The 47,942-nt window shown below is 62.4% G+C and carries 48 protein-coding genes, 1 tRNA gene and 1 riboswitch (1 of these 50 cut by a window edge); of the genes, 26 read left to right on the top strand and 23 right to left on the bottom strand.

Annotation, left to right across the window (positions count from 1 at the left end; genetic code table 11):
- The first annotated feature begins 251 nt into the window (after positions 1-251).
- On the top strand, positions 252-1,067 hold the full coding sequence (locus tag KBX17_RS05965; protein WP_255995788.1) for a sulfite exporter TauE/SafE family protein: 816 nt from the start codon (positions 252-254) through the stop codon (positions 1,065-1,067).
- An 89-nt stretch (positions 1,068-1,156) separates the two neighbouring features.
- Here the strand turns inward: KBX17_RS05965 and KBX17_RS05960 are convergent, their stop codons facing one another.
- From KBX17_RS05960 to KBX17_RS05950, 3 genes are all read right to left on the bottom strand, one after another.
- On the bottom strand, positions 1,157-2,989 hold the full coding sequence (locus tag KBX17_RS05960; RefSeq protein WP_256018913.1) for a metallophosphoesterase family protein: 1,833 nt from the start codon (positions 2,987-2,989) through the stop codon (positions 1,157-1,159).
- Positions 2,990-3,143: 154 nt separating this feature from the next.
- On the bottom strand, positions 3,144-3,788 hold the full coding sequence (locus KBX17_RS05955; RefSeq protein ID WP_005291489.1) for a DUF3239 domain-containing protein: 645 nt from the start codon (positions 3,786-3,788) through the stop codon (positions 3,144-3,146).
- Between the two features lie 35 nt (positions 3,789-3,823).
- Positions 3,824-5,464 carry a DNA repair helicase XPB gene (locus KBX17_RS05950; protein ID WP_256018912.1) on the bottom strand — a complete coding sequence of 547 codons (1,641 nt, stop codon included), beginning with the start codon at positions 5,462-5,464 and terminating at the stop codon, positions 3,824-3,826.
- A 101-nt stretch (positions 5,465-5,565) separates the two neighbouring features.
- Here KBX17_RS05950 and KBX17_RS05945 point away from each other — a divergent pair, with 101 nt between their 5' ends.
- Together KBX17_RS05945 and KBX17_RS05940 are read left to right on the top strand one after the other, a co-directional pair.
- Entirely contained in the window at positions 5,566-5,817 is a 252-nt protein-coding gene (locus KBX17_RS05945) for a type II toxin-antitoxin system ParD family antitoxin (RefSeq protein ID WP_005291485.1), read from the top strand.
- Positions 5,801-6,085: a type II toxin-antitoxin system RelE/ParE family toxin gene (locus KBX17_RS05940; RefSeq protein ID WP_005291483.1), complete on the top strand. Its 285-nt coding sequence runs from the start codon at positions 5,801-5,803 to the stop codon at positions 6,083-6,085. Before KBX17_RS05945 ends, KBX17_RS05940 begins: the two co-directional genes overlap by 17 nt.
- Positions 6,086-6,113: 28 nt before the next feature.
- Here the strand turns inward: KBX17_RS05940 and KBX17_RS05935 are convergent, their stop codons facing one another.
- The 4 genes from KBX17_RS05935 to KBX17_RS05920 are packed head-to-tail and all read right to left on the bottom strand — an operon-like array spanning position 6,114 to position 8,963.
- The gene (locus tag KBX17_RS05935; protein ID WP_256018911.1) at positions 6,114-7,313 is read right to left on the bottom strand and encodes an ABC transporter permease; all 1,200 of its coding nucleotides are present in this window, start codon (positions 7,311-7,313) and stop codon (positions 6,114-6,116) included.
- Positions 7,313-8,191, bottom strand: coding sequence for an ABC transporter ATP-binding protein (locus tag KBX17_RS05930; RefSeq protein ID WP_255995781.1), 879 nt, complete (start codon positions 8,189-8,191; stop codon positions 7,313-7,315). Before KBX17_RS05930 ends, KBX17_RS05935 begins: the two co-directional genes overlap by 1 nt.
- On the bottom strand, positions 8,191-8,709 hold the full coding sequence (locus tag KBX17_RS05925) for a hypothetical protein (RefSeq protein ID WP_255995780.1): 519 nt from the start codon (positions 8,707-8,709) through the stop codon (positions 8,191-8,193). The genes KBX17_RS05930 and KBX17_RS05925 overlap by 1 nt, the downstream gene beginning before the upstream one ends.
- A complete protein-coding gene (locus tag KBX17_RS05920) occupies positions 8,706-8,963 on the bottom strand; it encodes a helix-turn-helix transcriptional regulator (RefSeq protein ID WP_255995779.1) in 258 nt (85 codons plus the stop codon). Before KBX17_RS05920 ends, KBX17_RS05925 begins: the two co-directional genes overlap by 4 nt.
- Before the next feature lie 86 nt (positions 8,964-9,049).
- Between KBX17_RS05920 and KBX17_RS05915 the strand changes: the two genes are divergently transcribed.
- The gene (locus KBX17_RS05915; RefSeq protein WP_256003228.1) at positions 9,050-11,866 is read left to right on the top strand and encodes an FAD-binding and (Fe-S)-binding domain-containing protein; all 2,817 of its coding nucleotides are present in this window, start codon (positions 9,050-9,052) and stop codon (positions 11,864-11,866) included.
- Here KBX17_RS05915 and KBX17_RS05910 read toward each other — a convergent pair.
- Positions 11,863-13,926: a helicase-associated domain-containing protein gene (locus tag KBX17_RS05910; RefSeq protein ID WP_256018910.1), complete on the bottom strand. Its 2,064-nt coding sequence runs from the start codon at positions 13,924-13,926 to the stop codon at positions 11,863-11,865. The two genes, KBX17_RS05915 and KBX17_RS05910, sit on opposite strands and share 4 nt — an antisense overlap.
- A 53-nt stretch (positions 13,927-13,979) precedes the next feature.
- On the opposite strand from KBX17_RS05910, the gene KBX17_RS05905 reads away from it, so the two are divergent.
- A complete protein-coding gene (locus tag KBX17_RS05905; protein ID WP_040423814.1) occupies positions 13,980-14,180 on the top strand; it encodes a hypothetical protein in 201 nt (66 codons plus the stop codon).
- 168 nt (positions 14,181-14,348) lie between these two features.
- A complete protein-coding gene (locus tag KBX17_RS05900; RefSeq protein ID WP_256018909.1) occupies positions 14,349-15,791 on the top strand; it encodes a YeeE/YedE thiosulfate transporter family protein in 1,443 nt (480 codons plus the stop codon).
- 86 nt (positions 15,792-15,877) lie between these two features.
- Here KBX17_RS05900 and KBX17_RS05895 read toward each other — a convergent pair whose 3' ends face one another.
- On the bottom strand, positions 15,878-16,531 hold the full coding sequence (locus KBX17_RS05895; protein WP_256018908.1) for a resuscitation-promoting factor Rpf1 domain-containing protein: 654 nt from the start codon (positions 16,529-16,531) through the stop codon (positions 15,878-15,880).
- A 9-nt stretch (positions 16,532-16,540) separates the two neighbouring features.
- Positions 16,541-16,742, bottom strand: a riboswitch (cyclic di-AMP (ydaO/yuaA leader).
- A 432-nt stretch (positions 16,743-17,174) separates the two neighbouring features.
- Between KBX17_RS05895 and KBX17_RS05890 the strand changes: the two genes are divergently transcribed.
- Positions 17,175-17,558 (top strand): cold-shock protein, encoded by a 384-nt coding sequence (locus tag KBX17_RS05890; protein WP_005291463.1) that lies wholly within the window; start codon positions 17,175-17,177, stop codon positions 17,556-17,558.
- 18 nt (positions 17,559-17,576) lie between these two features.
- Here KBX17_RS05890 and KBX17_RS05885 read toward each other — a convergent pair whose 3' ends face one another.
- A complete protein-coding gene (locus tag KBX17_RS05885; protein ID WP_005291461.1) occupies positions 17,577-18,113 on the bottom strand; it encodes a DUF2771 domain-containing protein in 537 nt (178 codons plus the stop codon).
- Between the two features lie 17 nt (positions 18,114-18,130).
- Positions 18,131-18,976 (bottom strand): glutaminyl-peptide cyclotransferase, encoded by an 846-nt coding sequence (locus tag KBX17_RS05880; protein WP_256018907.1) that lies wholly within the window; start codon positions 18,974-18,976, stop codon positions 18,131-18,133.
- A gap of 38 nt (positions 18,977-19,014) precedes the next feature.
- Between KBX17_RS05880 and KBX17_RS05875 the strand changes: the two genes are divergently transcribed.
- The 3 genes from KBX17_RS05875 (at position 19,015) to KBX17_RS05865 (ending at position 22,201) form a co-directional block, all read left to right on the top strand.
- Positions 19,015-19,743, top strand: a complete 729-nt coding sequence (locus KBX17_RS05875) for a DUF3027 domain-containing protein (RefSeq protein ID WP_370687587.1) — start codon at positions 19,015-19,017, stop codon at positions 19,741-19,743.
- 223 nt (positions 19,744-19,966) lie between these two features.
- Entirely contained in the window at positions 19,967-21,379 is a 1,413-nt protein-coding gene (locus KBX17_RS05870) for an NCS2 family permease (protein WP_255997156.1), read from the top strand.
- A complete protein-coding gene (locus KBX17_RS05865; protein ID WP_005291453.1) occupies positions 21,380-22,201 on the top strand; it encodes an RNA methyltransferase in 822 nt (273 codons plus the stop codon).
- An 8-nt stretch (positions 22,202-22,209) separates the two neighbouring features.
- Here KBX17_RS05865 and KBX17_RS05860 read toward each other — a convergent pair whose 3' ends face one another.
- From KBX17_RS05860 to serC, 3 genes are all read right to left on the bottom strand, one after another.
- Positions 22,210-23,064, bottom strand: a complete 855-nt coding sequence (locus KBX17_RS05860) for a hypothetical protein (protein WP_256018905.1) — start codon at positions 23,062-23,064, stop codon at positions 22,210-22,212.
- A 10-nt stretch (positions 23,065-23,074) separates the two neighbouring features.
- Positions 23,075-24,286: a septation protein SepH gene (gene sepH / locus KBX17_RS05855; RefSeq protein WP_005291449.1), complete on the bottom strand. Its 1,212-nt coding sequence runs from the start codon at positions 24,284-24,286 to the stop codon at positions 23,075-23,077.
- A gap of 118 nt (positions 24,287-24,404) precedes the next feature.
- Positions 24,405-25,532: a phosphoserine transaminase gene (serC, locus tag KBX17_RS05850; protein ID WP_256018904.1), complete on the bottom strand. Its 1,128-nt coding sequence runs from the start codon at positions 25,530-25,532 to the stop codon at positions 24,405-24,407.
- A 214-nt stretch (positions 25,533-25,746) separates the two neighbouring features.
- Between serC and KBX17_RS05845 the strand changes: the two genes are divergently transcribed.
- From KBX17_RS05845 to KBX17_RS05825, 5 genes are all read left to right on the top strand, one after another.
- Positions 25,747-27,039: a citrate synthase gene (locus KBX17_RS05845; RefSeq protein WP_255995770.1), complete on the top strand. Its 1,293-nt coding sequence runs from the start codon at positions 25,747-25,749 to the stop codon at positions 27,037-27,039.
- Between the two features lie 14 nt (positions 27,040-27,053).
- Positions 27,054-27,413, top strand: coding sequence for an FKBP-type peptidyl-prolyl cis-trans isomerase (locus KBX17_RS05840; RefSeq protein ID WP_005291441.1), 360 nt, complete (start codon positions 27,054-27,056; stop codon positions 27,411-27,413).
- A gap of 41 nt (positions 27,414-27,454) precedes the next feature.
- The gene (locus KBX17_RS05835) at positions 27,455-28,300 is read left to right on the top strand and encodes an aldo/keto reductase (RefSeq protein ID WP_256018899.1); all 846 of its coding nucleotides are present in this window, start codon (positions 27,455-27,457) and stop codon (positions 28,298-28,300) included.
- A gap of 192 nt (positions 28,301-28,492) precedes the next feature.
- On the top strand, positions 28,493-28,834 hold the full coding sequence (locus KBX17_RS05830) for a DUF485 domain-containing protein (protein WP_005291437.1): 342 nt from the start codon (positions 28,493-28,495) through the stop codon (positions 28,832-28,834).
- A 3-nt stretch (positions 28,835-28,837) separates the two neighbouring features.
- Positions 28,838-30,496: a cation acetate symporter gene (locus tag KBX17_RS05825; RefSeq protein WP_256018898.1), complete on the top strand. Its 1,659-nt coding sequence runs from the start codon at positions 28,838-28,840 to the stop codon at positions 30,494-30,496.
- Positions 30,497-30,697: 201 nt separating this feature from the next.
- On the opposite strand, the gene KBX17_RS05820 is transcribed toward KBX17_RS05825, so the two are convergent.
- Complete coding sequence (locus KBX17_RS05820; RefSeq protein WP_256018897.1) at positions 30,698-31,663, bottom strand: DUF1906 domain-containing protein; 966 nt, start codon at positions 31,661-31,663, stop codon at positions 30,698-30,700.
- Between the two features lie 116 nt (positions 31,664-31,779).
- Between KBX17_RS05820 and KBX17_RS05815 the strand changes: the two genes are divergently transcribed.
- The 3 genes from KBX17_RS05815 to panC are packed head-to-tail and all read left to right on the top strand — an operon-like array spanning position 31,780 to position 33,315.
- Positions 31,780-32,217, top strand: coding sequence for a hypothetical protein (locus KBX17_RS05815; RefSeq protein ID WP_256018896.1), 438 nt, complete (start codon positions 31,780-31,782; stop codon positions 32,215-32,217).
- On the top strand, positions 32,214-32,534 hold the full coding sequence (locus KBX17_RS05810; protein WP_305086204.1) for a transcriptional regulator: 321 nt from the start codon (positions 32,214-32,216) through the stop codon (positions 32,532-32,534). Before KBX17_RS05815 ends, KBX17_RS05810 begins: the two co-directional genes overlap by 4 nt.
- Positions 32,518-33,315: a pantoate--beta-alanine ligase gene (gene panC / locus KBX17_RS05805; protein ID WP_256018895.1), complete on the top strand. Its 798-nt coding sequence runs from the start codon at positions 32,518-32,520 to the stop codon at positions 33,313-33,315. Before KBX17_RS05810 ends, panC begins: the two co-directional genes overlap by 17 nt.
- Before the next feature lie 3 nt (positions 33,316-33,318).
- On the opposite strand, the gene panB is transcribed toward panC, so the two are convergent.
- From panB to KBX17_RS05785, 4 genes are read right to left on the bottom strand one after another with little or no spacing between them, the layout of a single operon-like run.
- Complete coding sequence (gene panB, locus KBX17_RS05800; RefSeq protein ID WP_256018894.1) at positions 33,319-34,137, bottom strand: 3-methyl-2-oxobutanoate hydroxymethyltransferase; 819 nt, start codon at positions 34,135-34,137, stop codon at positions 33,319-33,321.
- 9 nt (positions 34,138-34,146) lie between these two features.
- Positions 34,147-35,013, bottom strand: coding sequence for an ABC transporter ATP-binding protein (locus KBX17_RS05795; RefSeq protein ID WP_256018893.1), 867 nt, complete (start codon positions 35,011-35,013; stop codon positions 34,147-34,149).
- A gap of 6 nt (positions 35,014-35,019) precedes the next feature.
- Positions 35,020-36,105 (bottom strand): iron ABC transporter permease, encoded by a 1,086-nt coding sequence (locus KBX17_RS05790; protein ID WP_256018891.1) that lies wholly within the window; start codon positions 36,103-36,105, stop codon positions 35,020-35,022.
- A 19-nt stretch (positions 36,106-36,124) separates the two neighbouring features.
- A complete protein-coding gene (locus tag KBX17_RS05785; protein WP_256018890.1) occupies positions 36,125-37,315 on the bottom strand; it encodes an ABC transporter substrate-binding protein in 1,191 nt (396 codons plus the stop codon).
- A gap of 155 nt (positions 37,316-37,470) precedes the next feature.
- Here KBX17_RS05785 and KBX17_RS05780 point away from each other — a divergent pair, with 155 nt between their 5' ends.
- From KBX17_RS05780 to KBX17_RS05750, 7 genes are all read left to right on the top strand, one after another.
- Positions 37,471-38,256 (top strand): hypothetical protein, encoded by a 786-nt coding sequence (locus tag KBX17_RS05780; protein ID WP_256018888.1) that lies wholly within the window; start codon positions 37,471-37,473, stop codon positions 38,254-38,256.
- Between the two features lie 79 nt (positions 38,257-38,335).
- Positions 38,336-38,408 (top strand) — tRNA-Arg (locus tag KBX17_RS05775).
- A gap of 773 nt (positions 38,409-39,181) precedes the next feature.
- A complete protein-coding gene (locus KBX17_RS05770; RefSeq protein WP_256018887.1) occupies positions 39,182-39,685 on the top strand; it encodes a DUF4192 family protein in 504 nt (167 codons plus the stop codon).
- A 98-nt stretch (positions 39,686-39,783) separates the two neighbouring features.
- On the top strand, positions 39,784-40,092 hold the full coding sequence (locus KBX17_RS05765) for a winged helix-turn-helix domain-containing protein (protein WP_095276998.1): 309 nt from the start codon (positions 39,784-39,786) through the stop codon (positions 40,090-40,092).
- Positions 40,089-40,310 (top strand): hypothetical protein, encoded by a 222-nt coding sequence (locus KBX17_RS05760; RefSeq protein WP_256018885.1) that lies wholly within the window; start codon positions 40,089-40,091, stop codon positions 40,308-40,310. The genes KBX17_RS05765 and KBX17_RS05760 overlap by 4 nt, the downstream gene beginning before the upstream one ends.
- Positions 40,311-40,630: 320 nt before the next feature.
- On the top strand, positions 40,631-40,870 hold the full coding sequence (locus KBX17_RS05755; RefSeq protein ID WP_256018884.1) for a hypothetical protein: 240 nt from the start codon (positions 40,631-40,633) through the stop codon (positions 40,868-40,870).
- Between the two features lie 735 nt (positions 40,871-41,605).
- Entirely contained in the window at positions 41,606-42,433 is an 828-nt protein-coding gene (locus tag KBX17_RS05750; protein ID WP_256018882.1) for a type II CAAX endopeptidase family protein, read from the top strand.
- Here the strand turns inward: KBX17_RS05750 and KBX17_RS05745 are convergent.
- The 4 genes from KBX17_RS05745 to KBX17_RS05730 are packed head-to-tail and all read right to left on the bottom strand — an operon-like array spanning position 42,430 to position 44,849.
- Entirely contained in the window at positions 42,430-42,702 is a 273-nt protein-coding gene (locus KBX17_RS05745) for a mycoredoxin (protein ID WP_256018881.1), read from the bottom strand. The two genes, KBX17_RS05750 and KBX17_RS05745, sit on opposite strands and share 4 nt — an antisense overlap.
- 2 nt (positions 42,703-42,704) lie before the next feature.
- The gene (locus KBX17_RS05740) at positions 42,705-43,223 is read right to left on the bottom strand and encodes a dihydrofolate reductase (protein ID WP_256018879.1); all 519 of its coding nucleotides are present in this window, start codon (positions 43,221-43,223) and stop codon (positions 42,705-42,707) included.
- Positions 43,224-43,225: 2 nt separating this feature from the next.
- Positions 43,226-44,035: a thymidylate synthase gene (locus KBX17_RS05735; RefSeq protein WP_256018878.1), complete on the bottom strand. Its 810-nt coding sequence runs from the start codon at positions 44,033-44,035 to the stop codon at positions 43,226-43,228.
- Positions 44,036-44,075: 40 nt separating this feature from the next.
- Positions 44,076-44,849, bottom strand: a complete 774-nt coding sequence (locus tag KBX17_RS05730; RefSeq protein WP_256018876.1) for a 3'(2'),5'-bisphosphate nucleotidase CysQ — start codon at positions 44,847-44,849, stop codon at positions 44,076-44,078.
- Between the two features lie 141 nt (positions 44,850-44,990).
- Here KBX17_RS05730 and KBX17_RS05725 point away from each other — a divergent pair, with 141 nt between their 5' ends.
- On the top strand, positions 44,991-47,942 hold the 5' portion of the coding sequence (locus KBX17_RS05725) for a DEAD/DEAH box helicase (RefSeq protein WP_256018875.1). It continues 1,860 nt past the right edge of the window; 2,952 of the gene's 4,812 nt are visible here — the first part of the coding sequence; its start codon is at positions 44,991-44,993; its stop codon lies beyond the right edge, outside the window.

The following is a 47,942-nucleotide window of genomic DNA, read 5'->3' as shown; positions in this document are numbered from 1 at the left end:
GCTGATGGTACTGCACCCGGGAGGGTGTGGGAGAGTAAGTTACCGCCGACCAACAACAACAAAAACAACTCAATACACACAGCGCCCTGGACACACACCGTGCCCAGGGCGCTTTTCACATGCCCAAAGACGGTATAGCGCTGCGTTCCGGATGCACCCCATCCAACGAAACCACGCCGCTCAATTTCGCCGCATCTTCCCTGGTGACGTACGATGCAAGGGCTTGATAGTTTGCCTGCTGGGAGGTTTCCGTGGACGTTCTACCCTCGATTCTGCTGTTCTTCATGGGCATCATGGCGGGCATTATCAACTCCGCTGTGGGTTCGGGCTCGCTGCTCACGCTCCCGGTGCTTCTCGCCATGGGCGTGCCACCCGGTGTGGCGGTACGCACCAACACGATCGGCCTGATGTTCGCGTCTTTCGGCTCGGCGTGGGGCTTCCGCCACGAGACGAAGCGTGAGATGCCGTGGCTGCGCCCACTGATCATCATGACCATTATTGGCGCGGCGTCGGGCTCGTTGCTGTTATTGTTCACACCGACCCGTGCGCTCGACTTCGTTATTCCCATTCTCATCGTTGTGGCATTACTGTTGGTGGTGTTCCAGCAGCGGATCGTCGACACGCTTGCGCGTGTGGGCAAGGATTCTGAGACCCGTAATGCCGAGGTACAGGCGGAAAGCGACGAGCCTGTGGGGGAGGCGTACAAGAAGCCTGGCCTCGTCGGAGCGATGGGTCTAGCGTCCGTCTACGGCGGATTTTTCACCGCGGCTCAAGGCATTATCTACTTGGCTGTCATGGGCGTGGGCACTGGTAGGTCGTTCAAGGACGTCAACCCGGTGAAGAATTTCCTATCCATGATCGTCAACACCGTCGCGGCACTGGTGTACCTCATCGCCTACCTCTTCTTTGGAGCTGAGGTTCTATGGCTCGGTGTTCTCATCCTCGCGGCCGGCGGTGTCATTGGCGGACTGGTCGGCGCCCGCATTGCTAAGCGGGTCTCCAACCGCTTCCTCAAGGGTGTCATCGTTGTTGTCGCGGTCATTGCGCTCATTCGCCAGTTCATCTAGAAGCGTGAGCAGATAGCAATGCGAAAAGCCGGGCTTATGCCCGGCTTTTCTTGTCTCACGCGGCTAGGTGATCAGCCACCTGCGAGCATTTACTCCTTAGTGATGCCGTAGGAGTTGTACAGCTTGACCTCGCGGTCCTCACCGTTGTGCAGGTCACCCTCGACCTGGTAGAAGTCGATCTTGAATTCCTTCTCGGTGACGGTGTAGACGGCGAAGCTCTGGATCGTCGACTGGCGGTAGTTGTCGTGCTTGTGGTCGAACTTCGGAGTCTTCTCCGGTTGCTCAGCGACATCGAAGAGATCGTTCCAGGTGTCGACGTCCTCCTCGGTCATCCAGTCGAGCTTCTCGCGGACCTTGTGAACGTGGTCAGCGCCCTTCTGGTAGATCGCGTCGTAGGTCTTGGTGCCCGAGGTGTTCGGAATGACGTAGGTGACGCCGTCCGGGTTGACGTGGTGCTCAACGCCGTCGATCTCACGCTTCTCGGTGTCTTCGACCTCGCCGTAGGAGAAGTTGTCCGGGCTATAAGTCAGCGACTTCGTGCGGGTCAGGTTGTGGTCGTGGCCCTGGAGAACCAGGTCGACATCAAGCTCGTCAGCCATCTGGACGAACTCCTCACGGGTGACCTGGACGTCCTCGTCCTGCAGGGAGTGGTAGGACGCGGAGTAGACCGGCTTGTGGTAGGCCAGGATGATCCAGTTCGCACCGTTCTCGCGGGCCTTGCGGATGTCCTCCTTCGCCCACTCCATCTGCTCGCGGCCGACTGCACCCTCGTCCGGGTTGTCGTCAGACTCCTTGTTGTCGTTGGTGTTCATCACCACGAAGTGTGCACCGGAGTAGTCGAAGGAGTAGTAGGAGCCGCCGTCGACCTTGTCGTTGGTGACGGGCACGTTGGTGTGCTCGTTGAAGGCGGTCTCGTGAACGCCCTCTTCCCAACGCAGGTTGTACTCATCGTGGTTACCCGGGGTGTAGGCGTGCGGCAGCTTGATGTTCGCTTCGCGGGACGCGTTGAGGTTGTCGACCCACTCGTCCTCGACGGCTGCGGTCTCGACGAAGTCACCGGTGTGGAGCGCGAAGTTGGCGTCCGGAGCGACCTCCATGGCCTTCTCCAAGGTGTTGGCGCCGTACGCCGCCTCGTTGTTCACATGCTCGTTCCAGTAGGCGTTCTGGGTGTCGGTGTAGTGGATGAATTGGAAGCTCTCCTCATCCGGGTTCGAGGTGGTGAACGTACCGGTCTCGGAGTACCCCTCAGACTCGGAACCGACCTGGAAGTAGTAGGTCTTGTTGGGCTCAAGGCCGGTGGCGGTCGCCTTGTTGGAGTGCTCCTTGACGTCGACAAGCGCAAGGTGTGCGAGCTTGGAACCGTCAGCGGTCCACTTCGTGTTCTCGCGGTCGATCTGCTCGTCGGTGAAGTAACCCTCGACCTCTTCGGGGTTGCCTTCATCGTCGACAAGCATGTCGCCCTCTTCGTCGAAGGTCGCGGCGGAGTAGATGAAGTAGCCGTCCTTATCGCGCTCGGCGTAGCGGTTGGTCACCTCTGTAGCCTCGGCCGGGAACTCCATGGCTTCGGACATGTCCTCCTGCTCGGAGACGAGCAGCATGGAGTCATCGAGGTCGTCCTTGGTGTACCAGTTGAAGCCCATCTCAGTGGAGGTGTCCTCCATGAGGTTCATGGCAATACGGTCAGGCTCATTGTCAACCTCGACCTCAGCGACCTCAGGCTTGTCGTCCTGCAGCTCAATCAGGTCCAGGCCGTTCTTTTCGCCGTAGACTGGGTCGACTTCCTCGACATCGGTTTCGGTGGCGGTAGCGGTTTCTTCAGCTACGTTCTCGCCGTTCTCATTCTCCGCGGTGCAAGCGGTGATGAACAGTGCGGAACCGGAAACGATCGCAATGGTTTTGAAATACTTGGATTTGGTGAACACGTGAGAACCTTCGGCATGTTGTTGTCGGAGTGGTCACTATCCACTGTGGGCATGCCGCCCTAACCCGAGGTTTCCCGAGCCTAAATTCAAAATGAACAATCTTGCAGGACTTTGGAGCTTTCCTGAAAGGCGGGGTAGCGCTCTCGCGGGGAAATCAGAGAACAAGCAGGTTGTAGGGGGTCTCTTTGACCTCGCTGTAGCGCTTGCGGGCCTTTTCGAGTTTCTGCCACTGGTCCTGCGGGATCGCTTCGCGCGCCTTATCGACGACATCCGCATCCGGCGTCGCCCACGCGATCGGCATCGGGCTCACCTCTTGGAAGTGCTCCGTGTCGCGTGTCGTGCGCCGTCCGCCGACAGCCACGGCCGGTAGCTTCATGCCTTTTTTGGGGGTATCCATCCCAGGGATCGCGGTCACGGTCCGCAGCGCCGCCGCGTACGTCGGTGGCTGGTTCTCGTCGACGTTGATGTTCACAAGCGCCATGATGACGCTGTCGCGGGGGTTGACCTCAGCGATCACCGCCGGTACGAGCGGATAGCGGTCATACAGGTCCTGGGCCGAGCCGACAGAACGGGGAACCAGAAACGCGACGAGCAGCATCATCAACCCGAAAAAGATCAGGCCGAGTCCGCCGACCCATCGCCACGGCGAAGCCGGATCCACCAAGAACCAGACGAGCAGGCCCGCGATAAGACAGATGACAAACAGTGAAACACCGGAGATGACTGCCTTGCGGGTGTCCCGGAGCATTTCGTTGTGCTGCTTGGCAAAGGCCTCGTCGACGTCGAAGTGGAAGTGCATTCTTCAAGGATAAACGGTCGCGCGATGTGTGCTGGTCAGAGGTCGGCGGCGTCGACAAGCCGGTAGGCGTAGCCCTGTTCCGCGAGGAATCGCTGGCGGCGCGCGGCGTACTCGGCGTCGAGAGTGTCGCGCGCGACGATGGTGTAGAACAGCGCCTCTTTGCCGTCTTCTTTCGGCCGGAGCAGCCGCCCCAGCCGCTGCGCCTCTTCTTGGCGCGATCCGAAGGTGCCGGAGACTTGAATGCCCACGGCTGCTTCCGGCAAATCGATGGAGAAGTTCGCCACCTTCGAGACCACCAGCGTGCGCAGCTCGCCACTCCGGAACGCGTCGAAGAAGGATTCGCGTTGGGTGGTCGATGTTTTGCCGTCGATAAGCGGTGCGCCTGTGCGTGCGGCGATCTCTTCGAGCTGTTCGATGAACGCCCCAATAATGAGGATCTGCTCGCCATCGTGTTGCGCAAGAAGCTTATCGACGACACCCAGCTTCCCCTCACTACACGCCGCCACCCGGTACCTTTCGCGGGTCTCGGCGGTGGCGTACACCATCTTTTCCTCGGAGCTGAGTGCCGTGCGGACCTCGACGCATTCGGCGGTGGCAATGTAGCCGGCCATCTCGAGCTCTTTCCACGGGGCGTCGTACCGCTTCGGGCCGATGAGGGAGAACACGTCGTCCTCGCGGCCGTCCTCACGCACGAGCGTGGCGGTCAGGCCGAGCCTGCGGCGCGACTGGAGATCCGCCGCCATGCGGAAGACAGGGGCGGGGAGGAGGTGGACCTCGTCGTAGATGATCAGGCCCCAGTCGCGAGAGTCGAACAGCTCCAAAGCCTTGTACTCGCCCTGTGTTTTGCGTGTGACCACCTGGTATGTGGCAATGGTGACAGGGCGGATCTCCTTGCGCTCGCCGGAATACTCGCCGATCTCCTCTGGCGTGAGCGTGGTGCGGCGCAACAGTTCATCGCGCCACTGCCGTCCAGCGACCGTGTTGGTGACTAGGATTAACGTGGTTGTCTGCGCCTGCGCCATGGATGCCGCACCGACGATCGTTTTGCCTGCTCCGCAGGGCAGCACCACGACGCCGGAGCCGCCCTCCCAGAATGACTCGGTGGCGTATTGCTGATAATCGCGCAGCTCCCAGCCGTCGTGGTTGAGCTCGATTGGGTGGGATTCGCCGTCGACGTAGCCGGCGCGGTCGTCCACAGGCCAGCCGAGCTTGGTCAACTCCTGCTTGATCCGGCCGCGTTCGGAGGGGTGAACGGGAGCCGTCGTAGCGTCGATCGGAGCGCCCAGCATGGGTTTGATCTTCTTATTGCGCTGGATCTCGGTGAGGATCGTTTCCTCATCGGCTTCGAGGATGAGGCCGTGGGCCGGATGCTTGATCAGGCGGATGCGGCCGTAGCGGGCCATGGTCTCGGCGACGTCGATCAGCAAGGCCTGGGGAACGGGGAAGCGAGAGAAGCGCTCGAGGACGTCCACGGCCTGCTCCGCGTCGAAACCGGCTGCGCGGGCGTTCCACAACGCCAGTGGGGTGATGCGGTAGGTGTGCACGTGCTCCGGTGCGCGCTCGAGCTCCGCGAACGGCGCAATCGCCGCACGCGCCTGCGCAGCTTCCGGATGCGCGACGTCGAGGAGGACAGTCTTGTCGGACTGAACGATGAGCGGGCCGTCACCTAAAGGCATACGGGACATTATGCCTGCCTGGTACTAGCGTAGTGCTGGCAGGGTTAGGGGTCCCCGGCGGTAGACACGGAGCGGATACCTAAAATTGGTACTATTGGTGCATGGCTAAGAACACGTCCGTAACCCTTGGGCCGCACTATGAGGAATTCATCGCTCAGATGGTGGCAAGTGGACGCTATGCAACGTCCAGTGAAGTGATCCGCGCTGGCCTCCGCATGATTGAGGACTACGAGCAGCGGCTAGAGGTCCTGCGTCGTGAGATCCAGAAGGGGGAGGAGTCTGGTCTCGCAGAGGACTTTGATTTCAATAAGTTCATAGAAAAAATGAAGCGTGGCAATGACATACCGGCTTAAGGAAGAAGCCGTTGAGGACCTGCGGGGAATCTGGTCCTATGCCGAAACTCAATGGGGGCCAGCACAGGCGGAGCGCTATTTGCGAACCTTGGAAAGGCAATTTGCCTGGATTGCCGATCAACCGACTTCGGGGAAGCTAGTGCCGGGGATTTCTGGGTACCGTCAACGGGCCGCAGGCAGTCACATGATCATCTATCGTCTCGATGATCGAGGCGTGATTGTGATTCGCGTGCTCCATCAAAAAATGGACCCGTCCCGGCACCTCTAAGGCGCACGGAACAGATCCAGATAGGAAGCTAGCCCCGCAGTGCCTCCGACCACTTGGTGGTTTGGCCGTTGTTGAGGATGGTGCGGCGGTAAATGCGCGCGGCGATCCAGACGACGACCACGGTCGCTACGGCAGCCAGGGCGAGGGAGCCCGTGAGCTGAAGTGCGGTGAAGTCGCCGGCCGCGTACGACAGTGGTGCGGCGAAGATGGATACCGGCGGGATCCAGCTGGCCACCTGCATCCAGGTGGCGTCTGTGGCCATCCAGCCGAATGCCGGAATGTAGGCGCTGACAATGATCAGCAGCAGGACGGGCATCTGTGTGGACTGGAGGTCTTCAGTGCGCTGGACCATCGCGCCGGCAGCGGCGTAGAGGCCGGCGAAGAAGAGCATGGCCAGTAGGTAGGTCACGAGCATGATGGGCAGGATGGACCATTCGATGCTGATATCTTCCAGCAGACCTGTGAACTGCAGCGCGGCGAAACCAGCGCCGAGCAAGATCGCGGTGGAGATGAAGCCGAAGACGAGGTTGCCCAGGATCTTCCCGGCCAGGAAGTCCAGCGGACGGACGGCAGCGAGGACGAGCTCGACGACGCGGGAGGACTTCTCCTCCGTCACGCGGCTGCCCACCTGCGCGGCGAAGGTGATCACCATGAACACGATGAGCATGAGCAAGATGAATGCGGTGAGCAGGCGTGCGAAGTCCTGTTCGGAAGCAGCATCGTCTTTGCCTTCGTCGATATTGGCAATGTTTACTGCTTCGACGTTGATCTCTGGGGAGGCGGACTGGAAGTCGGTGGGTGAAATGCCCAGCTGTTCCAGCGCGGCGGCTTGTGAATAGGACTCGGCGAGGGCATCCACGGTGGTCATCACGGAAGTGTCGGGAAGACCGTCGGAGATGACCTGCCAAGTGTCGTTTTCAGCGACGAGCGCGGCATCGACATCACCGTCACGCACGAGGTTCTCGGCTTCCGCGCGGTCGGCAACATCGCGGGCCTCAAGGCCGGACCCCTCGAGCGTCTGCTTATCGACGTTGACTACCGCCACCGGCGTGGCTTTGTCCTCTGGGTCCTTATCCTTCTGCCAGGACGCGAAACCGACGGCTGCGAGAATGGCCACGAGCATGATGACCAGGGTGATGATCACGGATTTCTTGCTGAACAGAATCTGGATCTCGCGCTTAGCGGTGGTGAGGACGGTGTGGAGCGGGGAATAGGTGCTCGTGGTCATTATTTCACAACCTCCTTGAACAGGTCGGTCAGGTCGGGGACGACACGGGTGAATTCATGGACATCGCCGGCGGCAAGGGCAGCGTGCAGGATGCGCTGGTCGTCGCCGGTGGAAGAGGTCTCGAGGATGACGTGGTTCGCGGCGTCGTCGATAAGCGTCGTGCCCTCCGGGAACCATCCGCGGGCCGTGGTGCCGACCTTGTAGCGGATCGGGCCGTGGGTGCGCAGCTCGTCGACTGTGCCTTCGGCGACCATGCGGCCGCGGGTGACGATGCCGACGCGGTCGCACAGGCGCTGGACGAGGTCGAGCTGGTGGGATGAGAAAACGACGGGGACACCATTGCGGGCGCGGTCGGTGAGCATGGTGCTCATGACGTCCACAGCGACGGGGTCGAGGCCGGAGAACGGCTCGTCGAGGATGAGGATGTCCGGGTCGTGGATCAAGCTTGCGGCGAGCTGGACGCGCTGCTGGTTGCCCAGCGAGAGATCGTCAAGCTTGTCGTTCACACGCTCGCCCAGGCCGAGCTCGCCTAGCAGGTCCTCGCCGCGCTTTTTCGCGGCGGCTCGGTCGACACCGTGGAGCTGAGCCAAAAAGACCAGCTGGTCGAGGACTTTCTCCTTGCCGTACAGGCCGCGCTCTTCGGGCATGTAGCCAATGCGGCGCCGCGTGGCGTCGTCAAGCGGGGTGCCGTCGAGGAGGACTTCACCGGAATCGGCCTCGAGCACGCCGAGCGCGATGCGCATTGTGGTGGACTTGCCGGCACCGTTGGAGCCGACGAAACCGTAAATCTCGCCGTCACCGACACCGAAAGTCATGCCGTCGAGCGCGGTGACGTCGCCATAGCTTTTGTGCAAGTCCTTTATCTCTAACGTGGTCATTATTCCTCCACTGGCTGGTCTTCAGGGTGATCGCGGTTGATGGTGGCAGCGAAACCGATCATCGGCAGGGTGGCCACAAACAGGTAGGTGAACACCATGTACAGGCCGGCCGTTTCGTAAGCGGCACTATTAGCAGAGTCAGCGATGAAGTTCGCATACAGGAGAAACCCAGCCCCGCCCACGAAAGTGAGCGCGGAATACGCCTTGAACGCGCGTTGACGCCATGTAGCGAAGATGTCGCGCTCGTATTCATCGAGCTGCGAATCTGGTAACCGGTCCTTGCTGTCGTTAGCCCCGCGGATATAGGTCCACGCGGCCATGGAGAGGAGCATGGCAACGATGTACGACAGCGAGAACGGCCACGAATCCAGTTCTGCGATCAGTGAGATGCCGAACAGTAGCGCCGCAACGATCAGGCCAGCGAAGTAAACCGCGATGAGAGCACGCGTCGCTTTCTGGTTGCGTACTCTTTTCGAGCCGGGAAGTGATGCTCGGTTCTGTCTTGATATGGAAGTCATCGCTGGTATAGCTCCTTCGACATAGGGGCGAATTCATTGCGCGAAAAAACCGCTTCGACCGGGAGCTCAAAGACCTCACAGATTCGGAATGCGAGGTCGAGGCTGGGGGAGTGGTCGCCGCGCTCCAAAGCGCCGATGGTCTGCGGGTTCACGTCGATGAGTTCCGCGAGTTGGTTGCGCGACATGTCGCGCTCAGTCCTCAGTACGCGAACCCGATTGAAAATCGGACTCTTCGGTTCTTTTCGTGCTGCCACACAATCAAGTGTTGTATAAACCCAACAATCTGTCAACGAATTGGAGGAAAAAAGTTTGGTGAACCCGATGGGGATAGCATGAAACTATGACTGCAACAATCACATCCCCTGCTGCGCATCTGGCCCGCGAATTAGGCTCCGATCAGACGATTTCCACCCGCCAGATCGATCGGATCAAGTACGCGCACGATGCATCGCACTTCCTGTACACCCCGCAGGTGGTCGCGGAAGCGCGCAACGCGAACGATGTCGCCGCGGCCTTCCGGGCATCGGCATCGTCCGGCACGCCAGTCGTGCTGCGTGCGGGCGGTACCTCGCTGTCCGGGCAGGCTGGGGGCGGGGGCATGCTTGTCGACGTCCGCAAGCACTTCCGCGGCGTCGAGGTCCTCGATGCCGGTAAACGTGTGCGCGTCCAACCCGGCTCGACGGTGCGGCAGGTCAACGCGCACCTCGCGCCCTACGGCCGGAAACTCGGTCCCGATCCTGCTTCCGAAGGTGCGGCCACGCTCGGCGGCGTGATTTCCAATAACTCCTCCGGTATGGCGTGCGGCACGCAGTACAACACCTACAACACGCTCGAATCCTTGACGTTCGTGCTGCCGTCCGGCACCGTCATCGACACCGCGCATGCGGATGCGGAGGCGCAGTTTGCACGGGAGGAACCGGAGCTCGCGGAAAAGCTCGAGCAATTGAAGCGTCGCGTTCGCGGCAATGCTGAATCCGTGAAGAAGATCGAGCAGCACTTCGCGCTGAAGAACACGATGGGCTACTCGCTCAACGCGTTCCTGGACTACGAGTCTCCGCTGGAGATCTTCACGCACCTGCTGGTCGCCTCGGAGGGCACCCTGGCGTTCATCGCTGAGGCGGTGCTGCGCACGGTCGAGGTGCCCAAGCTGAAAACCACCACGATCGCGGTGTACCCGACGATCGATGCGGCGACGCGCTCGTTGCCCGCGCTGTTCGATTCCAAGGCCGCGACGCTCGAGCTGATGGATTCGCGCTCCATCGCGGTCGGCCGCGGTTTTGACTCGGTGCCGGAGCAGATCACCGGCTTCGAGCTGGACCAGCACGCCGCGCTGCTCATCGAGTACCACGCGAACGAGGAAGAGCAGCTGCGCGAGTACGAGCGCGCCGGCACGAAGCTCTTGGGCGAGCTGGATCTGGCCACGCCTGCGGAATTCTCCACCGACCCGAAACAAGCTGCGAAGGCGTGGGCTTTCCGCAAGGGCCTCTACGCCCAGGTCGCGGAGGCGCGCCCGTCCGGCACGACGGCGCTGCTGGAGGACATTGCCGTGCCGGTCGAGGATCTGGCCGACACCTGCGGCGGGCTGCAGGGGCTGTTTGACGAATACTCCTACGACGACGCTGTCATCTTTGGCCATGCCAAGGACGGCAATATCCACTTCCTCATCACCGACCGGTTCGAGGGCGATGAGAACTTGGGCCGCTACGACGGGTTCAACGAGGCGATGGTGGATCTCGTGCTCGGCGCGGGAGGAAACCTCAAGGCTGAGCACGGCACCGGCCGCGTTATGGCACCGTACGTGCGCCGCCAGTACGGCGACGAACTCTACGAGGTCATGGTGGAGCTCAAGCGCGCCGTCGACCCGCGCGGGGTGATGAACCCGGGGGTGATCATCACCGATGATGACCGCGAGCACATGAAGAACTTCAAGCTCAACCCACAGGTCGAAGACGAAATCGACTCGTGCGTGGAGTGCGGCTACTGCGAGCCGGTCTGCCCGTCGCGCGATCTCACCATGACGCCGCGCCAGCGCATCGTGGTCCGCCGCGCCCGCGCCAAGGCGATTCAGGAAGGCGATACTGAGCTGGTCAAGCACATTGACGCCGAGTACCAGTACGAGGGCATCGATACCTGCGCCGTCGACTCGATGTGCGTGACCGCCTGCCCGGTGGGCATCGACACCGGAAAATTCATTAAGTCGCTACGCCGCGGCCAGGCCGGTGCCGTCGAATCCGCCGGCTGGGCCGCCGCTGCGAAGGCATGGGGCCCGGGTAATAAGCTCGCGTCCACCGCGCTTACCGGCGCGTACTACCTGCCGTCTTCCCTCGTGGAGAAGGTCACTGGCGTTGCCCGCGCACTCGTGGGTGAGGACACCGTGCCGTCGTACCGTCCGGAGCTGACAAAGGGGGGCGCATCCCGCGCCAAGGCGTTCGGCACGCACATCGGGGACCCGAACGCCGAACCCGTAGGCGTGTTCGTCCCCGCCTGCGTGAACTCCATGTTCGGCCCGCAAGGCGAGGGCATCGGTGCCTCCGCCGCATTCGCCAAACTGGTCGAGCGCGCCGGGCTGTCGCTCGTCGTGCCGGAAGGCATCGACGGCATGTGCTGCGGCACTCCGTGGGCGTCGAAAGGCATGGCCGCCGGACACGACATCATGCAGAGCCGCGTCAACGATGAGCTCATCGCCGCCACCGATGGCGGCCGCCTACCTGTCATCGTCGACGCCACCAGTTGCACACACGGCTTCCAGGACATGGCGGAGACCATCGGCATCACTGTGATCGATGCCGTCGCATTCGTGGGCGACAAGGTGGTGGACAAGCTCGACGTCACTGACAAGATCGATTCGATCACGCTGCACCCAACATGTTCGGCGGCGCACCTTTCGCTTATCGACGACCTCTCCCAGGTCGCCGCTGCCGCCGCCGAGACGGTCAACGTGCCGCCGGAGTGGAACTGCTGCGGCTACGCCGGCGACCGCGGCATGCTCCACCCGGAGTTGACCCAGGCTGCCACGAAGCGTGAGGCGGAGGAAGTCGCCGGATTCGACTCCCAATGCCACGCGTCCTCCAACCGCACCTGCGAGCTGGGCCTGACTGCCGCCACAGGCAAGGACTACGAGCACGTGCTGGAGGTGCTCGAGCGGGTGAGCCGCTAGGCCATCACGACCTTGGTGATGCGCGGCAACGCGATGCGCACCACCCTGTCAGTGGCGGCAACGTGCACGTCGACCTGCCCGGCAGACACGGACAGCGGTAGGACAGTAAGTGTCTGCCCTCGGCCGTTCTTGTCCACGTAGCCGAGCGTGACCTTGCGCTTGCCGCGCGCCGCCGCGCGGAGCACCTCGATGGTGTCGCCGGCGGGCGCTGGCGCGGGCACTGCACTGGTGCCCTTGGAACGCAGGCGCGCAATGATCTGCTCAGCCTGCTCGTCGGTGACGGTGGCCGGGCGCGGTAGGCGCGACGGGGTGGCCGGAACGAGCGCCGGCTCCGGCGCCATGTTCAGCTGTGCTCCGGTTTCGTCCTCCGCGGTGGGCTGGAGACCGGCCTTGCGCAGGGCGTGCATGAGCTTCGGCAGCGGAAGCTGCGAGACCGCGACGGTGGGCGCGAGCGGGCGGATGATTCCACTGAGCTTCACTGATGCCGTCGTGATCAGTGCAGGGTCCGCGCTGCGGAGATAGCTCATTGCGGCTCCCGCGCGGATGGAGCCGTGGGTCCGAGCGGTGTCGTCGATGAGGAATGTGATGCCCTGGGGGACCTCGCCCATGACATGGTCGTTCAGCCAGGAATGAATCTCGTCGGCGGTCAGCCCACTGTCCAGGCCGCGGCGGACGGATGCGTCGGTGATGCGCCAGACGCTGGCTACGCCAGGCGACTCGAGCTGCGCGATGTTCTCCAGGAATGCAACCATCTCCAGTTCCAGCGGGCCGGGGGCGAGCACCGTCATGTCCGCCTGTGCGATAAGCATGTCCACCGGGGCCGGTACGAGCGCGCGGGTGGCGGCGGCGATGTCCGCGTTTTCTAAGAGTGCTTTCAACGGTGTCGATGCGGCAGGCGTTGCATCCAAGGCGCCGACGAAACGGGCTTCTTCGACGGTGGTGTCGATGAATGACGGCGGAAACTGGGAGGCTGCCAGGGGAGCAAAGTAGAAGAGTCGCTGAGGATCGCCGTGGTGGTGCAGGATGGTCAGGCGTGCGCCGCGGGCGTCGGGGGAGTGCATCTCCGGCGAGAGGAGCTTTTCCTCCTTGTCCGTCCGCCACGGGGAAGCAGCCCATCCCGTGAGCAGGATCGCCCACTGGTCGGGCAACGTCGCATCCAGCCACGTCAGGGCGTCCTTCGTAGCAGCAAGTACATCGGTGTCGTCCACATTGCCGCGGCCGATCAGCCCGGCAGATTCACCGATGGTGATCAATAACGCTGGGTCGAAGCCGAGTTCTTTGCCTACGTTCGTTCGTACGCGCACGCCGACGGAGCCGTCCTTGTTCAGCGGGACGGGCTCAGCGAGTAGTAGCGTGATCAACTGGCGCAATTGGCGCACGGCGTCGAGCCCCTGCGTCGCGGCGGCGGTGTCGACGCTGTCCTGGTCGATGCCCGGGGCCGACGGTTCCGTCATGGGGAAGGTCCGTGGCGGGTGGCCGCGCAGCACATCGCGGACAGGTCGGGGGAGCCGGACGCTGCTTGAATCGACGCGAACGAGGAGGCCCTTGGCGATGAGGGTGCCGATCGGCGTCGTCGGATCCGCGTCTGGGGCGGCGGCCTTGGTGGTGCCCACGCCGCCGTTGGTGGCGAGCCTTTCCAGCACCTTGCGCTCTGGTCCGGAGATTTCCGCCATCAGGTCGTCGAAGTCGTCCGGCACAAGATCGGTCACGCGCCAGCCGGCGGGCACTGCGCTCAACACCCCCGGTGCAATGCGGAGCTCATCGTCCTTACCGAAGACCAGCGCATGCGCGCGGAGATTATCGAGTGCTCCTTCTCCCGCCTCAGCAGTGGCATCGTACGGGTCGAATTCTGCCCCGGCATCGGCGAGGCGTTCCAGGAGTGCCAGGTCGGGGGCGGTCAAGCGTCGTAAAGCTCGTGCAATCGACCCTGGAAGCGCAAGGCGAGTTGCCAGCGAAGCGATCTGCGGTGGCGCGGGGAAGAACGCGTCCGGGCGGGCGGAGATGAGCCGGCGTAGCGCGTCGTCGTCGAGTTCGGTGAGCGAACGGGTGAAGGAAGTCATTGCGGGGGTGATTTTACGTGCGTTTCTCCCTCCGGCGTGAAAGAATGATGTCCATGGCTAAAGACGTTGACAACATCACCCAGATCAACCCGGCTTGGCCCGCCCACACCCCGGGCAACGGTCACCCGGTGACGGAGATTTCCTCCAAGCTCACAGGCGCATCCAGTCCCTACGGCGACGACCTGATCCTGCCCCGCCCGTGGGAGGAGACCGGGTACGTTCACCCGACGACGCGCATCAACACCGCGCAGTAGTCGCTGCTGGCGTAGATCCGCACCGTGCAAAAACGCATGGTGCGGATCTTTTTGCACGTGTGACTATACCGCTCGGTCTAGTTGAATGGGTAGAATTCTAGACAGATTGGTACAGAACGGCTATTCTTTCACAGGTCAGTACTAGTTCCCTTTTATCGGGAGGTTTTCATGCTTGTGTCCGGATTAGCGTTGGGAGTTGCGCTCGGCGCTGTTATGCAGAGGGGTAGATTCTGCGTGACGGGCATGATGCGCGACGTGTTCCTACAGAAGAAGGGCCGTGGTCTAGTCGCCCTTTTCATCGTCATCGCTGTGCATGCGGTCGGCTTGGCGGCTCTGACATCCTTGGGCATTATCGCGCCGGAGTACCGCACCTTCGCCCCGCTCGCCGTGATCGTGGGCGGCCTCATCTTCGGCCTATCCATTGTTCTTGCTGGCGGGTGTGCGTCGGGTACGTGGTACCGCTCGGCTGAGGGGCTCGTTGGCTCCTGGTTCGCGTTGGTGTTCTACGGTCTGTCCGCTGCCGCAATGAAGAACGGCGCGTTGTCGGGATTCAACGACTGGATGAAGCAGTGGGATACCGGCTGGACCACTCTGCCAGAAACGTTCGGTGTGTCCGCTTGGTGGTTTGCCATCCCACTGGCGCTGGCCACCGCATATGCCGCTCACTTTTACCTTGAGCAGGATGCCGCTGCCCCGAAGGTGACCCTCGACGCACCGTGGTACCGCAAGGCGTTGCACCCGTACGTTGCCGGAGCCGTCATTGGCGTACTCGGTGTTATCGCGTGGCCGCTGTCAGCCGCGACTGGACGTAATGACGGCCTGGGGATCACCACCCCCACTTCCCACGTGACCTCCTACATTGTCACTGGCGAAGCGGAGTATGTTAACTGGGGCACCCTGCTGGTGCTCGGCCTTTTCGTCGGAGCGTTCATTGCGGCGAAGGCCTCCGGCGAATTCCGAGTTCGGGTTCCGGACGCAGTCACGAGCGTGCGCGCCATCGTCGGAGGGATCGGCATGGGTGTCGGTGCCTCCTTGGCCGGCGGCTGCACCGTGGGCAACGGCATGGTTCAAACGTCCCTGTTTAGCTACCAGGGCTGGGTCGCACTCATCTTCATTGCGGCTGGTGTCTATATCGGTGCGAAGATCTGGCTAAAGCCCAGCAAGGCGGGAGTGTCCCCGGAAGACGCCAGCAAGGCGGGAGTGTCCCCGGAAGACGCCGGAGACCTGTACACCACTGATGAGTCTGTCCGTTCCAGTCACGATGCTGTTCACGACAGTCAAGAGGCCACCCCAGCTTTCAGCTTCCCGGTTGCTAGCGGCGCACTGGCGGTGCAGACCAAGCCGAAGCAGGCCCAGAAAGCCCGCCCACTTGGCGGCGGTCGCTACAAACTGGACACTCTCGGCGCTGTGTGCCCATTCCCGCTCATCGAAGCGAAGGATGCGATCGCTGAGCTGGACAGCGGTGAGGCATTGGTGATCGATTTCGATTGCACGCAGGCTACAGAATCAATTCCCCAGTGGGCAGCCGACAACGGCCATTCCGTGAAGGACTTTGTGCAGAACCAGAATGCTGGCTGGCAGATCACAGTCGTTAAGGATGGCGCTTCCTAGGCTGAGTGCCGTCGCAGAAACGAAAAGGGCTTGATTCCGATCTCGTCGGAATCAAGCCCTTTGTGCTTGCTGTTTAGCTAGCGGCCTTAACGCGGCAGCCTAGCGTTGACGGCAGCGATGAAAGCCTGTGCATCGCCAGACAGGAGAGCGTCGATCAAGTCCTTGTTGGCCTGGTAGAACGCGTTGTAGTCGTTGCGGTTGGCCTTGTAGGTTGCCTCAACCTGCGGCGGGACATTCAGGCCGCGGTTGTTCAGCTCGCGGGTGAGGGACTTGTAGAGCTTATCCACCTCGAGCTCATTGTTCTTCTTCGGCTGCGGAGCTGCGGCCGGCTTCGGTGCCGGAGCCGGCTTCGCTGCCGGTGCGGTGCGCGGGGTCGGTGCGGAGTTCAGGCCCAGCTTGCGGGAGCATGCCGGCCATGCGCCCCAGCCCTGGCCTGCGAGGGTGCGCTCAGCGACGACGATCTGCTGCTCGCGGGTTGCCTGGTGTGCGTACGGTGCGAACTCGCCGCCGCCGTATGCGCGCCAGGTGGAAGCGGAGAACTGCAGACCGCCGTAGTAGCCGTTACCGGTGTTGATGTGCCAGTTGCCGCCAGCCTCGCACTGAGCCAGGCGGTCCCAGTCGGAGTCCGGAGCTGCGGAAGCGGTCGGCGCGACAAGTGCGGTGGTGGCGATGGCTGCGGTAGCGCCAGCCAGTGCCTTAGCGGACACGGCCTTGGAGTTCTGCTTGCGGTGACGTCCCATAGGGGTGTGTTTTCCTCTCTTGTTCTACGTCTGCGGGGTGAGCTGTCGGGTTCAGGCTGAGGGGGTTCAAGCGCCTGGCCGCGGTGCGCGGCTTCACCCCTAGCGGTCTCGAATATGAGGGTCCGCGTTGCGCCGGAAGTTATTCCCGCGCGGGTGGGTCCCCCGCTTCTGTCCTGTTGAGTTATATCGGGCATTGAGCCGGACAAAATTGAACGTGGCTCGTAGCTTGAATTGCACGCCCGTCTGTGGGCATGAGCGTAACTCTAGCGGTTTATAACGATTCAGTCACGTTCCGGAAACAAGTTGTTGTCAGTGTGACTGGTGTGACTCAACTTGCGCACGCTTTGCCGGCACTGCCTGCGCAAACATTGAAAATGTGACCTATCTAACATTGGGTTGTGTTGGCGTGTTAGCCGGGGCGGTGGGTTCGTCGTAAAGCATGAGTAAACGCGCATTTTCGTGCCGTCGGAAGCGGCTCCGTAAAGGCCCAGTTCGCGTGTGGCTGATGAGGTGTCAGTTACTTGACGTGTGGACGGCACGAAAGTGGGTTTGTCGCGCAGGGAATGTTTTGCCCTGCCGGTGGGTTGTTCTAGGCCAGTAACTAAGATGGATAGCCCTAGTGATTAACGGTGGTGAATGACTAATGCCAGTAGGAAAAGTGAAGTGGTTCGACGCGGAGAAGGGCTTCGGCTTCGTCTCCAACCCGGGGGACGAGGACGTCTACGTGGGCAAGAACGTGCTGCCCGACGGCGTTGAGGATCTGCACCCCGGCCAGCGCATTGAGTTCGATTTCGCGGCTGGCCGTCGCGGGCCGCAGGCATTGCGCGTCAAGCTTCTCGACGCTCCCCGCCGCCGCGCCGTCAACCGCCGCAAGCCCGAAGAACTCGCCAGCATGCTTGCGGATGTCATGTCGATGCTGGAAACCCAAGTTCAACCCGCCCTGGACGCTGGCCGCTACCCGGAGCGCAAGGAAGCCCGCCAGATCGCCGAGATCCTGCGTGCGGTGGCCAAGGAGCTCGACGCCTAGCCAGCCCCGCTATGAGGCTTATGACGCTTCGGTGGAGAAGGCCCAGGTGACCATGACCGGGGTTTCTTCACCTTGCGCATCGGCGCCGACCATGAGGGCGGAAATTTCGATCACCACGAGATTCGCATCCTCGGAGACGACGGGGACATCGACCTCGTCTGCCTCCCCAGGGGTGAAGGTGCGCTCAGTGTTAGCGGCGGGGTCGTCGTAAATGCTCAGCAGGGACCACTGCAGTTGGGCCACGTCGTTCGGCACGCTGACGCGGACGTTTTCGGTGCCGGGCTCGACGGGGAGCAGCGCGACATCGCCCTCCGGGCACTCCTGACCGAACTCACAAATGGAGAAGGGCATCGTCGACACCTCGTCACCGGATTCGCCGGCGCTGGCCGTGACTTCGATCTCCTGTGGTGGGGTGCCGGGACGGTTGTTCTGCCAATCCATGTAAAAGTACAGCCCGGCCACAATAGCGACGATGACCACGGCAATGACCGCCAGCATGACGACGGACCGCTGGTTACGTGCAGTGCGTGTTGTGCGAGATTTCGTGCTGCCCATGCCTTTAACTCTACGGTCTACTGCGGGACGAACTTCACGCGGTACAGGTCGGGCCAGCGTTTGCCGGACAGGAGAAACTCCTGGCCGGCGCCAGACGTGTTGGGGAGGTAGGCGATCCCGTTGAGGACGTGATTGGGATCGGGGGTGGCGTTGTTTTGCAGAGGAGAGGCGTCGATAAGCGCTTCGACAGCACCCGTGTCCGCATTGATGCGCACGATGTCCGTAGTCATGAAGATATTGGCGTAGATGTCGTCGCCGACGCACTCGAGCTCGTTGAGTCCCTCGATGGGCTGCTCGTCCATGGTGACAGTGAAGCGTTCACGTTCGGCAAAGGTGTCAGGGTCGATGCGGCGCAGCTGGTCACTGCCGTCGCTGAAGATGACCTCCCCGCCGTCGTCGCGGTGGCAGATGCCCCAGCCTTCGCCGTCGTAGTTCACCCGGTCGATCTCATCGAGCGTGTCCGCATCGCGCTTGATGGCAACCTCGTTTTGCCAGGTGAGTTGCCACAGATGATCGTCAACCTGCGTAATGCCCTCACCGAAGAACTCCCGGTCCAAATCCTGGCTTGCTAGTTCCTCGCCCTCGATCGTGGAGCGGTAGATGCGCGACTCGCCCTCCTGGCCGGTAGCCACGTAGAGCGTGCCGTCAGGAGCGACCTCTAGACCTTGGGTGAAACTGCTCTCGTCGAAGTCGTAGCGTTCGAGGACATCAACTGTCAGCTGCTCGACCTGGCTCGAATCCTGCTGCTCGCTAGAGCCCTCCGAGCTCGACGGGGCGCACGCGGTGAGACCGATAATGCTCACTGCTGTCACCGCAGACATAGCGATCTGGGGGAGCCGGACTCGATTCGGGGAGTGGACCATACGGTCTATCTTGCAACACGGTGCGCAATAATGGACATGTGCCACGAAGAAACTCGCGACGTCAACAAACCGGACCGCTGCTGAGCGCCTCCGCCGTGGATACTGCGCGGCGGGCTCTCGAAGAGCTCGACCAGGGGGACATCGGCGACCACATCGGCGTCCACGGCATGAGCGGCAACGTGGCGACGCACCGCTTCGAAGCGTCCGTGCCGGGCTACCCTGGCTGGGAATGGAATGCGGTCGTTGCCTGCGCTGACGGTGCTGACTATGTGACAGTGAACGAGGTCGCCCTCGTGCCCGCCCCCACCGGCGATGCCTTGCAGGCTCCCGACTGGGTGCCCTACAGCGAACGCGTCCGCCCCGGCGACCTGCGCCCGGGTGACCTAATGGAGCCCGCGCCTGACGACGAGCGCCTCACCGACGACTCCTTCGCCCCCGATGCCGTCACCTTCCCCGGCCGCGAAACCAACCAGTATCTCACCGCCGCCGGGCTGCGCGCCGCCAAGGAGAGGTGGCGCCGCGGCGACTACGGCCCCAATTCGGCCCACGCCAGCCAAGCCGCTCTACAGTGCCGGACCTGCGCCTTTTACATTCCGGCCGCCGAGCCCCTGGGCAAGAACTTCGGTATCTGCTCCAACGAATACTCCGCTGACGGCCACGTTGTCGCCGCCGTGTACGGGTGTGGCGCCCACTCCGAAACCAAGGTGGCCTCCCACGAGCTCGAGGGTGCCGGGGAGCTTTACGACGACGAAAGCCCCGTCTTCTAGCCGCCGAAAGGGCGCACCCGTTTTGGAAAAATGCCCGTGTAGTGGGACGCTTATCGCGTCATTTTCCGTTTGCTTGTCATGAAAAGGGGACGCGCCCGTGAGCGATCAACCCGCATCGGCTGGATCCACCTCTGGATCGACCAAGGTCACAGCTGACGCAGCCGCCACTGAGACTGCCGACACTACCGGCACGAATACCACCCGCAGCGAACCGCAGTCCGGCCTGGACCGGTTCTTCCACATCTCCGAGCGCGGCTCGAGTGTGGGCACAGAGATTCGTGGCGGTGTGGTCACCTTCTTCGCGATGGCCTACATCGTGCTGCTCAACCCGCTGATCATCGGCACCGGTGAGGACGTCAACGGCACCGTCCTTGGCGTGCCGCAGGTCGCGGCGGCGACCGCCCTGGTCGCCGGCGTCATGTGCATCCTCTTCGGTGTCGTGGCGAACTACCCGTTCGGTATCGCGGCCGGTCTCGGCCTGAACACGCTGGTCGCGGTGACCTTGGTCGGTACGGAGGGACTGACCTGGGCGGAAGCGATGGGCCTGGTGGTCATCGACGGTATCGTCATCGTGATCCTGGCCGTATCCGGATTCCGTACTGCAGTCTTCCGCGCGATCCCGGCATCGATGAAGGCGGCAATCGGCGTGGGCATCGGCCTGTTCATCGCCATGATCGGTTTCGTGGACGCCGGCTTCGTCCGCCGCATCCCGGACGCTGCGATGACCACCGTGCCGGTGCAGCTGGGCAACGGCGGTTCGATCGCCACGTGGCCGACGGTCGTGTTCATCCTCGGCCTGTTCATCTGCGGCTTCATGGTGACGCGCAAGATTCCGGGCGGCCTGTTCATCGGTATCGTCCTCAACACCATCATCGCTCTGATCGTCGAGGCGGTTGTCGGTGCAGGTTCCTCTGCAGAGGACCCGTCCGGTTGGTCCCTTGCTGTTCCGTCCCTGCCGGAGTCCCTCGGCGGCGTGCCGGACCTGTCCATCGTGGGCAATATTGACCTCATCGGCGCGTTCGCCCGCGTCGGCGGCATCACCGCGACGCTGCTGGTGTTCACCCTGGTGCTAGCGAACTTCTTCGACGCGATGGGCACCATGACGGCGCTCGGCCGGCAGGCAGGCCTCAACGACGAGCGCGGTGAATTGCCGAACATGAAGAAGGCCCTCGTTGTTGAGGGCTGCGGTGCTATCGCGGGTGGTCTCGGCTCCGCATCGTCGGCGACGGTCTACGTCGATTCGTCGGCAGGCATCGCGGACGGCGCACGCACCGGCCTGGCCAACATCGTCACCGGCCTGCTGTTTTTGGCCGCGATGTTCTTCACCCCGCTCTACGAGATGGTGCCCATTGAAGCCGCCGCTCCGGTGCTGGTCATTGTCGGAGCGCTGATGATGATGCAGATCACCGAAATCGACTGGGACAAGTTCCACATCGCGCTGCCGTCCTTCCTGACCATCGTGGTCATGCCGTTCACGTACTCCATTGCTAACGGCATCGGCGTCGGCTTCATCGCCTTCACCCTCATGTCGCTCTTCGCCGGCAAGGCGCGCGAGATTCACTGGATCATGTGGCTGATCTCGGCCCTGTTCGTGGTCTTCTTCACGGTTGATCCCATTTTGGCGGCGCTCGCTTAAATGGAACGCATCACCGACCCTGCCGACCCGCGTCTAGACGACGTCCGCGACCTCAAAAACACCGATAACTCCAAGCGTTACGTGTTCGGTGAGGGGCCGCTTGTGGCCGGCAGGGTCATTGATTCCCGCTTTCCGCTGCGCTGCGTTGTGGGCTTTGAGAAAAAGCTCGACACGTTCTTCGCCGATCGCGCGGAGCAGGGTCTTGCGCCTATCGACGCACCCGTTTACGTTGTCACCCGCGAACTCCTCGCCGAGGTCGCCGGGTACGACATGCATCGGGGTTTGATTGCGGTGGCGGACAGGGCGGAGGAGACGTCGATAAGCGAGATGCTGAACGCGCGCACGCTGATCGTGCTGGAAGGCGTCGGGGACCACGAGAACATTGGCGCGATCTTCCGCAACGCCGCGGGCATGGATGTCGACGGTGTGCTGCTCGGCGCAGGCACGGCTGATCCGCTGTATCGCCGCAGCGTGCGCGTGTCGATGGGGCATGTGCTGCGCCTGCCGTTCGCGCATTTAGATGGCACGTCGACGACATGGCAGCGCTCGCTGGACCAGCTGCGGGAGCAAGGTTTCCGCTTGGTGTCGCTGACCCCCGACTCGCGCGCGGTGCATCTCGCCGAAGCGCTTGTCGACGACACCGGCCACCCCTATAAGAAAGTCGCCCTCCTCGTCGGTGGCGAGGGACCTGGGCTGACGGAGCACGCAATGCGCGCGACCGATGTCCGTGCGCGCATTCCGATGGCGGCGGGCACTGATTCACTGAACGTGGCCACGTCCGCCGCGATTGCGTTCTACGAACGGCAGCGGTCCTTGCGGTAGCTGGCTGGCTAACCCCGGTCGGAGTGGCGCAGCTTCTCCTGCAGCGTCTCCTTGAGGTTGCGGAACCGGCGGGTCAGGCCGCGGGACACGCGGCGGGCGGCGGCTGCGGAGGCATCGGCGAACTCTGCGAACTCAGTGCCGCCGTCTTCCTCTGGCTCCTCATAGTCGTCGTAGGCATTGGCGGGCTCGGCGAACTTGGCGGCCACCTGATTGACGTTCTTCGGCCCGGGGGAGCGGGGCTCAATTTTCGGCTCCGGGCGGCCGTCGACCGCATAGGCGACAACGTTGACATCCGGGCCACTCGGGGAGATATCCACGCCCAGCAACTCGCGCTGCGCGGTCGCCGCGAGGTCGGCCGGTTCGAACGGCAAGGTAATGCCTCCGAGTTGCTCGGTCGTTTTGCCCGCCCAGAAGTCAGCCTCGAACCACTCGGGGATTCCACTGTCTTCGACGAGCTCCCGGCGCGTTCCACACAGGGAGCGCTTGAGGGTGTCGCCGCTGAAGTGAGCGTAACCGGCGTAACCTGCGCCGTCTGTGCCCGCCCCTTCAGCGAAAACAAACACGTCGGCCGCGGGCACGGCCCGGCGCAAATACGCTGGGATCTCGGAGAGTTTCGCGCACTGGGGGACAAACGTCTGCAACACGGCCACGCCTGGGTAGCCGGCGATATAGAACTCGTCCCGCGAGGCCTTTGACGAGCGGTTCAAGGGGAACTGGCCGATCGGGGTGATCGGCCACGCCGGGTTGAGCTGTGCCAGAAGCTTACGGCCGAAACCGCGGTCTGCCTTCGGCTCCGAGTTCAATACAGCCGCCGGATCAGCCGCGTTGACATACCAAATAGTGACCGCCGCAGGGTAACTCATCTGCCGTGACCTACTTCGGGCGCTTCGTGTTTGTCCGCACGCCCAACAACACATCTTCCCAGTGCGGGGTCACAGCCTTGCGGCGGCGCTTCTGCGGCTTGTCCCGCGGGTCTGGTTGCTGGAGGACCTCGCCCTCACTGAAAAGGTTGGGCTGGGTGCGGCTGTTCGGGTGGTCAGCCCCTGGGGGCTGCGCGTTGTGCTCGTCGTACTCGTTGTAGACGTTGTACTCGCCGTGCGGTTGTGGGACCGTCTCGGGGCCGAGGTCGGCCTGGTGGGCGTAGTCGTCGTAGTCTCTGTGGTCGCGGTAGCCGCGTGGATCCACCGTCGGCTCTGTGAGGTCGGCCGGGGCGTTGTACACCGGGTGGCCCACAGAGGAAAGGGAACGGACTGGCTGCGCAAAGGATGGGTCGATCAGGTCGGCGGCGACTGCGTCACGCGGTTCCGTCGTCGCGCCGCTGGCCATGGAGCGACGGAAGTACCATTCGGCCTGGTGCTCTTGGAGGCCAGCCTGCCACGCCACACGCACGACCCACGGTTCGCCGGCTTCGCGGACTGCATCCCAGTGAGCTTCAGCCAAAGCGTGGCCGCGGGAGGCGAAGGTGAGCGCGAGCACCTCGAAAAGGGTCTCCGACGCCGGGCCGTCCTCACGAACCGGGTGGGACTGGCGGGCAGCCTCGGCGACCTGGGCCCTCTCAAGCAAAACCGGGTGCGCGTAGGGTTCCACGCGGCTGACTGCCACGCCCATTTCCTCAGCGAGTTCCTCCGTTGTAGCGCCTGCCCGAATGCGCGCTTGAATATCTTTCGGCCGTAGCGACAGGGGAGTAGAGAGTGGATCAGGCTCGGCGGGGGTGCGTTGCGACTCTTCTGGTTCCGCCGGCTCGGCCGGTTGAGCAGGTTCGACAGATCCGGCCTGCTTGACCGGATCCGCTGGCTGCGCATCCGCGGGCTCCACGATGGAATCGGCGGAATACACCGTGAAGGTGGGGCGGGTGAATTCGGGTTCGGGGGAGTCGGCGGGTTCGTCGACAAGCTCTGCCTCGACTACCTCATAGTTCTCGCTGTCGTCGTCGAAACCGCTGTCGAAGCCTTCGGTCACTGGTTGGGAGGGGATAGCTAGCGGGACCAGTTCCTCGCGCGGAATGCAGAACCGTTCCCCCTCGTGGGTGCTCAACACCCACAGGGTCTCAGTCGATTCTTCAGCGACAACGAAAAGCTCGCGCATCAGGTCTCCTTACACCGATGTCAATCGAGACACCAGCTTAACTGACACGCGAGTGAAAATTGTGGTACTAAGCGCCGTCGGAGCGTTGCACAGTCGCCCGACGGCCCTCCCAAAGAGACTACTTGACGCCGACGCCCTGCTCGAGCAAGAAGTCGATGGCGCTGGTCAGCTTCTCCACGTCGGCGGTGTCCACAGCCGGGAACATGCCGATGCGCAGCTGGTTGCGGCCCAGCTTGCGGTATGGCTCCGTGTCGATGACACCGTTGGCGCGCAGAGCCTTGGCCAGCTCGGCAGCATCGATAGAGTCATCAAAGTCGATCGTGCCCACGACGTAGGAGCGCTTCTCGGTTTCGGTGACGAACGGTGTGGCGTGCGCGTGATTCTCAGCCCAGGAGTACAGGGCCTGGGAGTTGGCCTTGGTGCGCTCCACCATGCCGTCCAAGCCGCCGTTGTCATTCATCCACTTGACCTGGTCGGCCATCATCAACAGCGTGGCCACAGCCGGGGTGTTGTACGTCTGGTTCTTCCGCGAATTGTCCACGGCTGTCTGCAGGTCCAGGAAGGCCGGGATGAAGCGGCCGGACTCCTTGATCTTCGCGATGCGCTCAAGTGCTGCGGGACTCATTGCGGCGAACCACAGGCCACCGTCGGACGCGAAGCACTTCTGGGGGGAGAAGTAGTAGGCGTCAGCGTTGGTCATGTCGACGGGGAGGCCGCCGGAGCCGGACGTGGCGTCGATAAGCACCAGCGCGTCAGTGTTGGGGCGGGTGACGGGCACCATGGCTCCTGTGGACGTCTCATTGTGCGCCCACGCAACAACATCTGCGTCCGTGCCGTCGAGCGCGGACGGGTCCGGAGCGCTGCCTGGCTCGGCCTCAATGACCGCCGGCTCCTCCAGCCACGGAGCCTGCTTGGAGGCCTTGGCGAACTTCGAGGAGAACTCGCCGTAGCTCAGGTGAGCGGACTTGTTCTCGATCAGACCGAAAGTAGCTGCATCCCAAAAGGCGGTCGCGCCACCGAGCGACAGCACGATCTCGTAGCCCTCCGGCAGGGAAAACAGCTGGGACAGTCCCTCGCGCACCTCACCAACCACGTCCTTCACGCCCGGCTGGCGGTGGGAGGTGCCAATGATGTGGGCGCCGTCCGCAATCGCATCGAGCTGAGTTTGGCGCACCTTCGAAGGGCCGCATCCGAAACGGCCGTCCTCCGGCGCAAGGTCCGCGGGAAGTGTTGGGTAATCGGTCATGGGTGCCCCTTTTAAGATTCAAACTGGAAACTGCACTCACAACAATACTGTGGTGCGCTCTATCGAACCGAAACGGTGTCTGCATGGTCACATCTGCTGATAGAGTTAGCTCATGTCAATTTCGGTGTGATCCGATGTGCACCGTCTGTCGGGGAGAACCTGCAGGCCAGCGCGGGGGCGCACCGCCCAACGACTCTTTTGAAAGGTTCGACACGTGGCTACTGACAACAACAAGGCAGTGCTTCACTACCCCGGGGGCGAGTATGAGATGGACCTCATGCCCGCAACCGAGGGCAACGACGGCTTCGTCCTAGGCAACCTCCTGGGTGAAACGGGATTGGTGACCTTCGATCCGGGCTACGTCTCTACCGGCTCGACCGAGTCCAAGATCACCTACATCGACGGTGATGCCGGCATTCTGCGTTACCGCGGCTACGACATCGCGGACTTGGCTAACAACGCCACCTTCAACGAGGTGTCTTACCTGCTGATCAACGGTGAGCTGCCGACGCAGGAGGAGCTCGACGCATTCAGCGACGACATCCGCCACCACACGCTGCTCGACGAGGACTTCAAGGCCGCGTTCAACGTCTTCCCGCGCAACGCTCACCCGATGGCTGTGCTGGCGTCTTCGGTGAACATTCTCTCCGCTTACTACCAGGACCAGCTCGACCCGCTGAACGAAGAGCAGCTGAACAAGGCCACGGTCCGCCTGATGGCGAAGGTGCCGATGCTGGCTGCATACGCCTACCGCGCATCCCAGGGTAAGCCGTACATGTACCCGAACAACGCCCTGAACCCGCGCGAGAACTTCCTGCGCATGATGTTCGGTTACCCGACCGAGCCATATGAGGTCGACCCGGTCGTCGTCGACGCACTGGACAAGCTGCTCATCCTCCACGCCGACCACGAGCAGAACTGCTCCACCTCCACGGTCCGCATGATCGGTTCTGCGCAGGCCAACATGTTCGTGTCTATCGCCGGCGGCATCAACGCCCTGGCTGGCCCGCTGCACGGCGGCGCTAACCAGGCTGTCCTGGAGATGCTCGAGGACATCGAGAAGAACAACGGCGGCGACGCAACCGAATTCATGAACCGCGTGAAGAACAAGGAAAAGGGCGTCCGCCTGATGGGCTTCGGCCACCGCGTGTACAAGAACTACGACCCGCGCGCAGCGATCGTCAAGGAGTCCGCACACGAGGTGCTCAACCACCTCGGCGGCGACCACCTGCTGGACCTGGCTATGGAGCTCGAAGAGATCGCCCTGAAGGACGACTACTTCGTCGAGCGCAAGCTGTACCCGAACGTCGACTTCTACACTGGCCTGATTTACCGCGCCATGGGCTTCCCGACGGACTTCTTCACCGTCCTGTTCGCCATCGGCCGCCTGCCGGGCTGGATTGCCCACTACCGTGAGCAGCTGGCGATGAACACGAAGATCAACCGCCCGCGCCAGATCTACACCGGTGAGACCCAGCGCGAGTTCGTACCGCGCGACCAGCGCTAAGGAGCGATTTTTTCATGGAGAAGCCCACCATCGACATCCCTGCCGAGCCGGCGCCGGTCGACCTGGTCATTGAGGACCTGGTCTCCGGCGAGGGCGAGGAAGCTCAAGCAGGCGGCATGGTCAAGGTCCACTACTTGGGCGTTGACTACGAGACGGGAGAGGAGTTCGACTCGTCTTGGGACCGCGGCGAAGCCGCTGAGTTCCCGCTGACCGGCCTGATCGAGGGATGGCAAGAAGGTATCCCGGGCATGAAGGTTGGCGGCCGCCGCGAACTGACCATCCCGCCGGAGAAGGCCTACGGGCCTGCCGGCGGCGGACACCCGCTGTCGGGCCGCACACTCATCTTCGTCATCGATCTCCTCGAGGCGAATTAATACCCAACGCTCACCCCGGTGAGCGTGCACAATAGGGGGCTATGGAACATTCCGTAGCCCCCTTTGCCACGCTTAACGACGGTTCATCTCTCCCCCTCATCGGCCTCGGCACCTATAAACTGACCGGGCCGGACGCGGTCCCCATCATCCGCCGCGCCATCGAGCTGGGGTACCGCCACTTCGACACAGCATCGATGTACGGCAACGAGGAGATCCTCGGCCAAACGCTCCGTGAAGCCATTGCGGCCGGTGATGTCACCCGCGAGGAGCTCTTTGTCACCTCCAAGGTATGGAACGATGACCAGCACCGAGCCGGTGAGTCTCTGGAGGAGTCGCTGACGCGGAGCGGTCTCGACTACTTCGACCTATTCTTGGTGCACTGGCCGTGGCCGCAGAACGGCACGTTCATTACCGCGTACGAACAGCTGCTCAGCGCCCGTGAAGCTGGCACGATCCGTTCGGTCGGGGTGGCGAACTTCTACGAAGAAGTGCTGGCCGAGCTGATCGACGCCACCGGTGTCGCCCCCGCCGTCAACCAGGTGGAGATGCACACCGGATTCACCCAGCCTGATCTGCGTGCCTTCCACGATCGCCACGGCATTATTACGGAGGCATGGGCACCGTTGGGTAGGGGAGAGGTGCTTGGTGGGGAAGTGGTGCGGCGAGTCGTCGATAAGCATGCGGAAAGCGGCGCAACAGCTGCGCAGGTCGCACTCGCGCACCTCATGGCGCACGGCGTGTCGGTGATTCCAAAAACCTCGGATCCGCAGCGCTTGGAGGAAAACCTCGGGGCGGTGCACCTCGAGCTCGACAGTGACGATGTGCGTTCTTTAGATGGTGTCGTCGGGGCGCGCCAGTCCAACGATCCGCGTGTTTTCCCTGGCTGAAAGTAGTCGCTGCAACTGGATTGACTGGTTGGGGGTGAAAACCCGGTAATAGTTTTCGCACGTAAACATGTTTTGCGGGGGTAACCGGGGATGCATGGACGGTTAGATCGTTCAATTCGCCCACGGTTTTGTGTGCTTTAAGTTACATTCGTTGCAGGTTGTAATCACCTCAACTGATGAAAGGACACGGCCATGGCCAATGGTTCGACAGCGGTGTCGCAGCGCAGGGAGCCCACCCCGCAGGACTTCGTGAACATGCAGCAAAGCGAGCAGTTCCAGAAGCTCCGGGGCACCTACCGCACGTTCACCTTCCCGGTCTCTATCGCCTTCTTTGTCTGGTACATCTTCTACGTCGTGTTCGCGACGTTCTGGCCGGACGTCATGGCGCAGCCCTTCCTTGGCCTGAACGTGGGCCTGTGGCTGGGTATTGCACAGTTCGTGACCACGTTTGCCATCACCTGGGCATACGTCGTCTACGCGAACAAGAACATCGAGCCGCAGGCAGCGGCGATCCGTGAAGAGATGGAGGGCTAACCCATGAACCCCGACGTTTTTCACCTCGCCCAGGACGCTGCTCCAGAGGGCGCGGGCAACCCGATCCTCAACATTGTCGTCTTCGGTCTGTTCATCGTGATCACCATGGGGATCGTGACAAAGGCCGGCAAGACCACTTCCGAGGCATCCGACTTCTACACTGGCGGCGCACAGTTCTCCGGTACTCAAAACGGTCTGGCCATCGCCGGCGACTACCTCTCTGCCGCGTCCTTCCTCGGCATTGTCGGCGCGATTGCTTTGAGCGGTTACGACGGCTTCTTGTACTCCATCGGCTTCTTCGTCGCATGGCTGGTCGCCCTGCTGCTGGTTGCCGAGCCGCTGCGCAACGTCGGCCGCTTCACCATGGCTGACGTGCTGTCCTTCCGCCTGCGTCAGAAGCCGGTTCGTGTGGCAGCTGCCTTCGGCACCCTGTTCGTGTCGCTGTTCTACCTCATCGCCCAGATGGCTGGCGCCGGCTCGCTGGTCTCGGTGCTGCTGAACCTGCACAGCTTCAGTGCGCAGGCCATCTGCGTCGCCATCGTCGGCGTCATCATGATCGCCTACGTTCTCATCGGCGGTATGAAGGGCACCACCTACGTGCAGATGATCAAGGCCGTCCTTCTGGTCGGTGCCGTGGCCATCATGACGATTCTCTGCTTCGTTGCCGTCAAGGGCGGCATGAACGCGCTGTTCGACCGCGCCATCGACATGCACGCCGGTTCCGAGTACATCAAGGAGCAGGGCTACGAAGCATCAGAGATTCTCGCACCTGGTCTGAAGTACGGCGGTACCGTGACCAGCCAGCTCGACTTCATCTCGCTGGGTCTTTCCCTGGTGCTGGGTACCGCTGGTTTGCCGCACGTGCTCATGCGCTTCTACACCGTCCCGACGGCTACCGAAGCACGTAAGTCCGTGACCTGGGCCATCGTCCTCATTGGCTCGTTCTACCTGATGACCCTGGTGCTCGGCTACGCAGCGGGCGCCCTCGTCGGCCCGGACAACATCAACGCTGCGCCCGGTAAGGCGAACTCCGCGGCGCCGCTGCTGGCCTTCGAGCTCGGTGGCTCCATCTTCATGGCGGTCGTCTCCGCCGTCGCGTTCGCGACAGTGCTCGCGGTCGTCGCCGGCCTGGCCATTACGGCATCTGCGTCTGTCGCGCACGACATTTACGACGCCGTGCTTCGCGACGGCCAAGCCTCCGAAGAAGAGCAGGTCCGCGTCTCCCGCATCACCGTGGTCGTCATCGGTATCGTCGCCATCGTCCTGGGCATCCTGGCCATGAAGCAGAACGTGGCCTTCCTGGTCTCCCTAGCATTCGCGATCGCCGCTTCGGCGAACCTGCCGACCATTCTGTTCTCCCTGTACTGGAAGCGCTTCAACACCACCGGTGCTGTTGCCTCCATGTACACCGGTCTGGTCGTCGCGCTGGTGCTCATCTTCTTCTCCCCGGCAGTATCCGGGGCAGAGACCGCAATGTTCGCTAACGCAGACTGGGCATGGTTCCCGCTGACCAGCCCGGGCATTGTCTCCATCCCGGCGGCCTTCCTGGCCGGCATCATCGGCACCTTCGTGGGCAAGCCGGACAACCTGGATGAACTCCAGGCTGAGATGGAAGTCCGCTCGCTGACCGGTGTTGGTGTGGAGGCCCCGGTCGACCACTAGAGCGTTCGCCGGCACGCGTTCACTAGCGAAAAGAAGAGAGGCTGCCCCGTCGTGGGGCAGCCTCTCCGCGTTGCCGGATCCGGGCCAGATTTAGATTGCATCCTTGCCACGTCACGCGAAAACGACCTGGGGTTTTGACGCTGGAAGAAGGTGCCGATGTCATCTATATCTTGGCGGTCCTGCGGCGTCGCCCGCCGCGGCCTACTTGATGAACTGCTTGGCGAAGTTCACCGCGTTCTCAATATCCTGCGGTTTGACGTTCTGCGCGAAACGCTGCGCCTCCGAGGATATGCCCTGCGGAGTCGGATCGGAGGAGAAGTCTGGCAGGGATGAGTTTTCCGGGATGCCCGGGATGCCCTGTGCTGGCTGAGGTGCGGGGGCAGGCTTCGCAGGAGCCGGAGCTGGTGCGCGGTTGTTGTTCGCTGCGACCGGTTGCCATTGGCCCCAGTCGGCGGCGTAGACGTTGTTGATGTCGCAGAGGTGGCCGTCGATATGCGTTTGCCACTTGGCTTTCTGGTGAATGGTCGCCCGCGGGTGGAGCTTTCCGCCGGAGCCCCAGTCGTGCTGCCAGTAGTAGGTGCCGATGCCATCTTTGATGCACCACTCAATGGTGTTGTAGTTGCCGTAGACACCGGTGCGCAGGCCCGCCGTGGCAAGTGCTGCCTGGAACGCACGCAGGTACGGGCGGATCTGGTTCTCGTACTGAGCGCGGGAGGGATTGTCATCAATGGCGACGTAGATGGGCTTGTTGTTCGGGCCGCCCGCCGCACGGTGCAGGTTGATGGCCTGCGGAGCGTGGGTGGCTGCAGCGCCCGCGCCGCCGAGCCAGTCAGCGGTCTCTGCACGACCGAACTGGTAGACCGAGGCGGTCCACAGTCCGTTGGCGGCGGAGTCGCGGGTCTCCTTCAATGAGACCGGCTTGCCCAGCATCCAGTCGGCGCCGGGGCGGCGCTGGGACACGTAGCGCACCGCGCCCAAATGGCCGGCTGCACGTACAGAGCGTCCCGACGGAACACCAGCGGCGTAGTCCACCACCGTTCCTACAGGGCGGCGGCCCTGGGCGTCGGCGGACGGGAGGCGGGAGACTCCGGCGGCGCCGAGCAGGGCGAGGGCGGATGCTCGGCTCAGGAAGCGGCGGCGGGAGAAATCGTTAGTAGTCACAATCAAAACATTAGCAACATGAATAACAAGTAGCCAGCGCAAACGTCGAAGCCTCAATTTTCCACTTGTTTTCTAATCTGGAAAGTGTCATGCTTTCTTATGTGGAAAACAAAGGGGATGCAATGAATGCGACAGAGGTGAATGAATCGCTCGCGGCCGTCCGCGATATTGAGGCGCGCGCCGCGCAGATGCCGGTGCCGTGGGGCATGGTGACTGCCGTGGGGCTGACCTTCGGTCTCGGTGTCGGCATCATGGTGGCCGGATACGTGTGGGGACTGCTTGTCCTTCTCGTTTCGCTAGTTCTCATGATCGTGCTTGATTTTGGCAGCAAGCGGACTGTCCGCACCGCGATGAAGCAGGACGTGCAACAAGAAGAGAATTCGTGGAGCTGGAAGCGGTTCCTGTCGTTCTTAGTGCTCTACACGATCGCGTATATCGGAATGCAGGTCTATGCCGACCACTACCCGGACGGGAACACGACGGTCGGCATCGTCGTGGGAATCATTGCCGCCGCAGCGATGATTGCGGGTTACGGCCTGACGTGGAGGAAATACCATTGATCGACCCAGTTATTCATCCCCTCAACCGGCTGAAGATCTGCGCGGCACTGCGCGCTGGAGGTGCGACGGAGGGCACGACGCGCCGCGAAATGAAGTTCTCGCGGCTGCGGGATATCACTGATCTGTCGGACGCGACTTTGTCCAAGCAGCTCAGTGTCTTAGAGGAGCACGGCTACGTCTCCAGGTTCCGCGAATACGGGTCATCTCGTGCGAAAGACACTGTCTGGGTGACACTCACCAAGGCAGGGGAAAAGGCCCTCGAAGGCCACCTCGACGCACTCAACCGATACGCTGAGCCGCATGACGATTCTGACTAGGACCCCGCAGGAGCTCAAACAAGCGCTTATCAGCGCCACTGGGGTCTCCCTCGTCCCCACCATGGGTGCCCTGCACAGTGGCCATATCTCGCTCGTCCGGGAAGCTCAGAAGCTGGGCAACCCGGTGGTGGTGAGCATCTTCGTCAACCCCCTGCAGTTCGCGCCGGGGGAGGATTTGGAGGCCTACCCGCGCACGCTTGAGGAGGACATCGCGAAGCTCGAGGCCGAGGGCGTTGACGCAGTCTTCGCGCCGAGCGTATCGACGATGTACCCCCACGGTCCCCGCACCACGATTTACCCGGGGCCGCTCGGATCGGTGCTGGAAGGAACAACCCGCCCGACCCACTTCGCGGGCGTGCTCACAGTGGTAGCCAAGCTGTTCTGCCTCACTGGCGCCACCGACGCGTTCTTCGGTGAGAAGGACTACCAGCAGCTGGCTCTCATCCGTCAGATGGTTGAGGATCTGCACTTGCCGGTGCTCGTGCACGGCTGCCCGATCATCCGCGAGGACAGCGGCCTGGCCTTATCGTCGCGCAACCGCTACCTGAGCGAGGAAGAGCACCACACTGCGCTGACGTTGTCCCGCGCACTGGCGGCGGGCAGCTATGACGAAGCCCTAGCGGTTCTCGAGTCTGTCGAAGACATTGACCTCGACTACCTCGCCGTGACCATGCCGGATCTCGAGGAAATTCCGGAGGGCTACACCGGCCCCGCGCGCATGCTCGTCGCCGCGAAGGTGGGGCAGACCCGCCTTATCGACAACGCCGAAATACAGGTCTAAGCCTTAGAAGGTGTGTTCGTCCGCGGGGAAGTCTCCCTCGTGGACAGCACGCTTGTAATCGGCGGCGGCTGCGCCGAGCGCCTCTCCGACCGCACCGAACTGGCGCACGAAACGCGCGCGGTGGCCGCCTGCCGGGAAATCGGCCAAGTCGTGCCAAACCAGCACTTGCGCATCCGTGTCCGGGCCAGCGCCGATGCCAATGGTGGGGATGGGGCAATTGGCGGTGATCTCCTTGGCCAGCTCAGCCGGGACCATCTCGAAAACGACCATGTCCGCGCCCGCTTTGACGACGGCGCTGGTGTCGGCCCACAGCTGGTCAGCACTGTCATCGCGGCCCTGCACTTTGAAGCCGCTTAGGTTGTCCACGGACTGCGGGGTGAATCCGACGTGGGCGCACACTGCGAGCCCGGCGTCCTTGAGCGCCTTGATACGCGGGGCGATGCGGACGCCGCCCTCGAGCTTGACCATGTGGGCGCCGCTGCGGCGGATCATCTCGGTGGCGGTGCGCACGGCTTGCTCGTCGGAAGCTTCATAGCTGCCGAAGGGGAGGTCGGCCACAACGAGCGCGTTGCCGGCGCCGCGCACGACGGCGGCGGCGAGGTAGGTCATTTCGTCGACGGAGACCTGGTTGGTGGTCTCGTAGCCGTAGACGACATTGGCGGCCGAGTCACCGACGAGCATGCACTCGATGCCGGCCTGTGCGAAGACGCGGGCGGTGGAGTAGTCGTAGGCGGTGAGCATCGCCCACTTCTCCCCGTCGAGCTTCTTTTGCTTCAGGTCCGCGACCCGAACTTTCTTGGTGGGGGCCAGGTATCCAGTCATGCAGACAGTCTAGGCACGCGCCGAGGTGATGGCGTCGATCACGTCGGGATCCGCGTCTTCCACATTCACCGCGATGGGGTCCATCGGGCCCGCATCGGTCGGCGTTTCGTGGCGGGGGAGACGCAGCACCGGGCACACGATCGGCACGCCGGCGTCGTTGATGATGCGGGCGGAAATGCCGTAGACGCGCTCGAGAAGCTCCGGGGTGAGGACTTCTGCCGGGGTGCCCTTGGCAATGGCGTGGCCGGCCTTGATCACCAGCAGCTCGTCGCAGAAGCGGGCGGCCAAGTTCAGGTCGTGGAGCGCCACGAGCGCCTGGCGGTCGTCGCCGCGGACCTCGTCCTGGATGATCTGCAGCAGTTCCACCTGGTGGCGCAGGTCGAGGGCGGAGGTGGGCTCGTCGAGAAGCATGATGCGCGGTGCGCGCACCAACATCTGCGCGACGGCGACGAGCTGGCGCTGGCCGCCGGACATGTCCGAGATCATGCGGTCGGACAGCTTCGTGATGCCCAGCCGGTGCATGACCTCCGCCGTGCTCTCCAGTGCGTTGCTGGTGCCTTCGCCGCGGCGGCGCGCGGAGACCATGACGGACTCGAAAGCGGTGAGTGTTGCGCGCGAAAGCATGTCCTGCGGCACATAGCCGACAGCTTGGACGCGCTCCTTGGCATTCAACGTGCGGCCGTCGACGACGATGTCCGCGCTACCCTCGGACGGCTTGTTGATGCCGGCGAGCGTTTTCACGAGCGTCGATTTACCGGCGCCGTTCGGGCCGATGAGGCCGGTGATCTTGCCGTCGTCGAGCGGGCCGAAGGTCATGTCGTCGATGATCGTCGTCCGGCCGTACCGCACGGTGAGATTTGTTGCGCTGATGGCCATGGGGGCTTAAGCACTCCTTCCACGCGAGCGGGTGAAGATCAGGAACACGAAGAACGGTACGCCGACAAGAGCGGTGATAATGCCCAGCGGGATGGCCACGCCGGGGATGATCGACAGCGACACAGCGTACGCGAGGCTCATGAGCATGGCACCGGCAGCGGCCGCGCCGGGGAGGAAGAATTTCTGGTCCTCGCCGACGATCATGCGCGCGATGTGCGGGCCAACCAGGCCGATGAAGCCGATGATGCCGGTGAATGCCACAGACGCGGATGCCAGCAGCGAAGCGACGATCAGGGTGGTCACGCGCAGGCGCTGCACGTTGATGCCGAGCGCCGCCGCACGGTCGTCGCCAAGCCGAAGCGCGGTGAGCCGCCACGAGTTGACCACGCAGAAGGGGATCGCCAGCGCGAGCACGACGGCGATCACGATATTCGCGGTCCAGGATGCGCGCTGCATGGAGCCCATCGTCCAGAACACGATCTGCTGGAGAGCTTCGTTGGAGGCCACGTACTGCAGCAAGGAGAGAACTGCCTGGAAGAAAAAGGACAGGGCGATGCCGAGCAGGATCATCGATTCCGCGCTCGCCCCGCGCCAGATCGCCGCGCCCGCGATGATCAGCACCGCGAACAGGGCAGACAGCGCCGCGGTGAGCGCGAGGTTGAGTTGCGCGTTCAGAATGAGCGTCCAGCCCATCACGATGGACACCGCCGCGCCGAGAGCAGCCGCGGCTGAGATGCCGAGGGTGAACGGCTCCGCCAACGGGTTGTCCAGGATCGTCTGCATTTGCGCGCCGGACAGCCCCAACGACGCGCCGACGAGCACCGCCATCACCGCCGCCGGGAGGCGGAGAGTGCGCACGACGGTCTCAGTCTGCTGGTCGACGGAATCGGGGTCAAAGACGGCGCGGAAGACATCGCTAAGCGAAAGATCGATGGGCCCAACGACAACCGCGACGAGGAAGCTCGCGATCGCACCGAGGGTCAGGAGAGCAATTGCGATTGCTTTACGACGGCCGCGGCGACGGTAACTTTCAATCGCACGGTCCGGCGAATCCTTCTCTTGCTCGGTGTCGGGCGCTACGCGTGTGGTCATTGAGCTCTTTTCTTATCGCTTATTTGGCTTCGTATCCGTCGAGGAAGAAAGTGCCGCTGTAATCGATCGGCATCCACTCGGCGTGGAAGTCCTCGAAGTCCTTCGCCGGGTCCAGGTCCCCGAACTCCTCCGGGTGGAGCCACTTGGCGAATGCCTCGAGAGCGAACACGTTGTACGGGCTGTCGTAGAACTGATGGTAGACGGCGAAGAAATCGCCCCCCTTAGGGGCCGTCAGTTGTTCTATACCCGGGCCGTGGAGCGGGCCGCCAAAGGACTCGCGTGCCGCTGCCTCGTCGGCCTGGTAGCCCAGCTCGACATGGCTGAACGCGTCGGTCTTCTGCGGGTCGGGCGCCCACTCGCCGCCGGAAACGACGAGCTTGTCCGGGTTGACCTCGACGAGCTTCTCCGGGGTGATCTCCGTTTCATCGGTGCCCAGAATCTCCGGGCCGACATTGTGGCCTCCCGCCGCATCGACGAGCTTGCCCAGGTTGGCGTCGCCCGCGATGGCGCAGCAGTCCTTGAAGCCGGCTGCCATCCACACAACGGTCTTGGGCTTCTCCGTCGTTGTGTCGACGCGCTCGGTGATATCGCTGACTTTCTCGGACCAGAACTTGTTGTAGCTTGCCGCGCGGTCGGACTTGCCGAAGAGATCGCCGAAGAGCTTCATGGACACCTCGGTGTTGTTCAGCGGGTCCTGGCGGAAGTCAGTGAACACGTATTTCAGGCCCACTGCGTCCATATCGGCCAAAAATCCGTTCTGCTCCGCGACCTTCTTCTGGTCCAGCGTCATGACAACCACATCCGGCTTCTGCGCCAGGAGGTTCTCCACGGTCACATCGCCCTTCTGCAGGGAGCCGATCTGCGGCAGGTCCTTGGCCTCCGGGAACTTCTCCAGGATCTTGTCGCGCATTGCCGGCGCCGCCTTTTCGAAGTCATCGCCGTACGCGACGACCTTCTCAAACGGATTGTCCTGCAGGATCGAGGTCGCGAAAATGCCGCGACCTTCGCCGAGCAGAATACGCTCCGGCTGCTTGTCGAAGTCGACGGTGCGGCCCGCCGCGTCGGTGACGGTCAGAACTGCCTCGCCATTTTTCTCGTCCCCATTGGAACCTGCGGCGTCATTGCCGCTGGAATCGGACGAGCAGCCGGCGAGCCCCAACACTGCGATGAACGAAAACAGCAGCGCTGCGAGTGTGCGTGGAAACTTCACGATCCACCTTTCACTATAAGTAAGCCTATGCTTAGTTTCAGGTAACCCTTTGAATGGTAAGGCATGCCTAATTAGAAAACAAGATTGTGTCCTAATTCGATTTGAGGGGCGATTTCCTCGGACAATGGGTTTTTGGGCGCCTACCATTGGGGGCCATGACGCATAGGACTCTGCCTTTCTCCCGCAGCCTAAAAGCTCTCGGTGCGACTACCGCTATCGCCGTACTCATGACCGTTGCTGGCTGCAGCCCGGACAATCAGTCGGAATCTCCCACGTCGGCGCCAGCGGAGAATGGCTCGGTTTCAACCTCCGGAGTGGAGGATGAGAAAGAAGGGGATGATAAGGGGCACAAGTCCGAGGCCTCCACGAACCTCAATATGTCCCAATTGCTGGAGGGGGTTACGTACAAGGAGCAGCCGGTGGCTGTGCGTACGCCAGCTGAAATAGAAGACTTCGTCCAGATGGAGCGAGATGCGATTGCGGATAATGCCGTCGACAATATGAAGACAGATCCGCCCGAGTGCAAGGAGCTGTCGCGGGCAGCTTATGGCAAAGTCGAGCCGGACAAGAAGACGCCTGAATCCTACGCGATGGCCGACTTGGGGATCGATCAGTTCACGATTATGGCGTACCGCGCCGACATTGCGTACGACCCTTTCGCCGCGGATGTCCACGACCCCGAGAACTGCAACGAGTTCACGCAAGACATGCCCGGATACTCGCAGCACGTCACTAGGGTGCAACTCCCTTTGGACGCCGATGCAGACAAAGGGGGCGCGACATTGCAGACTTCCGCGATGAGCGATGGCACTGTATCCAAGCTCTACAACGCCACGGCAGTGAAGGACGGAAACGTCATCCATGTCGTCATTACCGATGACTCCGAGGAATCCATCCAGGCCGCCAACGAAACGCTTGATCAGATTCTGGAGCGACTCTAAAACTTCTTTGCCGGGGTATGGGCAGTTCGAGACGTTTCTTTCATGCCGTGAACGCGGTGCGGTAACGTAGCTTTCCGTTGCCCTAGTAGCTCAGTGGATAGAGCACGGCTCTCCTAAAGCCGGTGTCGGAGGTTCGATTCCTCTCTGGGGCGCTTTGTGTTGTCTCGAGACATCGTTCCGGTTATGTCTCGAGATTTTTCTATTTCGGTGTGCCCCAAGGCGGGGTGATTGTCGGGGATTCGAGAGCTTTGTATCCGTGGATTCCGGCTGGACGGATCGACGCGCTGGCTGCCCCGGATGGTCTGAAGGCGGCCGGTAGGTCGGGCTTATGCGAATTCAGCCTTGAGGCAGCAGCGCTCGGAGTCCTGCGTTAAGCAGGCAGGTCCCGTATTCATCATCGAACGTTCCGTTGGCGTTCCCGGTTCGCATACAACGCCTGGCGGAACGATGTCGTGAGACATCTGTTTCGGCGCGCGTGGGGCAATTTGGCCATCCGGCCGGGCAAGCCTTTCTTCACCGGAACGATGTGACGAGACATGATGGGGCTTAGCACCGGAACGATCTCATGAGACATGCGGAACGATGTCACCGAACCAGACACTCTCTGGGGCGCTTGACCTGCTAATACACAGCCTAGAACACGCAAAAGCCGCGAAAGTATGCTCAAAAGTATGCTCGTGGCTTAAATTTTTGCTTTTTCGGGCTGAGCACTTCAACCCCAGAACCTGCTGCGTCGGCAGCGCCTGATGCGCCGCAGTAGACCCTGCCGGTGCGCCGCCGACGCCTGTGACGGGAGCGCCGAGGTGGTGCCGACGGGCACCGCGCCAACTGACGATCCCCTCCCACCTCACGCGCCCAAGGCGGCTGCTGCCGCCCCAGGTGCGCGTGTGGACAACAACAGTTCACACGCAAGGAGGCGCCAGTAATGTCCATCCCGTACACCCAGCCAGGCCAGCTCATCGCCAACATCCACGGCATCTTGGGCTTCTACCCGACGAACTGCGTCGTCGTGGTGACGCTCTGCACGACGCTAAGCGACGAGACGAGCTGCGCCATCAACCCGCATGAGGTCGCACTGATCGGACCGGTGCTTCGCGCCGACTTCGACCGCGTCGGTGATCTCGACCGGGCCGTGGCGGCACTCGACGCCCAAGCGTCGATAACCAGCTTGTTCGCCGTCATCATCACCGACGACCCTGACTCTGGGGAGGCATTGCAAGCCCAAGAGCTGCTATTCTGCGCCGCGGGCGCCGATGGCACAGCCCTGGTAGACGCCTGCTGGCATGTCTCGGAAATCGCAACCGGGGCCGCCTACCGACTGCTGTTCGGCACAACAGCGGGCCAGGGCACCCGACCCCATGAGGTCGACCCCTCCCGTACTCGCCGGCGGTGCAGGCCGGCCCGCAGTCCGACCGGCCACCCCGGGTGAGCAGCCAGCGTCTCCGCCAGACCCGGCAGAACTTGCGCACCGCTGACTGTAAGCATATACTTACACCTGACATCGTTCGATTACGATACGGAGGGGTGATGGACGCAGCACGGCTCGCTCAGATACTCAGTGCTCTCGGAAGTGAGCCTCGGTTGCGAATTATCGCCTCCCTAGAGACGGAGTCGACCCATGTCAGTGAGCTGGCCCGCCGACTCGGGATGTCTCGGCCACTGCTCTACCAGCACCTCAACCGCTTGGAAGCTGCTGGACTCATCGAGAGTGGCCTGGAACAGCTCGGCGAGAGCCGAGTGAGGAAGCACTACTGGGTTGCTCCGTTTCAGCTCGAAGTAACTCCAGACCACATCATGCACCTGATTAATCAAGAACAGAAAAGGGAATCTTCGTGACACTTACCGCTACCGTATTTCTTATCATCCTCGCCGCCGCACTACCACTCGCGATCTTCGTTGTTCTTACCGTCTGGGTGGTACGCACCGTCACCAGCGCACGACGCGAAACGGCGACGGCGATCGATGGTTCAAACCAACTCATCGTGGAGCACCTACGCAACTTCACCGAGCGGTTGGATCGGATTGAGGCCCAACTCAGCGAGATCCCCGAGTAATCAGGCTCTTCCGTTTAACTGACTCAGAATGCATTAACAAGCTCTAGCTCTGCCTGGGGGCGTTAGGCAGAGCTAGAGCAGTAGCAATGACAACTCGGGGGCGCGGCCTACACATTAGTCTGTATGGACGCATAGAAAGTAGCAAGAGTGTGTTCACTGGAGTTCTTAGCGGCACGAGCTTGCCGCAGACTTTCGTTAGCCATATCCACTCCTAATTACTCGTTTGCCATTCTACAGGTCCGGCTGAAAGCCAGGCCGAACCTGCTGATGTCCAACCCACTAGCGATAAACCATGGGATCGCTCCAACGCAACCGGCGCGGTGCGCGACTATTACGACGGCATCAGCCAAAGCGGCGGCCCGGAGTTCGCAGCCCAGATCTCGTCGCACGCTTGGCGGCGCACGCTCAACACGATGATGGCGTCATACTTGCCGGTAGAGGTTCGCGCTGCGTACTTCGGCCACACCGAGCAGATGAACCGACGATCGTATACCGACCCAGTGCAAGTTCTCCCCGTCATGACGACGGTGCACCAGATCATCGAGAAGATGGACGCTTAAGAAAGTACGCTCAAAAGTATGCTCGTGACGAGCGTACTCTGGCGTACTCCAGCGTAGTGAAGCGTGGTCAGACGTACCCGACGACCAGCACCGGAGCGTTTCTACCATTACCTACGGCCATACCAGCCACCTAAAGCCGGTGTCGGAGGTTCGATTCCTCTCTGGGGCGCTTTGTGTTGTCTCGAGACATCGTTCCGGTTATGTCTCGAGATTTTTCTATTTCGGTGTGCCCCAAGGCGGGGTGATTGTCGGGGATTCGAGAGCTTTGTATCCGTGGATTCCGGCTGGACGGATCGACGCGCTGGCTGCCCCGGATGGTCTGAAGGCGGCCGCTAGGTCGGGCTTATGCGAATTCAGCCTTGAGGCAGCAGCGCTCGGAGTCCTGCGTTAAGCAGGCAGGTCCCGTATTCATCATCGAACGTTCCGTTGGCGTTCCCGGTTCGCATACAACGCCTGGCGGAACGATGTCGTGAGACATCTGTTTCGGCGCGCGTGGGGCAATTTGGCCATCCGGCCGGGCAAGCCTTTCTTCACCGGAACGATGTGACGAGACATGATGGGGCTTAGCACCGGAACGATCTCATGAGACATGCGGAACGATGTCACCGAACCAGACACTCTCTGGAGCGCAAATCAATTCTTATCCTTCTCCGTGTGCACCAGACCGTGTGAGTTCCTATCGTGGGGTAGTTCGCCTTTATTTGGGAAAGCTATTTTAGAAATGGAGCTTGCTTCGTGGATTTGCGTTCGAAATCGTTCCCTTTCGGTTCTCGCAACCAGCCGAATTACACCTGGTGGAAACCGCTTTTGGAGATGATCGCGGCAGTCGTTTTGACCCTTGCGCTCGCGTTCGCTGTTGGCGGGGTGATGTTGCTCTCTGGCGCTGACCCGGCGTCAGAGAAATACGAGGAGCTTTTCCTGTTTCTCTCCGTGGCGGTGGAGATTCCGGCTGTTATGATCGCCGTGCGGTTTCTGGGCCGCCGGCCGGTCTTGTCTGTCTTGACTGGGGGTAGGTTCACGCGGCCAGTCGCGCTCGTCGGCGCGTACCTCTTGGCTTTGGCGGTCTCCTTCGTTGTGCTCGGCACGTTGAGTGTCCTGCTCTTCGATGCGTCGTGGAAGGACTCGATCGCAGGACTCAGCGCGACTTTCCCGCTGCAGATCATCATGATCGTTCTCGCGGCATTAGGCGAGGAAATGGCGTTCCGCGGGGTCGTGTTCCAGGCGTTCACCGCGTGGACCAAGCAGCCGTTGATAGGTGCCGCACTGGCGACGCTGCTGTTCATCGCGGTTCACATGCCCAGCTCTCCGGCAGCTTTCTTGCACTACCTTCTCGACGGACTGCTCTACATCGGGCTAGCGTGGTACTTCAACAGCATCGGAATGGTGGTCGCGGTGCACGCGGCATGGAACACCATCGGCAGCATGCAGGATTACGGCATCCCTGGATCGATGGGGGCCATGCTGGTGCAGTTCGCGGCGTCGGCTATCGCTGTCGCGGCGGTGGCCATCGTGTTCAGGAAGACGGCGCAGGCGCCGAGTGACGCCGCTGCCGCGCGGGGTTAGTTCAGCTCGGCGATCTTCGCCAGCACCTCGCCGGCGGGCGGGTTCGTGGCGTGGGCGCCGTCGGAGTAAAGGACGGTGGGCACGACGCGGTTGCCGTTGTTGACGGACTCGACCCAGGCGGATGCATCCTCGTTGCCGGGGGCTTCGACATCGACGATCTCGTGCGGGGCATCGGCGGAGCGCAGGTCCGCGAGCAGCCTGGTGCAGAACGGGCACCAGGAGGCGGCGAAGACGGTGACAGGGGAGGTTGTTTCCGGGGTGGTAGCCATTGTTATTGGGCCTTTCGTTCGAATCGTTGGAAGCGGTAGCGCAGCGGAGAGTCCTCAACGCCCTCGATAGTCACGCGGCCGCGCTCAGAGGTGAACCAATCAGTTTCGCTGACCAGGTCGAAATCCTCGGTGATCTGGGGAGCGTACACGGCATCGTGGGGGAGGTAAGGGGCGAGGTGGACGTCGATAAGCGTGCGCTCGATGACGTCGACCTCGTCGAGCGTGGCTTCATAAAGTTGCGCCCCGCCGATGATCCATGCTTCTGCGTCGAAGTCAGGCAGGTCGCGGTAGACGTACGCGCCCTTCGACCACGTGCCTGCTTCGCGCGAGGAAATGATGATGTTCGTGCGACTTGGCAGCGGCTTGATCGGCAGAGAATCCCACGTGCGACGACCCATGATGACCGGGCCGCCCAGGGTGGTCTCCTTGAAATGCTTGAGGTCCTCCGGCAGGTGCCACGGCATGCCCGCACCGTTGCCGATGATGCGGTCGACGGACTGGGCCCAGATTGCGCCGACCATCGTTACACCGAGACCTTCGCCGTGATCGTCGGGTGCGGGTCGTACCCGGTGACCGCAATATCCTCGAAGCCGTAATCGAAGATGGACTCCGCCTTGGTGAGCTCCAGCTGCGGGTACGGGCGCGGATCGCGCGACAGCTGTTCTTTGACCTGCTCAATGTGGTCATTGTAGATGTGGCAGTCGCCGCCCGTCCAGATAAGCTCGCCGACCTCGAGGCCGGCCTGCTGTGCGAACATGTGGGTGAGCAACGAATAGGACGCGATATTGAACGGCACGCCCAAGAACATGTCCGCGGAGCGCTGGTAGACCTGCATGGACAGCTTGCCGTCGGCGACGTAGAGCTGGAAGAGCAGGTGGCACGGCATGAGCGCCATCTTGTCTAGCTCCGAGACATTCCACGCCGAGACCACGTTGCGGCGTGATTCCGGGTCGCTGGTGAGCAGGTCGAGCGCATTCTGGATCTGGTCGATGTGCTGGCCGTCCGGGGTCGGCCAGGAGCGCCACTGGACGCCATAGACCGGGCCGAGCTCGCCATTTTCATCCGCCCACTCGTTCCAGATGCGGACATTATTCTCCTGCAGCCAGCGGACATTCGAATCGCCCTTGAGGAACCACAGAAGCTCGCCGACAACACCCTTGAAATAGACCTTCTTCGTGGTCAACAAGGGGAAAGAATCGGCGAGATCGTAGCGCAGCTGCTTGCCGAACACGCTGATCGTGCCGGTGCCGGTGCGGTCGGACTTCGGCGTGCCAGTCTCAAGGATTTCGCGTAGCAGATCTTCGTACGGGGTGGGGATGGTCGTCCCAGTCATTCACTCACTCTTTGCGGGGTCGTGCGGGGGTGTGGTGCGGCTACTTGGCGATGCCTTCGTAGCTGCCGTGCTCTTCCTTATACGCTGCGGCGTGCTCAAGAATTTCATCGGCGAGCTCCGGGCGGCAGATCAACAGGTCAGGGACATAGGTGTCCTCGTTGTTGAAGCGCACCTCGGTTCCGTCCAGGCTGGTGGCGTGCAGGCCAGCTGCCTTAGCGACGCCCACAGGGGCAGCCTGGTCCCATTCGTACTGGCCGCCGGCGTGAATATAGGCGTCGTAATCGCCGAGCAGCACGTGCATGGCTTTCGCGCCGGCAGAGCCGATGCCCACGGCCTCGAAGTCCATCTTCTCTGCGACGTACTTCGCTACCGCCGGCGGACGGTTGTGCGACAGTGCGATCTTGCGGGACAGCGGGCCCTCGACGTGGCGCACGTCGGAGGACTTGAACACCACACCCAAGTCGGGCAGGCCGACTGCGGCGTGGGTGGGCACACCATTTTCGACGAGCGCGATGTGCACCGCCCAGTCCTGGCGGCCGGTGGCGAATTCCTTCGTGCCGTCCAGTGGATCCACGATCCACACGCGCGGGTTGTCCAAGCGAGCCAGATCGTCGACCGCCTCCTCGGACAAGAATCCGTCATCTGGGCGGTGCTGCGCCAGCACACGCGCGATCCAGTTCTGGGCGAGATCGTCGCCTGCCTCCCCCAACTCGCGGCCGCGCAGTAGGCCCACACCGCGGATGCCCTTGAGGATTTCGCCGGTGCCAAGCGCAATGAGGTTAGTCAACCGTGAGTCCGAGTACGTTGCCGTCATGGCCTAGACCTTACCGCGTGCGCGGTGTCCTCGTGTGCTGTGGCCGACTGCTTTTGTAGCGCAACATAACACTTAACTTCCCACTTAACATCACACATGTGGGAAGTTAAGTGTTATGTTCCGGCCGGTTAAGGTGAAGGCGTGCCTGACAGACCTTCTGACCGATTTGTGAGCGGGGATTCCGGTCGCATTCTCGATCGCTTCCACCCGCAGGTGGCCACGTGGTTCGAGGAGGTCTTCGCCGCGCCGACTCCGGTGCAGGAGGGTGCGTGGAAATCGATCTCGGAGGGGGAGAACACCCTCGTTGTCGCCCCGACGGGTTCCGGTAAGACGCTGGCGGCTTTCCTCTGGTCGCTCAATTCGATGGTGCAGCGTTCCGGCCAGCAAGCCCTGCATTTCGACGACAATGCGGCGCTGCAGCGCACCACCACGGGAACGCGCGAGGGCGTGCGGGTGCTCTACATTTCGCCGCTCAAAGCCCTCGGCGTGGATGTGGAGAATAACCTCCGCGCACCTCTGACCGGCATTGCCCGTGTGGCACAGCGTATGGAGCTGGACATGCCGGATATCTCCGTGGCGGTGCGCTCCGGTGATACCCCGCAGGCCGAACGTAACCGGCAGGCCCGCAAACCCCCGGACATTCTCATCACCACGCCGGAAAGCCTGTACTTGATGCTGACCAGCAAGTCGGCGGGGATTCTGAAAACCGTCGATACCGTGGTCATCGATGAAATCCACGCCCTGGCAGGCACGAAACGCGGCGTCCACTTGGCGCTGTCGCTAGAGCGCCTGCGCCGCCTTGCCGGGAATTTCCAGCGCATCGGTCTCTCGGCCACCGTTCGGCCGCTCGACGCGGTGGCGAATTTCTTGGGCGAGCGCACCTCGATCGTGAACCCGCCGGCGGAAAAGAGATGGCAGCTCGACGTCCACGTGCCCGTCGAGGACATGAGCGACCTGCCCGTGCCGGAGGAGGGCTCGCCGATCGGGGAGGCGGTGATCGACACCTCGTCCATTCCCGACGATGTCCTCGACTTCAACTTGGACGGGCCCGAAGAGAAGAGGGACCTCGCCCCGCCGCCAACTCCGGGCCAATCGTCCATCTGGCCGCACATCGAGGCGCAGTTGTACCGGGAGATCATGGCGCATCGCTCGACGATCGTGTTCGTCAACGCGCGCCGGACCGCGGAGCGCCTGACCAGCCGCCTCAACGAGATCTGGGCGGCGGAGCACGACCCGGAAGCACTCAGCCCGGAACTTCGGCGCCCACCAGCGCAACTGATGAAGGCGACCGACTTGGCAGGCAAAGCCGCGCCAGTGATCGCCCGCGCCCACCACGGCAGCGTGTCCAAAGAAGAGCGCGTGACCACGGAGACTGCCCTGAAGGAAGGCACCCTCAAGGCAGTGGTGTCTACGAGTTCGCTCGAGCTCGGCATCGACATGGGTGCGGTGGACCTGGTCGTCCAGGTCGAATCCCCTCCGTCGGTGGCCTCGGGGCTGCAGCGCGTCGGTCGCGCCGGGCACTCCGTCGGAGCCGTGTCAGAGGGCTCGTTCTACCCAAAGCACCGTTCCGATCTCGTCCAAACAGCGGTGACCGTGCCCCGTATGCGTGAGGGCCTGATCGAGGAGCTGCACACCCCGAAAAGCCCGCTTGACGTGCTCGCACAGCAGACCGTCGCCGCTGTCGCGGTGGAGGACCTCGAAGTCGACGACTGGTACGAGACCGTCACCCGCGCCTGGCCGTACCGTGACCTGGCCCGCGAAGTTTTCGACGCGGTCATTGACCTCGTTGTCGGCGTCTATCCATCCACCGACTTCGCGGAATTGCGTCCCCGCGCGATCCTCGACGGCACCACCCTGAAAGCCCGCCCAGGAGCCCAACGCGTCGCTGTCACGAACGCCGGCACGATTCCAGACCGCGGTATGTTCGGCGTGTTCTTGATCGCAAGCGATCAAGACGGAGGAAGAGGACCGCGCCGCGTCGGGGAGCTCGACGAGGAGATGGTCTATGAATCCCGCGTCGGAGACGTGTTCACACTCGGCGCATCCAGTTGGCGGATTGAGAACATCACGCGCGATCAGGTCCAGGTCAGCCCCGCGCCGGGCCACACCGGCCGCTTGCCGTTCTGGTCCGGCGACAGTTTGGGCCGGCCGTATGAATTGGGTCTTGCGCTTGGCGAGTTTCGTCGAGAAGCGAAAAGCGGCGGTGAGATCGACCCGAGCCTGGATGCGTACGCCCGCGACAACCTCCTGAAATACCTCGACGAGCAGGAGGAAGCGACTGGCATCATCCCTGATGAGAAAACGCTGGTCCTCGAACGCTTCACGGATGAGGTGGGGGACTGGCGGGTCGTGCTGCACACCCCGTTCGGCAAAGGGGTCAATGCCGCGTGGGCGTTGGCGACGGGGTGGCGCGTGGCGCAGGAGACCGGTATGGATGCCCAGGCTGTCGCGGGTGATGACGGCATTGTGCTGCGCCTGCCGCAGGGCGAGAAGGAGCCGGATGCGTCAGTGTTCGGCTTCGACGCAGACGAGATCGCGGACATCGTGACTGAGCAGGTGGGCAACTCAGCGCTCTTCGCCTCCCGGTTCCGCGAGTGCGCCGCCCGCGCGCTGCTTCTTCCGCGCCGCAATCCGGGCAAGCGCGCGCCTTTGTGGCAGCAGCGCCAACGCGCCGAGCAGCTTCTTGACGTCGCCCGCAACTACCCGTCCTTCCCGATCATCCTCGAGACAGTCCGCGAGTGTTTGCAGGATGTCTACGATTTGCCGGCGCTGCAGGACGTGATGCGCCAGCTGGCTACCCGCCGCATCCGCGTCGCTGAGGTGACCACGGATCAGCCGAGCCCCTTCGCCTCGTCGTTGCTGTTCAACTACACCGGCGCGTTCATGTACGAAGGCGACACTCCGCTGGCGGAAAAGCGCGCTGCGGCCCTCTCGCTCGACCCGTCGCTGCTAGCTAAATTGCTGGGAACCGTGGAGCTAAGAGAGCTTCTCGACGCTGATGTCATCGCAGAGGTCGACACCTCCCTTCGTCGCCTCGGCAAGGCGGACACCTCCGAGCAGTTCGCGGACACGCTGCGCATCGTCGGCCCCATC

It is taken from the genome of Corynebacterium sp. CCUG 65737 (assembly GCF_024454115.1).
Classification (GTDB): domain Bacteria; phylum Actinomycetota; class Actinomycetes; order Mycobacteriales; family Mycobacteriaceae; genus Corynebacterium; species Corynebacterium genitalium.
The sequence above is the reverse complement of the archived record's forward strand: the minus strand, read 5'-3'. Positions and strand labels throughout refer to the sequence as shown.

Bases quoted from the DNA above. Each gene is read 5' to 3' on its own strand.
- KBX17_RS05740 (WP_256018879.1), bottom strand. From the start codon at position 43,223: ATGGTCGGCGCAATCTGGGCCCAGTCCGTCGACCGCATCATCGGCAAC.
- KBX17_RS05770 (WP_256018887.1), top strand. From the start codon at position 39,182: ATGTCCATCCCGTACACCCAGCCAGGCCAGCTCATCGCCAACATCCAC.
- KBX17_RS05790 (WP_256018891.1), bottom strand. From the start codon at position 36,105: ATGACCACACGCGTAGCGCCCGACACCGAGCAAGAGAAGGATTCGCCG.
- KBX17_RS05940 (WP_005291483.1), top strand. From the start codon at position 5,801: ATGACATACCGGCTTAAGGAAGAAGCCGTTGAGGACCTGCGGGGAATC.
- KBX17_RS05830 (WP_005291437.1), top strand. From the start codon at position 28,493: ATGGCCAATGGTTCGACAGCGGTGTCGCAGCGCAGGGAGCCCACCCCG.
- KBX17_RS05880 (WP_256018907.1), bottom strand. From the start codon at position 18,976: ATGGTCCACTCCCCGAATCGAGTCCGGCTCCCCCAGATCGCTATGTCT.
- KBX17_RS05890 (WP_005291463.1), top strand. From the start codon at position 17,175: ATGCCAGTAGGAAAAGTGAAGTGGTTCGACGCGGAGAAGGGCTTCGGC.
- KBX17_RS05730 (WP_256018876.1), bottom strand. From the start codon at position 44,849: ATGACGGCAACGTACTCGGACTCACGGTTGACTAACCTCATTGCGCTT.
- KBX17_RS05905 (WP_040423814.1), top strand. From the start codon at position 13,980: ATGGCTAAAGACGTTGACAACATCACCCAGATCAACCCGGCTTGGCCC.
- KBX17_RS05895 (WP_256018908.1), bottom strand. From the start codon at position 16,531: ATGGGACGTCACCGCAAGCAGAACTCCAAGGCCGTGTCCGCTAAGGCA.
- KBX17_RS05840 (WP_005291441.1), top strand. From the start codon at position 27,054: ATGGAGAAGCCCACCATCGACATCCCTGCCGAGCCGGCGCCGGTCGAC.
- KBX17_RS05925 (WP_255995780.1), bottom strand. From the start codon at position 8,709: ATGACTTCCATATCAAGACAGAACCGAGCATCACTTCCCGGCTCGAAA.
- KBX17_RS05795 (WP_256018893.1), bottom strand. From the start codon at position 35,013: ATGGCCATCAGCGCAACAAATCTCACCGTGCGGTACGGCCGGACGACG.
- KBX17_RS05745 (WP_256018881.1), bottom strand. From the start codon at position 42,702: ATGGCTACCACCCCGGAAACAACCTCCCCTGTCACCGTCTTCGCCGCC.
- sepH (WP_005291449.1), bottom strand. From the start codon at position 24,286: ATGCGCGAGCTTTTCGTTGTCGCTGAAGAATCGACTGAGACCCTGTGG.
- panC (WP_256018895.1), top strand. From the start codon at position 32,518: ATGACGATTCTGACTAGGACCCCGCAGGAGCTCAAACAAGCGCTTATC.
- KBX17_RS05885 (WP_005291461.1), bottom strand. From the start codon at position 18,113: ATGGGCAGCACGAAATCTCGCACAACACGCACTGCACGTAACCAGCGG.
- KBX17_RS05765 (WP_095276998.1), top strand. From the start codon at position 39,784: ATGGACGCAGCACGGCTCGCTCAGATACTCAGTGCTCTCGGAAGTGAG.
- KBX17_RS05955 (WP_005291489.1), bottom strand. From the start codon at position 3,788: ATGCACTTCCACTTCGACGTCGACGAGGCCTTTGCCAAGCAGCACAAC.
- KBX17_RS05900 (WP_256018909.1), top strand. From the start codon at position 14,349: ATGCTTGTGTCCGGATTAGCGTTGGGAGTTGCGCTCGGCGCTGTTATG.
- KBX17_RS05945 (WP_005291485.1), top strand. From the start codon at position 5,566: ATGGCTAAGAACACGTCCGTAACCCTTGGGCCGCACTATGAGGAATTC.
- panB (WP_256018894.1), bottom strand. From the start codon at position 34,137: ATGACTGGATACCTGGCCCCCACCAAGAAAGTTCGGGTCGCGGACCTG.
- KBX17_RS05825 (WP_256018898.1), top strand. From the start codon at position 28,838: ATGAACCCCGACGTTTTTCACCTCGCCCAGGACGCTGCTCCAGAGGGC.
- KBX17_RS05910 (WP_256018910.1), bottom strand. From the start codon at position 13,926: ATGACTTCCTTCACCCGTTCGCTCACCGAACTCGACGACGACGCGCTA.
- serC (WP_256018904.1), bottom strand. From the start codon at position 25,532: ATGACCGATTACCCAACACTTCCCGCGGACCTTGCGCCGGAGGACGGC.
- KBX17_RS05930 (WP_255995781.1), bottom strand. From the start codon at position 8,191: ATGACCACGTTAGAGATAAAGGACTTGCACAAAAGCTATGGCGACGTC.
- KBX17_RS05935 (WP_256018911.1), bottom strand. From the start codon at position 7,313: ATGACCACGAGCACCTATTCCCCGCTCCACACCGTCCTCACCACCGCT.
- KBX17_RS05780 (WP_256018888.1), top strand. From the start codon at position 37,471: ATGACGCATAGGACTCTGCCTTTCTCCCGCAGCCTAAAAGCTCTCGGT.
- KBX17_RS05950 (WP_256018912.1), bottom strand. From the start codon at position 5,464: ATGCCTTTAGGTGACGGCCCGCTCATCGTTCAGTCCGACAAGACTGTC.
- KBX17_RS05860 (WP_256018905.1), bottom strand. From the start codon at position 23,064: ATGAGTTACCCTGCGGCGGTCACTATTTGGTATGTCAACGCGGCTGAT.
- KBX17_RS05865 (WP_005291453.1), top strand. From the start codon at position 21,380: ATGGAACGCATCACCGACCCTGCCGACCCGCGTCTAGACGACGTCCGC.
- KBX17_RS05915 (WP_256003228.1), top strand. From the start codon at position 9,050: ATGACTGCAACAATCACATCCCCTGCTGCGCATCTGGCCCGCGAATTA.
- KBX17_RS05735 (WP_256018878.1), bottom strand. From the start codon at position 44,035: ATGACTGGGACGACCATCCCCACCCCGTACGAAGATCTGCTACGCGAA.
- KBX17_RS05835 (WP_256018899.1), top strand. From the start codon at position 27,455: ATGGAACATTCCGTAGCCCCCTTTGCCACGCTTAACGACGGTTCATCT.
- KBX17_RS05815 (WP_256018896.1), top strand. From the start codon at position 31,780: ATGAATGCGACAGAGGTGAATGAATCGCTCGCGGCCGTCCGCGATATT.